This window comes from Janthinobacterium sp. NKUCC08_JDC (genome assembly GCF_019345575.1).
Lineage (GTDB): Bacteria > Pseudomonadota > Gammaproteobacteria > Burkholderiales > Burkholderiaceae_D > Janthinobacterium > Janthinobacterium aestuarii.
In genome coordinates, this window is record NZ_JAHKQW010000003.1 from 166,559 (window position 1) to 223,084 (window position 56,526).

A 56,526-nucleotide genomic window follows, 5' to 3' on the forward strand; every position below is an offset into this window, starting at 1 on the left:
CTGGCGCCGTATGTGGTCGCGCAGCACATTGAATTCGCAAAGCAGTGCGAGGCGTGGCAGGAATTCCGGCGCATGGCAGGATGTCAAGGCGGCACCGGGATGCTTGACGCTTTTCAGCACGCCCATCCTGGACAGCCAGGCAAAGCAATCGATAGGCGCGGCAATAAACTCAAAAGCAAACATGCGCTCCATCAAACGGTAGCGCACGGTGGACGGTGCCTGTGCGTATTTTTCCAGCAAATTGTTCATGATGTCGATGATCACGTCCTTGTCGCACGCATGGGCCTTACTCAGGACGGCGAGTACATACCCTTCAAAAAAGTTCAGCTTGTATCTTTCGCTTTCCTCAAGCCGCTCCATGGTGGTGTCTTCGGGCAGCGGAGGAGCGTTGTCCGGATAAGTCTCTTTCAGTAGAAATAGCGAATCGGACAATTCTGCTTCCATCAGGCACAAGACGCCATGTTTGACGACCTGCCGTTGTACGCCGGCCATGCCCTTGGCCGTAAGCTCACGATCCAGATCCTCGGCGAGACTCTTCAGCCAGCGACGTTCCTGGTTAAAAAGGCAATGCACCAGAATCTGGTTGAAGAATAATTGATCCAGCAGATCCAGGCCAGCCGTGTGAGATGCCGATATGCGGGCCATGCCCATGCTCCAAAGTTAAGGCGGCTCAGTGTCCGCCCTGATTGTATTTCATGAAGGTTTGGCGCGATAAAGCTCAGGTGGCAGCGCTCGCCACCGCGCCGGAAACCGCTGCTCCCAACGTCGCTCCGCCTGCGCCCACAACCAGGGTACCCGCCGCCATGCCTCCGCCACCAGCAGCGAGAGCGCCGCCGCCCAAGGCTGCCAGGGACCCGTTGACCAGTGCGGCGCCAGCCGTGGTGCTGATGAGCGTTCCGGTACTGGCGGCCCCCAGCAAGCCTGTCGTGCCGATCACGCCGGCAATCGGGCCGGCAAACGCCAGCGCGGTACCGCCGGAGGCGACCGTGGCGACACCGATCGCAATGGACTTGACGGGATTTTCCGCGATCGTGTCCACGGCAGAGCCTATGGCATCCATGGTTGCATCCACGATCTCGCCAATAAAATCAAACATACCCATGACCTTCTCCTATGTAGTGAGCAGAACCGAGCAGAAAAAGACGGTCTTTTCCTGAACTGCTGCTCGCATTGTAGGAGCGCAGGTATTGCCGGTCTATTTGCTATTCGCGTGTACCGTTTTACACAATCAGGCATCTTGAAAATAGCTTGCGGCAGCCGAATCGGTCCCGGCAGTCTGACATGCAAGCTTGCTTCGACTAGCCAGGCTCAAGCTGATCCGATCCGCCACGGGCCGTGAGCGAGGAATCGAAAAAATCATGTATTGATGGCATTCGTGTGTTCCGGTGCCTTGCTGGCTTATGCCATCAGGGCGCGCAAGTTGCGCGCATGGAAGCGCACGTGCTCTTCCATGAAGCTGGCGATGAAGTAATAACCGTGGTCGTAGCCGGCATGGCGGCGCAGCCGTAATGGCTGGCCGGCGTCGCGGCACGCCGCTTCGAAGACATCGGGGTGCAGTTGCTCCGGCAGGAATTTGTCGGCCAGGCCCTGGTCGATCAAGATGCCTTCGGGGAACAGCGGCGGCTGGCCCTGCAGGCCGCGCATCAGCGCGCTGGCGTCGTACTGCTGCCAGCTGGCCGCATCGCTGCCCAGGTAGCCCGTGAATGCTTTCTTGCCCCATGGACATTGGCTCGGTGCGGCGATGGGGGCGAAGGCGGACACGGAGCGGAACAGTTCCGGGTTGCGCAAGGCCAGCACCAGTGCACCATGGCCGCCCATCGAATGGCCGAAAATGCCCGTGCGTTGCGCATCGATCGCCAGTTCCTGCTCCAGCAGGGCGCGCAGTTCCAGCAGGTAGCTGTACATGCGGTAGTGGCTGCTCCATGGCGCCTCGGTGGCGTCCACGTAAAAGCCGGCGCCCGCGCCGAAATCCCAGGAGTCGCTTTCGCCCGCGATGTCCGCGCCACGGGGACTCGTGTCGGGGGCGATCAGGATCAAGCCTTCCTCGGCCGCCACGCGCTGCGCGCCGCCCTTGATCATGAACGTTTCTTCCGTGCAGGTCAGGCCCGCCAGATAAAACAGGGCGGGGCGCTTGGTAGTGACCGTGGCGCCTGGCGCTGTGTCGGGAATGAAGGCCGAGAAACGCATGGGCAAGCCGATGGCTTGCGCGTCGTGGCGATAAAAGCGTTGTACGCCGCCAAAACAGGCGTGTTCACTCAACAGTTCCAGCATGAATTCTCCTCGTTAATGCCACAGTATAGCCAGACCGGCGCAGGGCCGGCACGGGATCAGCCCAGCATGGCCGCTAATGCAGGCAAGATGTCTTGTGCCGGGGCATCGGTCTTGAATGCCAGCAAATGGTCGGCGCGCGTCTTGCCCATGTTGATGGCGGCCACGGGCTTGCCCGTTTCGGCCGCCATGCGGCACAGGCGAAAGCTCGAATACACCATCACGGACGAGCCCACCACCAGCAGGGCGCTGGCCGTGTGCATCTTGCTTTCGGCCTCGGCCGAGCAGGCGGCGGGCACGCCATCGCCGAAAAACACCACGTCGGGCTGCAAGGTGCCGCCGCAGCGGGGACAGACCGGCACGTGGAAAATGGCCAGCTGGGACGGCTCGAGCAAGGCGTCGCCATCGGGCGCCGGCGTGGCCGTGGCGCCCAGCAGTTGGGGATTGTCGCGTTCGAGCTGCTCCTGGATCAGGCGGCGCGTATGGCGGGTACTGCAATCGAGGCAGACGACGCCATGTATGCTGCCGTGCAACTCCGTGACGGCGGGGCTGCCGGCCTGCTGATGCAGGCCATCGACGTTTTGCGTGACCAGGCCGCCGACCTGGTGGCGCCGGGCCAGTTGCGCGATGGCCAGGTGACCGGGATTCGGCGTGGCGCGCGCCAAGGTCGGCCAGCCCACCATGCTGCGCGCCCAGTAGCGGCGGCGCACGGCTTCCTGGCGGCGAAAATCGGGGCCTTGCACGGGCGCATTGCCGCGCCGTACGCCTTCCGTGTCGCGGTAGGCCGGTATGCCGGACGCCGTGCTGATGCCGGCGCCCGTCAGCAGCAACACGTCGGGATGGCGCTGCAGGAACTGGGCCAGTTGATCGAGAGCGTAGTGCTGACTGGCTGGCTGCAGGCTGGCTGAGGAAAAGTTTTGCATGATGCGCCATGCTAACCGAAAAGCATGGCGCCGTTGCACGGGACGGCGATTACTCCAGTTTCATGCCGAAACGCTGCAGCCGCGGCTGCCAATGCTCCTGGATATTGGCCGAGACGAGTATGCGCTCGGCCTTGCCGATCAGCAATGCGCGGGGCACGAAACCGAAGTAGCGCGAATCGGCGCTGTTGTCGCGGTTATCGCCCAGCATGAGGAAATGGTCGGCCGGCACCGTCACGGGGGCAAAGCTGCGGGCCGCGCCTGCGATTTGCGGCAAGACCTGGATGCGGTGCTGTTCCGTCTGGTTGCGTTCGCTGATGCGCTGCGCCGTCAGCTGGCCCACGTGGGCGATGGTTTCAGGCGCCGTGTCGAGCGCCGTGTACTGGGCGGGCTGGCCATTGATGACCAGCTGTTCATTGCGCATTTCCACCGTATCGCCGGGCAGGGCGATGATGCGCTTGATCAATCGCGTGCCGTCTTTCGGTGAGGAAAAGGTGACGATGTCGCCCCGTTGCGGTTCGCCCAGGCGCTGCAGCACGATATCGGTGAGCGGCACTTTCAGGTTGAAGGCGAGGCGGTTGACGAAGACCACGTCGCCCTCGAGCAGGTTGGGGCGCATGGATGCCGACGGTATGGGATTCCAGTCCGCCACGGCCGTGCGGAACACGCCGAACAGCAGGAGAAACATCAAAAAACCTTTGTTGGCGCGCATCCATGTGCTCATGTCGGCTCTTTCGCTGGGCTGTGCCCGTGATGGTGAAGGGAAACGCCACGGCTGCTGGCGACCTGTTCACGATGCACGGCGAGGCTGAAGCCAGTCTTAAATAGGCGCACTGCGCAGGTAAATGGCAGGCATGGCGTGATTGCTGTTGCGTGCACGCATCACCATGGCGGTTTCAAGGATGGCGGCACGGTGACTGTGTATCGTCGCCATTGTGCAGGCGCTTGCCGTGCATGTCATCCCACAGCTCACCGAGCGCCACCAGCAAGCCGCCGCCCACGAAGGGGATGGCCACCAGCCATGGAATGCTGTCGAGCCAAGGGCCCAGCACGATGGCCGAGGCCACGGCGATGACGATGGCGCTGCACCAGAAGCGGCGCGGATGCCGGAGCGTCAGCAGGTAGTGAAGATCGTTCATAAATCCTCCTTGGTGAGCATGCGGAACGGCCGGGCGGCCAGGATGCTGCTGACGGCGATGACGATGCAGCCGTCCAGGAAAAACAGCACCTTGCCCACCAGGTGCATGCCCTGCACGAGATAGGCGGGCAGCTCCCGCGCTTCCGCCCACTGTGTCATGCGCGCCAGCACGATGGCGGCGGCAAAGATGACGACGGCCAAGGCCAGCACCAGCAGCACATGTTCGAACAGGCGTAGCCGCAGTTTCATGTTGGACTTGGCAAGGTTGGGAAGATTCCCGAGCCTTGACGTTATCAGTCCATCATGGTGCGGCTTTGCGCTGTGACAAAGTCGCCCCTGATAGGATAAAAGTGGCGTTGCTGCCGGAAAAATGCGGCATCTCAGGCCATGGCTTGCGTGTTGCGCCGCTCAAAATACAGCAAGTCCGACCAGGCATTCTGGAAAAACATGGCTTGTTCCGACTTGCCATATTGATGAAAGCCGTTGCGCTGCATGACCGCGACCGAGCCCAGGTTTTGCGGCCGCGCCGTCGCTTCCAGGCGCCACAGATCCAGCGCGCCAAACGCTTCGTCCAGCAGCAGGGCCACCACGCGCGTGGCGTAGCCGCGTCCGCCGAACCGTTCGCCGATGCGGTAACCGAGCGCTGCCTTGTTGAAATAGGGGCGCGTGACGCCCGTCAGGTTGACCCTGCCGATGATTTGCCCGTCCAGCTTGGCCAGGTACTGGTAGGCGCGGTCCTGTTCGCGTTCGCGCTGCGCCTGCTCGATGGCGGCGGCGATGGCTTCCTGGTGATAGTAGGACGGCGCGCGCGCCGTGACCCAGTGTTCAAAATACGCGCGGTTGTCCAGTTCGAAGGCCAGCAAAGCGGGAAGGTCGGCGCTGGAGGGCGGGTGCAGCTGAAGGCGGTCTAGGTCTGGCATGGGAGCGTGTCGGAAAGCGATGCGCCATTATAATCAGCTGGCGCATTGCGCAGCACACCCGTTTGAACTCAAGAAGGAGCAGCATGCTGTCCCATATCTGCCTCGGCACCAACGACTTTCCCCGCGCCTACGCTTTCTATACGGCCCTGCTGGGAGAACTCGATCTGATCGAAAAATTTCATGATACGGCCAAGCCCTGGGCGGGCTGGATGGCGCAGCAGGCGCCGCGGCCCCTGTTCGTGCTGACGGCACCGCATGACGGCTTGCCGGCCGCGCCAGGCAATGGCCAGATGACGGCCTTGCTGGCGACCAGCCGCGCGCAGGTGGACCGCTGCCACCAGGCCGTGCTGGCGCTGGGCGCCGTGTGCGAAGGGCCACCCGGTTTGCGCCCGCATTACCACGCCCATTACTATGGCGCCTACTTCCGCGACCTCGACGGCAACAAGCTGTGCGTCTGCTGCCACGCCGAAGAATGATTCAGCGCTGGCCCCAGATATCGTCTTCCGTCCAGCCCAGTTCCAGGAAATCCTGCGCCCGCTCATCCGCTTCGCCGGCGCAATAGAATTCGTCGAGCTGGGGCGGCGCGATGCGCGTGCCGGCCAGCATGGCGTGCACTTGCCCCCGGTGGTGGATCTGGTGCTGGAACAGGTGTGCCAGCAGGCGCTGGCGCGTGTCGATTTGCGGCGTGTCGCGCAATATCGTCACGGGCCGCGCCAGGTCGGCATCGCACAGGCTGCGGCAATGGGCGATCAGGCGCAGGTCCGATGCGCGCTGCGCCGCATGCAGGGCCGCGCAATCGCTGAACGGTTCATCCTGTTCAAAGAAGACGTAGCAGTCGGCATGCGGCGCTTCGCCGCGCAGCTCGCGTTCGAGCGCGTCGAGATAAAACCAGTCGCATGTGAGGATGTGGTTCAGGGTGAGCTGGATGGTGGGAAAAAAGCTGACGCGCGTGGCCTGGAATTCGGCCTGGGTCAGCTGGCCGCACGCCTTCAGCAGGCGGTGGTTGGCCCAGGCGTTGTTGTACGCCTGGCTGGTGATGTAGTGCGCAAGTGGATTGTTCATGATGGATCGCTTGTCGGGCAGGGCAGGGCAGGGTTTTGCAATGCCACTTTAGCATGTTGCGGCAGATGGACAAAGCGCTCACGCCAGCCGCACCAGCGCTGCCATCATCAAGTAAAATCGTGGGGCGGATTGCGCGATAGTGATGCAGATAGGGCTTGGATAGCAAAATGGGCTGGATAGGAAAATTACTGAACGGCGGCGACGAAAAAAGCAAGCCTGCGGCAGTCTCGGCAGCGGCGGCTGCCGAAGCGGCACGGCAGCCAGCCACCATCACTGAAATCGATGCCATGTACTACCGCTGGCTGGCGGCCGCGAGTGCGGCGCAGGCCCCGGAGCAGACTGAACAGCAGATTCTGGACGAGCTGGCGCGCCTGGTCCGTGAACCGATCGCTGGCGCTGCGCTGGTACCGCGCATTCCAGCCATCATTCCGCAGTTGATGCGTACCTTGCAAGATGAAAACATGAGCGCGGCCAAGCTGTCGGCCCAGCTGGCCCAGGACGTGCTGCTGGTCGCCGAGGTCTACCGCGAAGCGAACCGGCCCTGCTATCAGTCGCGCTATAACGCCAGCCCGTCGATCAACAATATGGAAGGCGCCATCATGCTGCTCGGGCAAAACGGCATGCGCATGCTGCTCGCCCGTGTCGCCTTCCGCCCCATCGTCAGCATGCAAAGCGGCGGGCTAACCGTGCGCACGGCGCCGCTGATCTGGCGCCAGTCCGAGAAATGTGCGCTGGCGGCCAGCCTCGTCGCGCCGGCCATGCATGCCAACGCCTTCGACGCCTATCTCGCGGGACTGATGGCCAATGTCGGCCTGGTGGTGGCGTTCCGGCTGATCGACCAGATGCATGCGCCCGATGTCTTCCCGCAATCGGACGCCTTCATCGCCCAGGTGTTTGCGCAAGCGCGCATCCTGTCGGTGCGGATCGCCGAATTGTGGGAGTTCCCCCAGTCCGTGACCCGCGCGATCGGGCAGGTGGGGCAAGCCGATGCCGATCCGCAGGCGCAAGCGCTGGCGCTGGGCGAACGCTTGAGCAAGCTGCGCATGCTGGCCGATACGGGCCGCTTCCCCGCCGACGATCCTTTCGTGACGAGCGGACTCGACAAGAACGCCCTGCTGGCGTTTGGCAAGCTGGCCGACGACGAGGACTGATGGCAACCGCGTGCGGCTGATATCACTCAGCGCGCAAAATACAGTTCGTGCAGGTGCTCGAGGTCGACGTCAAGCGCCGCCTGCGACAGCGCCACTTTACCGCTTTGCATCAGGTAGACGTGATCGGCCACGCCGACGGCGCGCGCCGTGTTCTGTTCCACGAGGATGATGGTGCGCTTGCCGTCGTTCAGGCGCGCGAGGATCTCGAACAGCTCGTTGACCACCAGCGGCGCCAGGCCCAGCGAAGGTTCGTCGATGATCAGCAGCGACGGGTCCGACATCAATCCCCGCGCCATCGCCAGCATCTGCGCCTCGCCGCCGGAGAGCGAGCCGGCCAGCTGCTTGCGCCGTTCGTGCAGGCGCGGGAACATGGCATAGGCTTCGGCCAGGCGCGCCCGCATGTGGCTGCGGTGCTCCTTTGGAAATGCGCCCATGATCAGGTTTTCTTCCACGCTCATGTCGCGGAACGTCATGCGCCCTTCCGGAATCATGGTGACCCTTGCGTCGCTCATCTTCCACGTCGGCGTGCCGTTGATGGACTGGCCGTCGAGCGCGATGCTGCCCGCGCCGACCGGCAGCAAGCCCATGATGGCGCGCAGCAGGGTCGTCTTGCCGGCGCCGTTCGGGCCGATGATGGTGGTCAGCTTGCCCTTCTGGATAGCCAGCGACACATCCCACAGCACATTGATGGCGCCATAGCCGGCGCGCAGGTTTTCAACTTTAAGCATGGGCTGCCCCCGTATAGCTTTCGATGACGGCCGGATCGCGGAAGACGGCGTCGGGCGTGCCGTCGGCGATCAACTGGCCAAAATTGAGCACGGCCACGCGCTGGCACAGATTGCTGATGGTCTCGATATCGTGCTCGATCATGACGATGCCCACGCCAAAGGCCGCGTGCAACTCCTTCAGCATGCCCATGAAGCGGCGCTTGCCGTTCGTTTCCAGACCCGCCAGCACTTCATCGAGCAGCAGCAGTTTCGGGTTCGTCGCCAGCGCCTTGGCCACTTCCAGCGCTTTCAATTCCGTCAGCGCCAGTTCGCTGGCCGCGTCGCGCCCGGCCTTGTCAAGCAGGCTCGTGAAATCGAGGATTTCATCGATCTTGCGCATGTCGACCTTGCCCGTGCCGAAGCGCTGCGCCACGACGAGGTTTTCGCGCACCGTCAATTCATGCATCGGTTGGGGGATCTGGAAGGTACGCCCCAGTCCCAGGCGCGCGCGCTGGTACATGGGCGTGGCCATGATGTCGCGTCCTTCGAAGCGGATGCTGCCGCTGGTGGGGCGCACGAGGCCCGAGATCGCATTGAACAGGGTGGTCTTGCCGGCGCCATTCGCGCCCACGAGGCCGATCACGTCATGGCTGGCCACTTTCAACGTGACGGAATCGACGGCCGTCAGGCCGCCAAAGCGCACGGACACATTATCGAGTTCAAGCATGTGCTTTCTCCTTCGCTTTGAACATTTTGCGTAGCAGCGGCAGCAAGCCGTTCGGGCTGAAGACGATCATCGCCACCAGCAGCACGCCCAGCACCAGCTGGTGGCCCGTGGGGATCAGCGACTTGAAAATGAGCTGGTCGACCAGGTAGACCACCACGGCGCCCAGCACGGGGCCGAGTATCGTGCGGTAGCCGCCGAAGATGGCCGCCACGATCGGCAAGGTCACCCACAGGCTGTTGAAGGCGTAGTCCGGTTCCAGGAAGTTGATGTAATGGGCGTTGAAGGCGCCGAACAGGCCAGCCATGAATGCCGACACGAGCAGCATCGCGCCTTTCAGCAAGGTGCTGTTGACGCCGACGACGCGCGTGGCGTCTTCGCTGTCGTGCATGGCGCGCAGGGCGATGCCGTAGTGGCTGGCGCGGATGCGGCTGTAGGCAAACGCGCATGCCACCACCAGGGTCAACACGACCAGGTAGGCGCCAGTCTTGCTGGCCAGATCGAAGCCGAAGACGGTGGGCAAGGCGGGAATATTGTTGATGCCGCCGGCACCGCCCGTCACCGAACTCCATTCTGTGGCCAGGATGCGGAAGATGTGGGCGTAGGCGAGGATGGCCAGCGCAAAATACGGCCCGCGCAAGCGCAGCACGGGCAGCATGATGACGGCGGCGATGGCCGCCCCCGCGCCGCCCAGCAGCATGGCGGCAAACACGGGCAAGCCCAGTTTCACGGTGGCCAGCGCGGAGACATAGGCGCCCACGCCGAAGAAGGCCGCATGGCCGAAGCTGACCATGCCGCCCAAGTTACCGAGCAGGGCCCAGGACATGGCCACGCCGCCGATGATCAGGGCCGCCACCACCATGCTCATCACGTACTGGTTGGTGCCCAGGGCCAGCGGCACGGCAATATAGGCGGCCAGCAGCAGGCCCGCCGTGGAAATCAAAGTCGAGCGCTTCATCCGCGCCTCCGTTGTGCGCCGAACAAGCCGTTCGGCATGATGAACAGCACCAGCAGGAACAGCACCATGCCCGACAATTCCTGCAGCGCGGAGCTGGCCAGGGTGACGGTCAGCGCTTCGGCCACGCCCAGCAGCACGGCGGCCAGCAGCACGCCGGGGATCGAGCCGATGCCGGCCAATACCGTGATGATGAAGGCTTTCACCGTCAGGGCGCCGCCGTAGGCAGGCTGGATCACGCCATAGCTGAACAGGGCGACGCCGGCGAAGGCGGCCAGGATGCCGGCGACCAGAAAGGACACGAGTTCCGTGCGGCCCGGGTCGATGCCCATCAGCTTGGCCGCGTCGCGGTTGCTGGAGACGGCGCGCACGGCGCGGCCATACCAGCTGGTCGACAGCCAGCGCCACAGGGCCGCCATCAGCACCAGGCTGACGCCAAAGAAAATCACTTCGCTGCGCATGCTGAAAAACGGACCGATTTCAAAACCTTCCTGCAGCCAGGTCGACGACGTCGAGCGGATGTCCGCCTTCCATACGAGCAGGATGAAATTGGTGAGGATCACGCCGATGCCGTAGGTGAGGATCAGCGAATTGATTTCGCGGTCTTTCTTGATGCGGCTGACGATCAGGTACACGCCGACGGACGTGAGGCTGACGATCACCAGCGCGATGGGAATGGCGAACATGGGGCCGAGTCCAAGCCCGGATTCCACGCTGTAGGCGATGTAGGCGGCCAGCAGCACCAGTTCGCCGTGCGCCAGGTTGATCACTTTCATGGTGCCGAAGACCAGCGCCAGTCCCAGTGCGATCAGGGCGTAGGAGCCGCCCTGCAGCAAGCCCGAATACAGGGCTTGCAAGATTAATTCTGTCATGTCGTCATCCCGTCAGGCCACTTTGGCGCATCGCGAAGATGCGCCAGGGTGGCCGTTCATCGGTGCGCGTCCGTGCGGGCGCGCGCGTGTGCAGCGGGAGGCTGCCGTTTACCAGGGCAGGGCTGGATAGGCCAGCTTGCCCGTCGCGTGTTCCTTCGGCCAGACGATGACCACTTTCTTGTCTTGGTGCTGCGCCATGCGGTGCACGAAGTTCTGGTTGTCGCCATTGGCGGCAAACTGTACGCGGCCGATCAGGGTTTCGCGGTCCGTCTTGCGCATTTCCTCGGCCACGCCGCCTTTCTTGATGGTGCCTTTGTCGGCCGCGCGCGCGATCGCTTCGAACAGCAGCATCGATTGCACATAGCCGAACTGGCCCAGGTAGTCCGGCTCCTTCTTGTACAGCTGCTTGTAGGCGTCGCTGAAGGCCTTGCCGTCGGCTGTCTTGAATTCCGTGGGGAAGGGCAGCAGTGCCGTGCCGAACACGTTCGGCATCAGGTCGGGGAAGTCGGCCGCCATCTTCGGCGTGGCCAGCGACCACACGCCGACCATGGCCTTGATCTTCGGTTTCAGCACGCGCGCGGCGCGGATGATGCCCACGTAATCGTTTTCGTAGCCGACCATGGCCACGACTTCCGATTTGTCCTGTAGCTTGATCTTGTTGATGATGGGCTTGAAGTCGGTAATGGCCGGGTCGAACGAGTGCGTCGTCACTTTCACGCCCTTGGCGGCCAGGGCTTTTTCCACGTCTTTCGCCAGGCCCGTGGTGGCGTCCTTGGTCGAATACACGATGGAGACGGACTTGGCGCCCACGTCCTGCAGCAATCCCAGCATGGCTTTTTCGTAGCCGGCTGTATTATTAATGCGGAAAAAATTCTTGCGCCCGCTGGTCACCAGGCTGTCGTCCACGCCTCCCGAAGTGATGTAGACGAGGCCCAGTTTATTCGCCGTGTCCGAGGCGGGCGAGATATTGTTCGAGCCATAGCCGCCCGTGATCGCCACCACGCCCTGGCTGGCCAGCTTTTCCACGGCGGCGATGGCCTTGGCGGGCGCCGATTCGTCGTCGACGGTGATGATCTTGATCGTGTGCTTGCCGTTGGTCTTGTTGAATACCTCGGCCGCGACCATGATCCCTTCCTGCATGCCGGCGCCGACGCGCGCCAGGTTGCCCGTCAACGGGATTTCCGCGCCGACCAGGAATTCGTCGGCGCTGGCGTTTGCCATCCAGGCGCTGGCAACCAGCGCTGCCATGGCGATGCGTGTGTAGGTGCGTTTCATCGTGTCTCCTCCGGTGATGTGGCTTGGTTTTATTGTCGGGTCTGGTACAGCAGGGTTAATTCACAGGGTATTCTGCGCCATTTGCCGCAGCTGCCCCTTTAAAATCTTGCCCGTGGCGGCGGCCGGCAGCGCTTCCATGACGATGATGGCGGACGGGCACTTGTACGGCGACAGGGTCTGCGCCAGCCAGGTCTGCAATTGTGCCACGCTGGCGGGTTGGCGCGGGTCGAGTTCCACATAGGCGATGACGTCCTCGTTGCCATCGGCGAGGGTGCGTCCCACCACGGCCGACTGCACCACGGACGGGTGGGCGTTCAGGGCCGTTTCCACTTCCAGCGGATACACATTGAAGCCGGAGCGGATGATCAATTCCTTGGTGCGTCCCACGATGAACAGCGCGCCGTCGGGATCCTGGCGCGCCATGTCGCCCGTGTTCAGCCAGCCGCCGTCGCGCATGGCGGCTGCCGTCATGGCCGGCTCGCGGTAATAGCCGGCCATGATGTTCGGCCCGCGTATCCACAGCTCTCCCGGCTCGCCGGGCGCCACGTCAAGGCCGGCCACGTCCACCACGCGCACTTCCACGCCGGGGATCGGCATGCCGACGGAATCGTCGCGGCGTGGCGTTTCCAGGCGCGTCTGGCTGATGGTGGGCGCGCTTTCCGTCATGCCGTAGCCATTGTGCAGCGCGGTGCCCAGCAGCTTTTCCACCTCGTGCTTGAGCGATGGCGCCAGCGGCGAGCCGCCCGCATACGCAAAGCGCAATCGCGTCGGCAGGGGAGTCTCCGCGCCGCCCAGGGTTTGCAGCAGTTTGGCGTACATGGCGGGCACGCCCTGCACGATGGTCAATTCATCGTCTTTCAGCGCGGCCAGCAAACCATCGACGGAAAAGCGCGGCACCAGATATAAGGCGGCGCCCGCATACAGCGTGCCCAGTGCCACCGAGGCCAGGCCGTACACGTGCGAAATCGGCAGCACGCCGTAGGCGCGGTCCGTGCGCGTCAAGCCGCGCAAGTTGCTGGAGACGGCGGCGATGAACAGCAGGTTGCGGTGCGTGAGCATCACGCCTTTCGACTGCCCCGTCGTGCCCGTCGTGTAGATCAGCGCGGCCACCTGTTCGTTGCCGGGAACCGTGTCTTCCGCGATGGCAGCGTCGTTCAAGCCGCCCGCCAGCAGCTCGCCCATGCCATCGACGGTGACGGGGCTGGCGCCACGCCGCGCCGCGTGAGCGGCCGCTTCCGGCGAGGCGCCGGCCAGGAACAGCACGCGCCGTGAGGAACTGTGCGTAGCGATGGTGTCGATTTCGCGCGCCGACAGCCGCGCATTGACGTTGACGATCCATGCATCGATGCTGGCGGCCGCGAAGATCAGCGCCACCTGCAGTGCGCCATTTTCGCCTACCACCATCAAGCGGTCACCGGCGCGCACGTCCAGCTGGCGCAGCAGCAGCGCCGCATGTTCCACACAGTGCTGCAGCTGCGCGTAAGTCCAGTGGCGGCCACCTTCATGCAGTGCCGGCGCATCGGGCGCGCGCGCGGCCCAGTAGGCGGGGATGGCCGACAGGCGCGCCGGCAGGCCGGCCAGCAGGGAAGGAATGTCCATCGCGGCCTCCTTCACTTTTGCGCTGCCTTGATCATGTTGCGGGCGATGACGATTTGCTGGATCTGCGTCGTGCCTTCGTAAATGCGGAACAGGCGCACGTCGCGGTAGAAGCGTTCGGCCGCATATTCGCTGATGTAGCCGGCGCCGCCGTGGATCTGCACGGAGCGGTCGGCCACGCGGCCGCACATTTCGGAGGCGAACAGCTTGCAGCACGACGCCTCCGTCGAGATGTCTTCCTTGTTGTCGCGCCGGCGTGCCGCGTCGAGCACCATGCTGCGCGCGGCATAAATCTCGGCCTTGCTGTCGGCCAGCATGGCCTGGATCAGCTGGAATTCCGCGATGGGCTGGCCGAACTGCTGGCGCTCCATGGCGTAGGCAAGGGCGTCGGCCAGCATGCGTTCGGCCGCGCCCACGCAGACGGCGGCGATGTGCAGGCGTCCCTTGTCGAGCACTTTCATGGCGGTCTTGAAGCCCACGCCTTCCTTGCCGCCGATGATGTTCGCGGCCGGGACACGGCAGTTTTCAAAGATCACGTCGCAGGTATGCGCGCCTTGCTGGCCCATCTTCTTGTCGGTCTTGCCCAAGGAAAGGCCCGGCGTATCCTTTTCCACGATGAAGGCGGAAATGGCCGAGGCACCGCGCTTGACGGGGTCCGTGCGCGCCATCACCGTGAAGATGCTTGCTTCGGGTGCGTTGGTGATATAGCGCTTGCTGCCGTTGAGGATATAGAAGTCGCCATCGCGCACGGCCGTCGTGCGCAGCGAGGCCGCGTCGGAACCGGAACCCGCTTCCGTCAGGGCGAAGGAGCCGATGATCTCGCCCGCCGCCAGCTTGGGCAGGTAGTATTGTTTTTGCGCTTCCGTGCCGTCGATGACGATGCCTTGCGAGCCGATGCCGTTGTTGGTGCCGATCAGCGAACGGAAGGCGGGCGAGGTACGGGCGATCTCGAAAGCGACGCGCACTTCTTCTTCCATGCTCAGTTCCAGGCCGCCGTACGCTTCCGGAATCGACAGGCCGAACAGGCCCAGTTCGCGCATCTGCGCCACGATGGCAGGTGGTATCGTATCTGTTTCAGCCACCAGCGCCTCGTTCGGCACCAGCACTTCGCGCACGAAACGGGCGATGCTGTCGAGCAGGATGTTCAGGGTTTCTTCGTCGCGTATCATCGGTTTCCTCGGCGCTTTGATTTGAGCTGTCGTTGAGAGGGGCGCGCAGTCTAACCGCGGCCCAGGTTTTTTTCCACTGTCTTGACGAGGGCCACCAGGCGCGGTCCCAGGTCCGATTCGAGTTTTTCACGCGACAGCAAAAAGGCGGGGCCGCCGCAATTGAAGGCCATCACCTGTTCGCCGTCGGCTCCCAGCATGGGCACGCCCACGGCATGCACGTCGTTCTGCCACTCGCCGGCCGAGATGCAAAAGCCCCTGTCCTGGTAATCCTTGAAGCCTTGTTCGATGCCGGCCTTGATGCGGGGCCAGCGTTCCGTCTCGTGCACCCTGGCGTGGTCCATCAGGTAGTCGCGTTCGGCCTGCGGCAGGATGCACAGCAGGGCCTTGCCCATGGCCGTCGTCATCAGCGGAATGCGCGAGCCGACGTCGAGGCGCAGGGTGACGTTGGCGCTGCTGCGGCACGTTTCCACGTAGACCATGCTGAGACGGTCGCGTGTGCCCAGCGACACGGAGGCTTGCGCATGTTCGGCCAGTTCCTCCATCAGCGGGCGCGCCATCTTGCGCACGTCGAGATTCGACAGCATGCGGTAGCCGAGGGCCAGCACGCCGGCGCCCAGCTGGTACTTGCCCAGGCTGTCCGAGTAGTTCAGGTAACCGAGTTTGGTGAGCGTGTAGGTGAGGCGCGAGATCGTCGGTTTCGGGATGCCCGTGCGCTTGGCCATGTCCGCGTTCGACAGATAGACTTCACCGGGGCGAAAGCAACGGAGCACTTCCAGCCCGCGCGCCAGCGCGTTGACGAACTGGCGGTCCTTGCCTTCCTCGTCATCGCCGAAGACGATCAGTTCCGGATCTGCCGCGGTCTGAATATTTGTCATATTTGCATTCATTTTCAGGCTCCCTGGAAACCAGTTTGCCTAGCCAAATTGTGCGTGTCAACCGTTTTGTGAAACATTCGTTCGCACAGCGAAATGGTGCGGTGCATGAACGGTGCGGGAGAAATGTCTGAAAAATTGACGTACGCAAGCGTTTCGGCGCTTGTCGCCTGAGCATCGCCAAACTAGACGGTATACGTCGGAAGGGAACACCATGGCTATTGGAGACGCCGTGATGCCGGCCCAGCAGGCCGCCGCCGTGGAGCCATTCCCGGCGGCGGATTTTTCTTACACTCCCAGCGCTGTTCGCATCGCCTGGCCAGCCACGTCGAACAATCCCCGCGCCGCTGGCGTCAATCCCGGCATGTGCATAGCCGCATGGATCATGCCGTCGAGCTGCACGCATTCGGCCGCCACGCCATCGTCGCGCAGCCGCCGCGCATACGCCACACCTTCGTCATGCAGCGGGTCGTACTCGCACACGAGCACGGTCGCCGGCGGCAAGTCCTTGAGCGAAGCTGCCTGCAGCGGCGCCGCGTACGGATGCGCGCCGTCGGCCGGTTCGTTCAGGTAGGCCGACCAGCAAAAACGCATGGCTTCCCGCGTCAGCGAAAAACCTTCCGCATGGCGCTGATACGAAGCTGTGTCGAAGGCGAAATCGAGCGCCGGGTACAGCAGCAACTGGTGCGCCAGCGCGGGACCGGCCTGGTCGCGCGCCATCAAGGCCGCTGCCGCAGCCAGGTTGCCGCCCGCGCTGTCGCCGCCCACTGCCAGCCGCCGCGCATCGACGCCCAGCGCCGCCGCATGTTCGGCGACCCAGCACAAGGCTCGGTAAAAGTCGTCGAGCGGCACGGGGAACTTGTGCTCGGGTGCCAGACGGTAGTCGACGGAAAAGATCACGCAGCCTGTGGCGTTGGCCAGCGCGCGGCACGGATTATCGTACAAGTCCAGCGAGCACAGACACCATCCACCGCCATGCGCGAAGACGATGGCCGGCGACCTCGTGGCCGTGTCCGCGCCAGCCGGCACATAGGCGCGCACGGTGAGCGCATTGTCGCCGGGCAGCACGTAATCCTTGATGGCCGTGACGTCTTCCAATGGCCCGTGCAGCTGGCGCAGTCCCGTTTCCGTGGCCGCCCGCAGCGCTGCCAGCGAGGCGGGCGGCGGCGCATCCTTTGTTTCCTCCAGCCAGGCGGCGATCCTCGGATCGAGACTCACGCCAGCTCTCCTGCCAGGAAGGGCAGCAGGTGGGCGATGAACGCTTCCGGCTGTTCTTCCATGATGAAGTGGCCGCATTCGGCGACGATGGCGCCTTGCAGATTGTCCGCCTTGCCCTGCATGGTCAGCAGGGGCGCGTCGTTGGTCGCATGGTCGGCGCCGATGGCCAGTACGGGCATGGCCAAGCTGCGCTTGGCCCGCTCGAGGTTTTGCTTGATGGTTTCGGGAATGGCGCGGTAGTAGGCGAAACCGGCGCGCAGGGCGCCCGGCGTGGCGTAGGCATCCGCATACACGTCGACGGCCACCTTGTCGCGGCGGTACGACCAGCGGTCGAAAATGAAGCGAATGTACTCGCGCTCCTTGCCCGCCGTGAGCATTTCCGGCAAATCGAGCACCTGGTTGAACATGAAGTGCCACAGGAAGATATTGTCGGACGGCGCAACAAAAATCGGCGGCGCCGGCGCCAGGCCGGGAATGACGGCTTCCGTCAGCGCCAGTTTCGTCACGGCTTGCGGGAAGTCGCTGGCCAGCGCATAGCCGACCCACATGCCGATGTCGTGGCCGACCACGTCGTACTGCGCATGGCCCAGGGCCAGCATGGCGCGGTGCAGGGTGGTCGCCACGGCGCCCGTGTCATAGCCGCCGGCCGGGCGGTCCGAATGACCGCTCCCCGGCGGATCGATGGCGATGGCCCGGTAGCCGCTGGCGGCCAGCGCCGCCATCACGTGGCGCCACGCATACCAGGTCTGCGGCCAGCCGGGGATCAGTAGCACGGGTTTGCCGTTGCCGGTACCCGCGATGACGCAATGGAGGCGCTGGCCATCGATGCGCACGTAGTCGTGAATGAAGTCGTTCATAGGGTTTCCTTGATTAGTTGTGCCGGATGCCCAGCAATTGATGGATCTGTTGCGCGCTGACGGGGGCGCCGGCGAAGTCGTCGAAGATCTTGTCGGTCACGGGAATGATGTGGGCGTTGATGAAGGCCACGCCTTCGCGCGCGCCCACCTCCTGGTCCTTCAGGCAGCACTCCCATTCCAGCGTGGCCCAGCCCGCGTAGTCGTTTTGCGCCATCTTCGAGAAGATCGCCTTGAAGTCGACCTGGCCGTCGCCGAGCGAGCGGAAACGCCCGGCGCGGTTTTCCCACGACTGGTAGCCGCCGTAGATGCCTTGCCGTCCTGTCGGATTGAACTCCGCATCCTTCACATGGAACATGCGGATATGGTCCTTGTAGATGTCGATGAATTCCAGGTAGTTCAGCTGCTGCAGCACGAAATGGCTGGGGTCGAACAGCATCTTGCAGCGCGGGTGGCGGCCCACGCGTTCATAAAACATCTCGAAGCTGATGCCGTCATGCAGGTCTTCGCTCGGGTGGATTTCATAGCACAGGTTGACGCCCTGTTCTTCGCACACGTCGAGGATGGGCAGCCAGCGGCGCGCCAGTTCGTCGAAGGCCGTTTCGATAAGGCCGGGCGGGCGCTGCGGGAACGGGAACAGGTAGGGCCAGGCGAACGAGCCGGAAAACGTGCCCATGTCGGTCAGGCCCAGGCGTTTCGACGCCATGGCCGCCAGCTTGACTTGCTCGATGGCCCACGCCGTGCGCGCTTCTGGCTGGCCATGCAGGTGTGCCGGCGCGAAGCTGTCGCACAGCGCGTCATAGGCCGGATGCACGGCCACCAGCTGGCCGAAGATGTGCGTCGTCAGTTCGCTGATGACGAGGCCATGGCCGGCCAGCATGGCGACCAGATCGTCGCAGTATTGCTGGCTGTGTGCGGCCTGCGCCACGTCGAACAGGCGCGCATCCCAGGCAGGAATCTGCAGGGCCTTGAAGCCCATGCCGGCCGCCCACTCGGCGATGGCGGGCAGGGTGTTGAAGGGCGCCGTGTCGGCGGCGAATTGTGCCAGGTGCAGGCTCGGTCCTTGAATGGTTTTCATATCGGCTCCTATTGTTTGTCGATCGACAAAGAATAGGCGAAATTTTTTGCGCGGTCAAGGCGGTCATGCAAAATAAATCGCGAATGCGCTGCGGGTGCCAGGCGTTATACTGGCCGCCAGTTCGCAAGCAGAGGATCAAAATGGCAGGAAGACCGAGGGAATTCGACCGCGCGCTGGCGCTGGCAAAAGCGCGCGACGCGTTCTGGATGCGCGGCTACGAGGGCGTGTCGATGGCCGACCTGGTGGCGGCGCTGGGCATCGCCTCGGCGCGCATCTACGCGGCCTTCGGCTCGAAGGAGCAGCTGTTCCGCGAAGCCGTGGAACTGTATGAAACGGGTGAGGGCGCGTTTGCCGTGCACGCGCTGGCCGCCAGCCTGAATGTGCGCGACGCGGTGGCGCGCATGCTGGAAGAAGCCGTGCTGCTGTACACGCGCAGCGGCCAGCCGCAAGGCTGCATGGTGGTCACGGCCGCCACCAACACGAGCGCGGAAAACGCGGGCATCGCCGACTGGCTGGCGCAGCACCGCCGCGCGCGCACGCAAGCCGTCATCGAGCGCCTGCGCGCGGCGCAATTGGCGGGAGAATTGAAAGGCGAAGCGGACGTGCAGGCGCTGGGCGACTATTATGCGGCGCTGCTGCATGGCTTGTCGGTGCAGGCGCGCGACGGCATTCCCGCCGAGCGGCTGCTGGCGCTGATACGGCCGGCGATGGCGCCTTTGGTGCTGGAAATGAAAAACCAGGCTACCTAATCGATAGCCTTCAGGTTCAAGTCTTGACGTCGATCAGGCTGCCCAAGGCCTGGTCGGCTGCCTTGACGACATTCGCCGATAAATTAAAACCGGCCTTGTAGACGAGGTTATCCGTCAGTTCGGACGCGAGGCCCACGCCGTTTGGCCGGCTTTCGGCCGCCTTGGCCGCATTCGCATTGGCGCCGCTGACGCTTTCGCTGGCGGCCAGCTTGCGCCCTTCGATGGACAGGCTGACGCCCGTGCCGGCCGGGCTGCTTTCCTGGAATTCGGCCTTTTGCGGCTGGAAACCCGGCGTATTCGCATTGGCGATATTGTTGGCGGCCACATCCAGCGCGCGCTGGTTGGCGGTCAGCCCCGAGGTACCGGTGGTAAGGGCGGATATAGACATGGCAACTCCTTCAGTATGCGCCCAGTGTACTCCCGTCAACAGGAAAAGTGGTTGGTGCAAGGCAACAATTTTTCCCCAGGTGGTTGCCGTAAAAAATATGTGCGTCACGTAATTTTTTTATATTGTTCTGTGGCATTTCACTGTCTAGACTGGCAGGGAAGTCATCCACGGAGTCCGCCATTTTTCACCTGTTTCGCCCCATTTTGCTGGGTTTGCTGCTCAGCCTGCCTTGTCTGCCACTGAAAGCCCAGCTTGTCCCCTCGCCGTTGCCGCTCGATGCGCGCCTGAACGAGCAAGTCATCATGGTGCCGGCAGGTGACGGTTTGCGCGAAGTGCTGGAGACGACGGTGTTCCGCCCCGCCGGCCCCGGCCCGTTTCCCCTGCTGCTGATGAATCATGGCAAGCAGGTCGGCCCGGCCCGGTTGCAGCAGCGCGAGCGCTTTATCTATATGGCCACCGAATTCGTGCGCCGCGGCTATGCGGTGATGCTGCCCATGCGCGCCGGCTTTGCCCGTTCCACGGGCGCCTACCGCGATTTCGGCTGCGACATGCTGGGCAACGCGCAGGGCCAGGCGCGCGACATGCTGGCCGCGCTCGCGTATGCGCGCCGCCAGAGCTGGGTCGACCCGCAGCGCATCGTCGTCGCGGGACAGTCGTATGGCGGCATGGCGGCGCTGGCGCTGGCCACCCGGGTGGTGCCTGGCGTGCGCGGCGTGCTCAATTTTTCCGGCGGCTTGCGCGTCGACATGCCCGGCTGCGACTGGCAAGGGGCGCTGGCCAAGACCTTCGCCACCCTGGGCGCCTACAACCACATTCCCAGCCTGTGGCTGTATGGCGCCAACGATTCCTATTTCGGGCCGGTTCTGGCGCAGCGGCTGTTTCGCTCGTTCACGGGTTCCGGCGGCCAGGCGCAACTGGTCGCCTATGGCCCGTTCAAGCGCGATGCCCACCTGACCCTGGGCAGCCGCGATGGGGTGGCCGTGTGGCTGCCTGCGACCGAGCGCTTCCTGCAGAAAATCGGCATGCCGGTGCGCCAGGTCTACCGCGTGGCTGATGCGCCGTCGCCGCCCGCCACGCATTTCGCGCCGCAGGACGATATCGCCGCCGTGCCGTATCTGGAAGAGCAGGGCCGGGCCGCCTACCGCGACTTCCTCGAGAAAACCGCGCCGCGCGCCTTTGCCCTGTCGGCCAGCGGTGCCTGGGCCTGGGCCGAGGAGGGCGAAAGCCCCGACGTGCGCGCCCTCGCTTCGTGCCAGCGGCGCAGCAGCCTGCCGTGCCAGCTGTATTCGGTCGATGAAAGCGTCGTCTGGCCCGTCGACGGCGCCAGCGCGAGCGCCGCCGGCGGCGCGCAATAGGCCGCCGCGCACGATAGTTGTCGCCGAAACGGGGGATGGGCGAATATACTAGGGGAAAAGGGAGGCGTTGCGCTTCCCGTCCGCCCTTATCATCAGCGAGAATTCACCCCTATGGCGTCATCCCCAGAAAACCTCAGCATGGCCGTGTTTTGCGACTTCGAGAACGTCGCGCTCGGCGTGCGAGATGCAAATTACGAAAAATTCGATATCAAGCCCATCCTCGAACGCTTGCTGCTCAAGGGCAGCATCGTTGTCAAGAAGGCATATTGCGACTGGGACCGTTATAAAAGTTTCAAGGGCACCATGCACGAGGCGAACTTCGAGCTGATCGAAATTCCCCACGTGCGCCAGTCCGGCAAGAATTCGGCCGACATCCGCCTGGTGGTCGATGCGCTGGATCTGTGCTACACCAAGGCCCACGTCAACACCTTCGTCATCATCAGCGGCGATTCCGACTTTTCGCCGCTCGTGTCGAAACTGCGCGAAAACGCCAAGCAGGTGATCGGCGTAGGCGTCAAGCAGTCGACCTCCGACCTGCTGGTGGCGAACTGCGACGAATTCATTTTCTACGATGACCTGGTGCGCGAGAGCCGCCGCACAGCTGCCAAGCGCGATGCACGCGAGACCCCGGCGGCCAAGCGTTCGCCCGACGAAGAAGTGCGCCGCAAGGAAAAATACGAGTCGCGCAAGACGGAAGCGATCGAAATGGCCGTTGCCACCTTCGACGCGCTGGTCTCGGAGCGCGGCGACAGCGGCAAGATCTGGGCCTCGATGCTGAAAGAAGCGATCAAGCGCCGCAAGCCGGACTTCAGCGAGTCGTACTACGGTTTCCGCACCTTCGGCAACCTGTTGGAAGAAGCGCAGACGCGCGGCTTGCTGGAATTTGGCCGCGATGAAAAATCAGGCGCCTATGTCTACCGCAGCAGCGGCCTGGTGCCTGTCGCCGCACCCGTAAACGGAGAAGTGGCCAGCGAAGCCATCGTTACCGGCGAGACCGGCGTGGCGGCGGAAGAGGGCAATCAGCGCGAAGGCGGCAGCCGCCGCGATTCGCGCCGCAATGGACGTGGCGGCCGCAAGCAGAACGAACAACGCCGCGGCGAGTCCGCGCCACAGGCCTTCGTGCCGGTGGCCGACGCCGAAGCAGTCGTCGAGCAGTATGCGCCGGCGCCGCAGCCGGAGGTGCAGCACGAAGTAGCAGAAGCCGCCGAAGTGGTGGCGGAAGAAGGCAACGCCAAGCGCGGTTCGCGCCGCAATGGCCGTGGCGGCCGCAAGAATGGCGATGGCGCCCGCGAAGCGCGCGCCGAAGTTGTCGAAGTCGCTGCTGTGGAAGCCATGCCTGAGCCGGTAGTTGAAGCGATCGTGGAAGCCGTCGCCGAAGCGAAGCCGAAGGCCAAGCCGCGCACGCCGGCCCGCAAGACGGCAGCGGCGAAGAAGCCGGCCAAGAAGGCGGCTGACGCCGTGGAATCGGCTCCTGTCGTCGAAGCGGCACCGGTGGAAATCGCGCCTGTAGCGGAAGACAAGCCAGCCAAGGCGCCGCGCAAGACGCCAGCGCGCCGTCCGACACGCAAGAAGGCGGAAGCGGCTTGATTGAAACCCCAAAGCAAGAACTGGGGTCGGACCTTGAAGGTCTGACCCCGGCATTTTGCTGCGTTCCTGTACGCCCGGCTTAAGCCATGTACCACGGCGAACGCTTCAACAGCATCTCCCATACGGTGGGCGCCGCGCTGGCGGCCATCGGCGGCGTCATCCTGATCGTCGTGGCGGCCCGCACGGGCGACCCGTGGAAAATCGTCAGCTGCAGCGTGTATGCGGCCATGCTGCTGACCTTGTACCTGACGTCCACCCTGTACCACAGCGTGCGCGGCAAGGCCAAGGCCGTGCTGCAGCGGCTCGACCACTGCGCCATCTACCTGCTCATCGCTGGCACCTACACGCCCTTCATGCTGGTGACCCTGCGCGGGCCGTGGGGCTGGTCGCTGTTCGGCGTCGTCTGGGGCCTGGCCCTGTTTGGCATCGTGCAGGAATATGTGTACGCGAAAGGCGCGCGCATCCTGTCGCTGGTCATTTACGTGGCCATGGGCTGGCTGATCGTCATCGGTATCAAGCCGCTGCTGGCGGCACTCGAGTGGAACGGCTTCCTGTGGCTGGTGGCGGGCGGCCTGTGCTACACGGGCGGCATCGCTTTCTATGCCACCGACCACAAGCTGCGCCATGGCCACGGCATCTGGCATCTGTTCGTGCTGGCCGGCAGTAGCTGCCATTTTGTCGCCATTTTGTTCTACGTTGCCTGACGTTGTTGTCTGCCCTCACTGTTGCCATGATTCCATTATAATGGCGCGATATGTGAAACGCGGGCAACAATAAGGCAACAATGGATATCAATTCGGACGACCTGAAAATCTTCGTCACCGTCATCGACAGCGGCACCCTGAGCGCGGCCGCCGTGCACCTGGGGCAAACCACGTCGGGCGTCAGCCGGGCCCTGTCGCGGCTGGAAGACAAGCTGGCCACCTCCTTGCTGACGCGCACGACGCGGCGCATGGAGCTGACGGAAGAAGGGCAGCTGTTCCTGGACAAGGCGCGCGCCATCCTCGCCTCGATGGAAGACGTGGAGGAATCGATCCGCATCCGCCGCCAGAAACCGGCCGGGCGCCTGTCCGTCGATGCCGCTTCACCCTTCATGCTCCATTGCGTGGTGCCGCACATGGCCGAATTTCGCGCCATGTACCCGGACATCCGCCTGGAACTGACCAGCAACGACCAGATCGCCGACCTGCTCGAACACCGCACCGATATCGCCATCCGCATCGGCGCCCTGGTCGATTCGACCCTGCATGCGCGCGCCTTGACGGCCAGCCCGCTGCACGTGCTGGCCACGCCCGCCTACCTGGCGCGCCACGGCGAACCGGCCACGCCGGAACAGTTGTCCGGCCACGCGCTGCTGGGCTTTGCCCAGTATGACCTGGGGAACAACTGGCCGCTGCGCCACGAGACGGGCAACAGCCTGCAGATCGTGCCCGCGCTGGCCGCGTCCAGCGGCGAAACCCTGCGCCAGCTTGCCCTGCACGACCAGGGCATCGTCTGCCTGTCCGACTTCATGACGAAGGAGGACATCGCGGCCGGCCGCCTGGTGAAAGTGCTGCAGCCGTTCTATACGGGCTACCGCCAGCAGATCCACGCCGTCTACTACCGCAACACGCAGCTGGCGCAACGCATCAGCTGCTTCCTCGAATTCCTGCAGCACAAGCTGTAAGGCCCGCGCCATATGTTCAAGTCAGGACGCCGCTGTCCTGCACCGCCGTATGCAGCAGCGCTTCCACTTCATGCGCGGGCAGCGGGTGGCTGAAGTAATAGCCTTGCGCCTCGTCGCAGCCATGGCGGCGCAGGTAATCGAGCTGCTCGGCCGTTTCCACGCCTTCGGCCACCACGCGCAGTTTCAGGTTGTGCGCCAGCGCGATGATGGAGACGACGATGGCCGCGTCGTCCGCATCGCGCGCCACGTCGCCGACGAAACTGCGGTCGATCTTCAGCACGTCGATGGGGAAGGTGCGCAGGTAGGCGAAGCTGGAATAGCCGGTGCCGAAGTCGTCGATCGACAGCTGCACCCCCAGCGCCTTCATGTCGTGCAGCTGGCTGACGGCCAGCGCCACGTCGTGCATGAACAGGCTTTCCGTCAGTTCCAGCTCCAGGCAGGCGGGCGGCAAGCCCGTTTCCAGCAGCACTTCGGCGATCGATGCCACCAGGTTAGGCTCGTTGAACTGGCGCGCCGACAGGTTCACGGCCAGGCGCAAGGTATCGAGTCCCGCCGCATGCCAGCGTTTCACCTGCGCGCACGCTTCGCGCATGACCCAGGCGCCGATCGGCACGATCAGGCCCGTGTCTTCCGCCAGCGCGATGAAGCGCTGCGGCGCCACCATGCCCAGGTCCGGATGCTGCCAGCGCAGCAGCGCTTCCACGCCGACGATGCGCCCGCTGGCCAGGTCCACCTGCGGCTGGTAGTGCAGCACGAACTGTTCGCGTTCGAGCGCGTTGCGTAGCGCTGTCTCGATGCGCAGGCGCTCCAGGGTGGCCTGGTTCATGGCCGTCGTATAGAACTTGATGTTGTTGCGGCCCTGTTTCTTGGCGCAGTACATGGCGATGTCGGCCTGCTCGATCAGGTTCTGCGTCTCGCCGTTCAAGGTCACGTCGCCGGGCGCATCGTAGCGCGACATGTCGTAGACGGCCACGCCGATGCTGCAGGTGACGAAAAATTCCTTGCCATCCAACAGTACCGGCTGGGCCACGGCATCCATCACGCGCTGCACGATGGCGCTGCTGAGCACTTCGTCCGCCTGTTCGCACAGGATGGCGACGAATTCGTCGCCCGACAGGCGCGCCACCGTATCGCTTTCGCGCAGGCTGGCCTGCAGGCGCGTGGCGATGGTTTTCAGCAGCAGGTCGCCAGCCTTGTGACCGAGGCTGTCGTTGACGAACTTGAAGCGGTCAAGGTCGATCAACAGTACCCACAATGCGCGGTTCTTGCGGCGCGACAGCGCCATCGCCTGCGCCAGGCGGTCGCGCAGCAGGGCGCGGTTGGGCAAGCCCGTCAGCACGTCGTGGTGGGCGATGTGCTGGATTTGCTGCTCGGCCAATTTGCGTTCCGTGATTTCGGAACCCGTGCCCCGGTAGCCGCGGAATTCACCGAGTTCGTTGAACAGCGGTTCGCCATTGATGCTGAACCAGCGCAGCTGGCCGTCGCGGTCGTGCATCGCATATTCGAGGTTGGAAAAGGGCAGGTGAGCTTCCAAGTTGGCGATATGCTGCTTGCCCCAGCGCGAATTGCGCATCTCCGGATTGTTTTCCCAGCGCGTCATGCCGATGAAGCGTTCCAGCGGCATGTTCGACTTGTCCGTGAAACCGCTGGTGATGTGGGTAAAGCAGAAGTTGGCATCCTGTTCCCAGTACCAGTCCGAGGATAGGGCCAGCAGGCGGCGGAAGCGCTTCTCGCTTTCCTGCAGGGCGCGTTCCGTGCGCTGGCGCGCCCGCACGTCGGCACTGAGCAGCTCGTTGCTGCGCTTGAGGTCGGCCGTGCGTTGCTCCACCAGCAACTGTACGCGGCGCGAGCGCTGCGTCAGCGACTGCACGAAGGCGGCCGTCAGCAGGCTGAACAGCAAGCCCGTGATCACGGTGAATAATGAGCCCAGATGGTCGGCCAGGAAGGGGCGCGGATGGGCCACCACGCGCACATGCCAGGGCCGGCCGGCGGAAGCAAAGGCCCGGTCATAATGGTCGTGGTAGGCAAAGTGCAGCCAGCGCGGCAAGGATTCCCAGGCGCCGCCAGCTTCGTTGGCGGGCGCCTGGCCATGCCGGAAGATCAATTGGCGCGGGTCGGCGCCGGCGTCCGCGTAGACGCTCAGTTCGAGCTGCGGGTCGCCCAGCAGGTCGGCGCCGGCGAGGATTTTCTGCACCAGTTCCCCGGCCAGGATGACGGCCGCCGTATCGCCGATCAGCGCCGCACGCCGCTGCTGCACCGTCTGCAGGGGCGCGCCGTGGCGGTACACGGGATGCACCATGACGAAACCTTGCCGCGGTCCCTGCGCCAGGGCCAGCAAGCCGGTGGCGGTGGTCTGGCCGCTGATGATCGCCTGTTCCAGCGCGCGCGCCAGCACGCCGTTCGGGCTGACGTTCAGGCCGAAGGCGGGGCCGTTTCCCTGCAAGGGTTCGAGGTAGTCCACCACCAGGTAGCTGGCGCGCGTCGTCGCGGGCACGACGACGCCGTCGCGCATTTCCGTCATGGCGTAGTCGGGCACGATGCGCCGCAGCTCCGCTTCGAATGCGGCGCGCTGCGCATGCGGCACGATGCGGTGGAAGTTGAAGGCCTGGATGAACGGGTGGCGCCGCAGCAGCGGCGTGGTGAAGTCATGGAACTGTTCGCGCGTGACGGGCACGACGGCGGCAAACAGCTGGTTCGTCGTGGTCAGCACCTCGACCGCATCGTCGAGTCCCTGCTCGATGGCGGCCACCCTGGCGCCGGCGCGCTGCTGCAGGCTCAGGCTCATCTTGTCGTATTCGAGCTGGCTGATGGCGGCGAACAGCACGGCCGTCACGCTGACGCCGCAGGCAAAGGTCAGCGCGGCCGCGGCGGAAATCGACAATGGCAGGCGGCCACGCAGCATGGTTTTTCCTATCTCACTTCATGGTCACTTGGGTTCCGCAGCGCCTGCCGGCCCCACGCAGGCCGTAGTTTGTCATAAACCACATCCAGCATGCTGATTTTGCACCAAAACACTGCAAATAAGCAACAATATCTCTGGCCGGGGAAGATGACTTTCAGTCGCTGCCCGCGCCGGACTGGCGGCGCAAACGCCACAATTGCCATGCCGGCAGAAAGCGGTTCAGGAACGCCAGGCCGGCCATCCGGCGCCAGCGCACCAGGCGCACCACGCGCACGGCGCGGCCGCCGGCGCCCGGGTCCTGCCCGGGCTTGGCTGCGAAGACGATGCGGTTATTGCCGGCGATGCCATCGAAGTGGCAGACGGCGCCGCGGAAGGTGAGCATCAGCCGCGCCAGCATGGCGGGGTAGTGCTCGTCATAGCTGAACAGGTTGGCCACCAGCACGCCGCCGGGCAGCAGGGCGCGCAGGCAGTCCGCGTAGAAGCGGGCGCTGCCGAGGGCGGGCGGCAAGCCCGTTTCGTCGTAGCCGTCGAGCAGCAGCACGTCGGCGCAGCCCGGATGCTGGCGGATGTAGCTGACGGCATCCGTCTCGATGATGCGCAGGCGCGCATCGTCGGGCGGCAGCATGAACTGCTCGCGCAGGGCGATCACGTCGGCGCGCAATTCCAGCACCGTGATGCACGTCTCGGGCAGGTGGCGGTGGCAGAATTTCAGCAGCGAACCGCCGCCCAGTCCCACCATCAGGATGTGCCGCGGGCGCGGCACGAACAGCGTAAAACACATCATGGCGCGCGCATAGCGCAGCAGCAGATGGTCGGGGCGCGACAGCAGCATTTCGCTCTGGATCATGCCGGGCTGGAATTCCAGGCGGCGCCGGTCGCCACAGGTATGCACCTGCGGGGCAAGTGGGGTGGTGCTTCTGTTTTCCGGCATGGGACGACTTCGCTGAGTAGGCTGGGGGAGATGCTTTGTTGCATTCAGAGAAATCTGATAAGCTCCCGTGAGCATACCCGATTAATCCGCGCCGAGCATGCGTATATGTACGGCGCGCGGCGGCACGGCCGCGCAGTCGGGCACCATGGAGACAAGCATGTTTTTGGATCACCCCATCATTACGGCGACGAACAGTTTCACGGAGCCTGACCGCATCGAGCGGCTGACGCGCGTGTATGGTTACGCGGCGGCGCTGGCCGACCAGGCCGCCAATGTCGGATTCATTGAAAAAGTGGCGCAAATTCACGACCACAAGGGCACCCTGATCGTGTTCTGGCACGAGGCGCCCAGCGAAGTGGAAAAGCAGTATTTCGTGCAGGCGTGGGCCAGCAAGATCGGCGACGGCAGCACCAATGTCGAACACGAAATCTGACCTGGCGCGCCGCGCCTGCGCATCGATCGCGTAGCCCATGGATATCAAGACCCTGGTACTGGCCCTGGCGCTCGGCAACCTGAGCCTGTGCGCCGCCCTGTTCTTCTTCGAGTACGAGCGCAAGAAGTCGCTCAGCATGTCTACCTGGGCGGTGGCCAAGCAATGCCAGGCCATTGCCTGGTGTCTGCTGTATTTCCGCGGCGTGCTGCCCGATTTCCTCTCCATCCTGCTCGGCAACAGCCTGCTGTTTGCCGGCATGGCGCTCGATGCGGGCGCGTTGTGGCAGGCGGCCGGGCGCAACGGCTGGCGCCGCACCGTGCTGCCGGCGCTGGGCCTGTCGGTGGGACTGTTTGCCGCCTGCTACCTGTTCGACGTGGCGCCGCTGCTGCGCAGCGCCGGCGGTTCGCTGATCGTGGCCGGTTTCTTCCTCTCCGGCGTGGCGGCCCTGTGCCTGAAGTGGCGCGAGGCGAGCATGCTGCGCCGCTTCCTCGTCGTCAGCATGGGCCTGCTGTCCTTGCTGATCGCCGCGCGCGGCGTGCTGGCCGCCGCCGTCCCCGGTTTTGACGCGGAGCTGATGCAGCTGGCCGGCTTCGGCGCCCTGTACCTGATGATGCTGACGAACGCCTTCGGCTATCTGCTGCTGTCGCGTGAAAAACTGGGCGGCGAGCTGGCGCGGCTGGAAGTGCTCGACGCGGCCACGGGCGTGCCGAACCGGCGCGGCTTTTACCAGGCGCTGGCGCCATGGATGGCGCTGGCGCGCCGGCCCGGTTTGCCGACGGCGCTGGTGGTGCTCAATATCGACCACTTCAAACGAGTCAACGACAGCTATGGCCATCCCGTCGGCGATGCTGTGCTGAAAACCATCGTCGACACCTGCCGCCAGCAGTTGCGCGACAGCGACCTGATGGGCCGCCTGGGCGGCGCCGAATTCGCCATCCAGCTGCCGCGCACGACCCTGGTCGATGCGCTGATGGTGGCCGAGCGGATCCGCGCCGCTGTCGAAGCGCTGCCCGTCAAGACGGAGCGCGCCGTGCTGCAACTGACGGCCAGCCTGGGCGTGACCACCATCCGCGCGGAAGACAGCACCGTCAGCCTGTTCAAGCGGGCCGACGAGGCGCTGCAATCGGCCAAGCAGGCGGGCCGCAACCGCGTCGTCGAGGCGCAAGCTGCCAGCACTCTCGATATTTAAATCGGATTACTTCTTGTGCGAGCCCAGCCAGCTCGGTTCCTTGCCGCATTCCTTGGGCAGGAACAGGGCATCGAGGCCCGGATCGCAGCGCCGGTCGGGCACTTTCATCGGCTCGACAGTGAGCCATTCACTTTTGGGCAGTATCTTTTCTTCGCGTGGCGCCACGGGCGGCGCGGGCGGCAGGCTGTCTTGCCAGCGTGACTCTGACGCAGTTGCAGGCGCGGCCGCAGTGGCCCAGTCCGCGTCAACTTGCGCGGCGTCCGCTGGCGGCGTGTCCGCGTGGGCGGCGGCGCACAGCAGGCTGCCCGCGAAGAAGAACGTGCGCATGGCTGTGCTGTTTATGGAAATCATGGTTGGTCCTTGGTCGGTGCCGCGAAGGCGGATCCTGCATTATGACGGCAGCCGGAAGCAAAAAGACAAGGAAATTGCAACGGCATGTTACCAAAGGGACTATAGTTGCTGGTAGCAAGCACGTGCGCCACGGCAAGGTGATTGAACGGTGAGCCAGGCGTGGAGCGCCTTCACCGGAACATGTGCATTCCCTAACTTTCATTTAAGCTAGGCAAGTTATGCTGTGGCATGCACGCCAGGCTGCCCTTGTTGTCCTTTGCTGTCCACACCGCAGTTCCCCTTTTTTACTCTTGCCAGGCCCATAATGAAAATGCTTAAATCCCTGCCTGTATGGCCGCTTGCCGCCCCGATTGCCGGCTGGCTGTTCCTGTTCGGTTCCACCTTCAATGTCGGCGGCGCCTACCAGATCCTGCTGGTCGCTGGCCTGATCGGCAGCGTGCTGGCCGCCGTGTACCACGCGGAAGTGGTGGCGCACCGCATCGGCGAACCGTACGGCACCCTGGTGCTGGCGCTGGCCGTGACCCTGATCGAGGTGGCGCTGATCGTCTCGCTGATGCTGGCCGGCGGACCGGAAACGACGGGCCTGGCGCGCGACACCGTGTTTGCCGCCATCATGATCATCCTGAACGGCATCGTCGGTATCTGTTTGCTGCTGGGCGCAGGGCGCCACCGTGAGCAGACCTTCGGCCTGCTGGGCGTGAGCGCTTCGCTGGCCACCCTGGCGGCCATCGCCGTTCTGACCCTGGTGCTGCCGAACTACACGTCGAGCGCCGCCGGCCCCTTCTACAATTCCAGCCAGCTGATCTTCATCGCCGTCATTTCCCTCGTCCTGTATGGCACCTTCGTGCTGGTGCAGACGGTGCGCCACCGCGATTACTTCCTGCCCAAGGAAGCCGTCGGTGATGAAGAGGTGCATGCGGCGCCACCCACGCCAACAGTCGCCTGGGTCAGCGCCGGCGCGCTGCTGGTGTGCCTGGGCGCCGTGGTGCTGCTGGCCAAGTCGCTGGCGCCCGCGCTGGAGACGGCGATTGCCGCCATGGGTGCACCGAAAACTCTGGTCGGCATCGTCATCGCCGCCATCGTGCTGCTGCCAGAGGGCCTGGCCGCCGTGCGCGCCGCGCGTGCCAACCGCCTGCAAACGAGTCTGAACCTGGCGCTCGGCTCCGCGCTGGCCAGCATCGGCCTGACGATACCCGCCGTTGTCGTGGTGTCGCTGGCCACGGGCCTGACGATTACCCTGGGGCTCGATATCAAGTCGACGGTGCTGCTGCTGCTGTCGCTGATGGTGGCCACCCTGTCGCTGGGCACGGGCCGCACCACGGTCATGCAGGGCACGGTGCACCTGGTGATTTTCGCCGTATATTTATTTACCACCATCGTGCCGTAGAACACCTGTCAAAACCTACTGCGCGTCGGAATTTGTGGTTTGCGATGCTCACTGTACCTTCGTACAGTTGCGCTTCTCAACCACAACTTCCTTCCGCTCGCTACGGTTTTGTCAGACGTTCTTAAACGTCACGGCTACGCGCCGTTTTGTCACAATCCTGTCACGCCGCTGTCATACGATGGCGGTAGTGTGGTAGGATTTTTAAATCGTTTAAATGATTTATATAGTTTAGCAACTGAGTTTGCCAACTTTTTCAGTTGGCACAGCAATGACAAGACAAGAGGCCAGTATGTATGCAGCGGTGGACCTGGGGTCCAACAGTTTTCGTTTACACGTCGGCAAGCATGATGGCGACACGATCCGCGTGGTCAAGAGCGTGCGCGATCCGATACGCCTGGCCGCCGGCCTGGATGCCAATGGCGACCTGACCGAGGCGGCCATGCAGGGCGCGCTGGCCTGCCTGCAGCGCTTTCGCACCATCCTCGCGGGCTTCGAGCTCGATGCCGTGCGCGTGGTGGCCACGTCGGCCATGCGCGTGGCGCGCAACGGCGCCGTCTTCCTGCCGCTGGCCGAGCAAGCCATCGGCTACCCGATCGAAATCATCTCGGGCGAGGAAGAGGGGCGCTTGATCTACATGGGCGTGGCCAATGCGCTGGCCATACCCGGCGAACGCCGGCTGGTGATGGATATCGGCGGCGGCTCGACGGAACTGATACTGGGGCGCGGCAACGATATCGAGCGGGTCGAGTCGTTCAGCCTGGGCACCGTCAAGCAAAGCCTGTCGTTCTTCATCGGCGGGCGCATCGACGCGCCGTCGTTCGAGGCGGCCATCCTGTCGGCGCGCAGCCATTTCGAGGATGCGGCACCGCCATACCATCCGCAGCACTGGAAGACGGCCTATGGTTCTTCCGGCACCATCCGCACGATCGCCGACATCATCGCCCGCAACAAGCTCGGTGACGGCTTGCTCACGAGCGCCAGCCTTGACGCGCTGGCGCGCCGCTTCATCGAACTCGGTCACACGAGCCGCATCGACATGCCCGGCTTGCGGCCCGACCGCGCCAGCACCATCGTCGGCGGCCTGGCCATCTTGATCGGCCTGTTCCGCGAACTGGCCATTCCCGCCATGACGCCGATCGAGGCGGGCTTGCGCATGGGCGTGATGTGGGATCTGTACCTGCGCTCGACCAAGCGCGACCGCCGCGAACAGTCGGTGCAGGGCTGCATGGAGAAATTCCATATCGACCAGCAGCGCGCCGGCAGGGTGGCCGAGCAGGCGCTGGCCATGTACGCGCAGCTCAAGCCCACGTCCGACGCCCTCGTGAAATGCCTGCGCTGGAGCAGCCTGCTGCACGAAGTGGGACTGGCCGTGTCGCAGACGGGCTACCACAAGCATGCCTCCTACATCGTGGAAAACGCGGACTTGCCCGGTTTTACCACGCGCGAACAGAAGACCATGAGCCGGCTGATCCTGGCGCAGAAGGGCAACTTGCGCAAGATCGGCGAAGTGCTGTCCGACCCCGATTTCGCCAAGGCCGTGCTGGCGCTGCGCCTGTCGATTTTGCTCATGCATGCGCGCATTGAAGCCGATTTCAGCGAACTGCGCCTGCGCATGAAGAACCGCATCGAGCTCGATATCAAGCGCGGCTGGGTGGCGCACCATCCGACCGTGTCGTTCTGGATCGAGAAGGAGCAGGAATTCTGGGACGAGGTGGGGGTCGATTTCACCATCCGCGCCAGCGCGTAGTGGATCATTGGGTCATGCCATGCGCATGACTTGATGTGCAGCAAGCAAGATTTTTAAAAACAGTATATATTGTTTATATTATTTACTAGATTGGAAAATCCATGACCAAAACCGTCCCAGCGAAAAAGCCCGACAGCGCGCCCGTATCGATGTTTCCTACCAGCGCCTCGATCAATGCGGCAGCGGCCAAAGCCGCACCGGCCGCCAAGCCTGCAGTGAAGCCCGCAGCCAAGCCGGTGGCAAAAGCCGCCGTCAAGCCAGTGGCCGCCAAACCTGCCGCAGCGAAGCCGGCAGCAGCGAAGCCAGTAGCAGCGAAGCCAGTAGCAGCGAAGCCTGCCGCCGCCAAGCCTGCCGCTGCCAAGGCGCCAGCCGCCAAGCCGGCGGCCAAGGCCGTCGTCGCCAAACCAGCCGCCAAGGCGGCAGTGAAAGCCGTTGCCAAGCCAGCGGCCAAAGTCGCTGCGAAACCCGCCGCCAAGCCTGCCGCCAAGCCGGCAGCGAAAGCCGCCGTCAAAGCGGTAGCCAAACCAGCCGCCAAGCCTGCGCCAGCGAAAAAAGCGCCGGCCGCCAAGGTCGTCGCCGTCAAGGAAAAAGCCCGCAAGCCGAAACTCGTGCGCGACAGCTTCACCATGCCGGAGGCGGAATACGAAGTCCTGGGCCAGGTGAAGAAAGCCTGCCTGAAGGCCGGTTTCGAGATCAAGAAAAGCGAATTGCTGCGCATCGGCGTAGCGCTGATCAGCCAGATCGACCTGGCCACCCTGCAAAACGTGCTGGCCGGCTTGCCGCAGCTGAAAACGGGCCGTCCGAAGAAGGATTGATGGCGCGGGCAGGGGCCGCCCCCTGCCTGGCCGTTCTGGTTTACCATGGGGCCTGTGAAAGTTCCCCCATGGTTGCCATGTCAGAAGATACAGAGATCGAACGCGCCGGCTTCGTCGAGCGCGCCATCGTCCGCCACCAGGCGGGCGTTGCTACCCCCGCCATCGACCACGTCGCCGAGGAAATCCCCGTCGCGCTGGTCTTCAATGGCATTTCCCACGTCGTCATGATGGCCACGCCGCGCGACCTGGAAGCGTTTGCCTACGGCTTCGCGCTGACGGAAGGCGTGGTCGCTTCCGCCGATGCCATCTTCGATTGCGAAGTGTTCCTGCGTCCCGATTCCGCCGAAGTAGCGTTGAGCATCGCCCAGGAAGATTTCGTGCGGCTGAAGGACCGGCGCCGCCAACTGACGGGCCGCACGGGCTGCGGTGTGTGCGGCATCGACAGCATCGACATGCTCGACTTGCAGCCGGCGCCGCTGCCGCCATCCCTGATCCGCGTCGACCTGCCGGCCGCACTGGCGCGTGCCTCCGCCGGCTTGCGCGAGCATCAGGCACTGATGCGGGAAACGGGTGGCGTGCACGCGGCCGCGTGGTGCACGCCCGATGGCGATATCGTGTGCGTGTTCGAGGATGTCGGCCGCCACAACGGCCTCGATAAACTGATCGGCCATCTCGCGCTGAGCGGAGCCGACATGCGGCGCGGTTTCGTCTTTCTGTCCAGCCGCGGCAGCTACGAGCTGGCGCGCAAGGCTGCGCGCATGCGGATTCCGCTGCTGGCGACGATTTCCGCCCCCAGTTCGCTGGCCGTTTCCATCGCCTCGCAGGCGGGCATGAAGCTGGTGGGATTCTGCCGCCAGGATGCCTACGTCGATTACACGCCCGGCATCACGCTTTAACTTCACTGCGTTGCAGCAGCACGGGCACGGACTTCGACGTGGGCGTGCCGGCGCCGTCGGCCGTGCTGGCCAGCGGCACCAGCGCGTTCGTCTCCGGATAGTACGCACCCAGGCAGCCGCGCGGGATGTCGTAGGCGACGAGCCGGAAGCCATCGGCGCGGCGCGCCACGCCATCGTCCCAGGCGCCGATCAAGTCCACCATGTCGCCATCGGCAAAGCCCAGCATGGCGATATCGTCCGCATTGGCGAAGACGACCTTGCGCGTGCCGTACACGCCCCGGTAGCGGTCATCCATGCCGTAGATGGTGGTGTTGTACTGGTCGTGCGAACGCGTGCTCATCAAGACCATCAGGCGTTCGCCGTGGCGCGCTCTAGCACGGTGCAGCGGCGTATCGAGGTCCAGCGGGGCGACGAGGAAGCTGGCCTTGCCGCTGGCCGTCTTCCACACGCGCTCGCGCGACGCCACCGTCAGATGAAAGCCGCCCGGCTGCGCCACCCTGGCGTTGTAGTCGTAAAAGTCGTCAAACACCTTTTCGATGTCGTCGCGGATGCGCGCATAGTCGGCTGCATAGGCGCGCCAGTTCACCAGGACGCTCCCCACCGTCGCTTCAGCCATGCCGGCCACGATGGCCACTTCCGAGCGCAGCTGCGGCGCAGCGGGCGTATTGCGGCCATACGAAATATGCACCATGCTCATCGAGTCTTCCACCGTCACGCCCTGCGCCACGCCGCCTTGCAGGTCGATTTCCGTGCGCCCCAGGGTGGGCAGCAGCAGCGCTTCCTTGCCGATGACCAGATGGCTGCGATTGAGCTTGGTGGCCACCTGCACCGTCAGCGTGCACTGGCGCAGGGCGGCAAAGGTCAGCGGCGTGTCCGGCGTGGCGGCCGCGAAATTGCCGCCCAGCGCGATGAACACTTTTACCTCGCCGCGCTGCATGGCTGCGATGGTGGCCACCACGTCGTGGCCATGCGCGCGCGGCGGCGCAAAACCATATACGTGCCCCAGGCGGTCGAGGAAGGACGCCGTCGGCTTTTCCTCGATGCCCACCGTGCGGTCGCCCTGCACGTTGGAGTGGCCGCGCACGGGACACAGGCCGGCGCCCGGCTTGCCGATCTGCCCGCGCAACATCATCAGGTTTGACAGCATGCGGATGGCCGCCACGCTGTGCTTGTGCTGCGTCAGGCCCATGCCCCAGGTGGCGATGATGCGCTGCCCATTGACGAAGATGTCCGTCAATGCCTCGATCTGCGCACGATTCACGCCCGATTCTGCCACGAGCAGTTCCCAGTTTTCCGCGCGCAGGTCGTCGCGGAAGGCGTCGAAACCGCTGCAGTGCTCAATGATGAAGGCGTGGTCGATGACGGCAGGCCTGCCTGCCGCGTGCGCCGCATCGTCATGCTCGACGACGCGCTTGGCGACGGCCTTGATCAGGGCGAAGTCACCGCCCAGCGTCGGTTGCACGAACAGGCCGGCCAGGCGCGTGCTGCCCAGGGTCGCCATTTCCAGCGCGCTTTGCGGGTCCATGAAGCGCTGCAAGCCCCGTTCGCGCAGGGGATTGATGGAGACGATGCTGCCGCCGCGGCGCGCGCAGTCGCGCAGTTCGCCCAGCATGCGCGGGTGGTTGGTGGCGGGATTCTGGCCGAAGATGAGGATGGTGTCGGCCAGTTCGAAGTCGGCCAGGGTCACCGTGCCCTTGCCGATGCCCACGGTGGCCGGCAAGCCGCGGCTGGTCGCCTCGTGGCACATGTTGGAGCAGTCAGGGAAGTTGTTGGTGCCGTACAGGCGCGCCATCAGCTGGTACAAAAAGGCGGCCTCGTTGCTGGCGCGTCCCGATGTGTAGAACGCGGCCTGGTCCGGGTCGGGCAGGGCGCGCAGGTGGCGCCCCACGAGGGCATAGGCGTCTTCCCAGGCGATTGGCACATAGCGGTCGCTGGCGGCGTCGTACACCATCGGTTCCGTCAGGCGGCCGTGCTGTTCGAGCGCGTAGTCCGACTGTTCCAGCAGTTGCGTGACAGTGTGGCTGGCGAACAGCTCGGGGCCGGCGCGGCGGCTGGTCGCTTCGGCGGCGACGGCCTTGGCGCCGTTTTCGCAAAAGGCAAACGTGGAAGCGTGGTTGCGGTCGGGCCAGGCGCAGCCGGGGCAATCGAAACCGTCCGGCTGGTTTTGCGCCAGCAGCGCCTTCAGATTCTCGGGCGCGACCCGCTCCTGGCGCAGGCTGATGGCCACGTGTTTCAGGGCGTCCCAGCCGGCGGCCGGCTTGGTGTAGGGCGTGATGTGCGGTGCGTCCTGGTCTTTCATGGGCTCTTTCGGCTGGGCGAGTGTGGTAATTATGCACGATCCCCGAATGACATTGACTTGCGTCACGGAAATGACATTCGGCTGTCATTTTCCTGACATATTAGGCAAGTACGCTGGAGTCGTCTTGATCACAGGGATGAAACCATGCAAAACATAATCGCATCAAACGAAGCCAAGGCCCGTCCGGTCCAACTGGTGCTGAGCCAGGCCACGACAGCGTCGGAATTGCGCGAAGTGCAGCGTTTGCGTTACAAAGTGTTTATCGAGACCATGGGGCTGACGTCGCTGGCGAACGCCGATGGCCTCGACAGCGATGAATTCGACGCGCACTGCGATCACCTGATCGTGCGCGACGCCGACACCCTGAAAGTGGTGGGCACCTACCGCGTGCTGAGCGCGGCCAAGGCGGCCAAGATCGGCCGGCTGTATTCGGAAAACGAGTTCGACCTGAGCCGCTTGAAGAACCTGCGCGGACGCATGGTCGAAGCGGGCCGCGCCTGCATCCACCCGAAATACCGGGGCGGCAGCGTGATCATGCTGCTGTGGTCGGGCCTGGCCGAGTACATGCGCCGCGAGCGCTGCGACTACCTGGTCGGCTGCGCCAGCATCAGCCTGGCCGATGGCGGCCATAACGCTGTCGCCGTGTACCAGGCGCTGGCCGAAAAGCACATGGCCCCAAGCGAATACCGCGTCACGCCGCACCTGCCTTTCCCCATCCACCAGGTGGAAGCGGCGCACAAGCCGCAAGTGCCGCCGCTGATCAAGGGCTATCTGCGTTCGGGCGCCTGGATTTGCGGCGAACCGGCGTGGGATCCCGATTTCGAAAGCGCCGACATGTTCATGATGATGCCGCTGGCGAATCTGGACGAACGCTATGCGCGCCATTACGGGGTGGTGCCCGGCTGATAGCGGGGAATGAGGCCTGCAGCTGGCCGGCCAGCGCCTGCACGGCGCTGCGCAAGCCGGTGTCCGGGCTGTCGGACGGCAGCAGTTCAAGCAGGAAGCGCAGCGGCGCCGTGATCGTTTCGGGTTCGCCGATGCTGCCGTGGAGCCGCACGGCGTCGTGATACAGGGCCAGGAAAGCGGCGCGCGCGGGCACGTCGAAAGGCTGGCCGTCCGGCACCTGCCACAGGGCCGCCAGCAGGGCGGCGCGCACGGGGGCGCCGGCGTCGATGGCGCGGTGTTCGTCCGCGTGGCGCTGGCGCGCATAGGCGATGGCGTCGTGCAGCAAGTCGCCCAGCTGCGGATCGAGCGCGCGCCAGGCGCCGCCGTCGCCATGGGCTTTCAGCAGCAGGGCACCGGCCAGCACCTGGAAAATCAGGTCGCAGTCGGCCACGCCGCTGCGCCGCCGCGCTTCTTCCAGCGCGGCCAGGCAGGCATCCGTCATGGCGCGCAGGGCCGGCGCGCCCGAGTTTCCTTCGCGGCAGGCCAGGCGCGCCTGCAAGGCCCAGTAGCGTCCCAGCAGGTCCAGGCGCTGTGCCGTGGGCGCCAGCGCCACCAGCAGGTCGATATGCTGTTTCCCATCCTGCAGCAACTGCCGTCCCTGCGCCATATCGGGCAAGGCCGGCACCTCGATGCCGGCGCCTGCATCGAGGCCGCACAGGGCCGCGCCCTGGCGTATTTCCAGTTCCGCCCAGTGCGCCAGCGCGCGCAAGCCCACCTTGCCGTCGGCCGCGCTGTGCGCCGCCCGGTAGTGTTCGATGGCGCGCAGGGTGTTCTCCAGTCCACCGAGGCCGGCGCGCGTGGCGGCCATGTTTTCGCGGATGTCGGCGCAGCCGAAGAAGCGGGCGCGCACGGCTTCCTCGATGCTGGCCAGCTTTTCCTCGATGGCCGCGCGGCGTGCAGGATCGGCGCCGGCCAGGCGCGCGTGCAGGGTTTCCAGGTCGGCCAGCAAATGGCCGTGGTAGTGGTAGTCGGGCGCTTGCCAGGGTCGGCTCTGGGTATTCGGAAAGCGGTAGCGGTCGTCGCCATACGCCTGGTAGGCGCCCCAGGTGTTCGAGGCGGGGAACTGCAGGTAGGCCGCTTCGCGCGCCAGGCGCACGGCGTCGCCGAAATATTCGCCGCTCAGCATGGCGTGATAAAAGCTGTGCGCGAAGATGCTGGCCGCCTGGTCGTCGATGCGCCAGCCGGCCGCGATCACGGCCTGCGAACCCATTTCAATGAAGGCCGTGGCCAGGCTGGCGGCCAGTTTCGACCATGGCGCGATGGCGTCCGGGCGCATGTCGCCCAGGTGGCAGCAATTGATGAAGACGAATTGCGGCACGCGCTTCAATTTACCCACCTGCGCCGCCGTCAGCCGCGTCTTCGGTCCCAGCACCAGGCCCGTATGGGCGATGCCGGGGCCGGCCACTTCGCCGTGGCCGGCCAGGTGGATGGCGAAATAGCGCTCGTCGAACAGGTGCACGAGCACGCGCTGGGCCTGCGGGCGCAGCAGCTCGCGCACCTGGTAGCCGTACGTGCTGAACATGTGCGCCACGTCTTGCGCCTCGGCCTGCGCGGCGGGCAGTTCGGGCAGGCCGGAATCGGTGTCGCCGATCACCAGCACGCTGTTGCTGGGCGGGCTGACGGCGGGCGGCTGCTCGCGCAGGCTGGCCAGTTGGCGCACCATGCCGATGCGCGTCGACAGCGGGCTTTCCTCGCTGCCCGCCTCGTCGCGCATCAGCTCCCACGGATAGATGGCGGCGCTCTGGTCGACGGCCAGGATCAGGCCGCGCATCTCGGGGATGGCCGCCTTCAGGCCATTGGGCAGCATCAGTTCGTACAGGGCGCGCGACAGGCCCGGCTGGTCGGTGGTGTTGTCGGTGGCGTCCATGATCAGGCCATCGACGGCCTGCCGCTGGTTCGGCTCCTCGTCGACGCTGTTGTGGGCGCGGTCCGTCAGCACGGTGAAACGCAGGGCGCCGGAGAGATCGGCGGCGACGATTTGCACGCGGCGCCAGCCATTGTCGCCGCTCAGGCTGGGCAGGATGCGCCGGTAGCCGCCGGGGCTGTGGCGGATGCGCCGCTCGAACGTGAAGCTGCCCTGGTAGCGCGCTTCGGCCATGATCTGTTCGATGGCCACGGCGGCGGCGATGGCGCGCGCCTCGGACTGTTCATAGATGGCGATGTGGCCGATGCGGCACGCCATGCCCGCGTCTTCGAGGCGCCGGTTGGCGCTGCGCGCGCCGTCGATCAGGGCCCGTGCGCACAGGGCGATGCTCAAGCCGCCATAGCCGGAACCGGACAGCAGGCTGGCCACGCGCAAGCCGTGTTCGCCCATCGGCGGCGCGGCCACGTGGCCGGCGGCGCGCACCTGCAGGCAGACGCACGCGTATTCGAGCAGGCCGCCGGCAAAGGCGCGCGCCAGTTCGCCCGGCGTCAGTTCGCCCAGCGCGCCCAGGCCAATGACGATGGCGCCGCCGGGCCGGCGCGCCGCATCGGGCTGCAGCACCACGAGGGCGGAGTCGGGGCGCTGCGGAAAGCGGCCCAGCGCGTGGATTTCCTGCAGCTTGCCCGCCAGCAGGCGGTCGAGAAAACTCATGCTGCCGCGCAGCGATTCGGACGCGTAGCAGCCGCTCATGACGGGCGCGTCGGCCGAAGCCATGCTGCCGTGGATGACGGATAGGCTCAGCTGCGGCGCGCGGCTTTCCGGCGCGCTGGCCGGGCCGGCGGCGCCGATGGCCGCGTCGAGCAATTCCTGCGCCTGCGGGTACAGCGGCGTTGCCTCTGGCACGTAGGGATGGAAGCGGGGCGGGGCGCCGCCGGGCGCGTGCGGCGGGTGGCGGGGCAGGGCGGCGGCATGGCCGTTGTCGAGCAGCTGCGCGATGGCCGGGTAGTAGTCTTTTTGCAGCAGCAGGTCGCCATGCGCCACCGGCAGGTAACAGGCGGCCACGCCGTCCGGCACCGCGCCTTGCCAGGCCGTGCGGCCATCGCCATCGGGCGACCAGGCCGTCTCGATGCCGCCGTCGCGCAGGCGCAGCGCCACCGGCGTGTCGGCGCAGCCGGCCAGATAGCTGCAAAGGCGGGCGTCGAGCGGTGCCGCTTCCAGCAGGGCGACGGTGGCGCGCGCCGCAGCCAGCGCTTGAGCCTCGGGCGCCTGCCAGCCGCCGGGCAGGTTCGCTTGCGCGTCGCCGGCGGCCAGCTGCGCCCAGGCCTCGGGGTCGAAATAATCGATGCCGCCCGCCTGCGGCCACGGCAGCATGTCCAGCACGCCGGGAAAGGCGCGCACGAAGCCGAGAAACTGGCGCCGCGTGTGCTTCCAGCCTATCCAGCAGGCCAGCATCTGCACCAGCCGGTCGCGCCCCAGCAGCACTTGCACCATCGCCTGCGTGCCGCGGTTGGCCGTGCCCACCTGCAGCAATCGGCTGCCGGGCAGGGCGCCGAAGCGCTGCCAGCGGTCCTTCAGGGCCAGGCGCGCCACCAGTCCGCCCATGCCGTGGGCGACGATGCGCAGCGGCTGTCCGCGCTGTTCCGCGTCGCGCATGGCGTCGTCGAGCACGGGCAGGAAGGCGCTGCTGGAGTGCTGCAGCGAGAGGCGCCAGTCATAGGTAAAGGGCCGCACTTCCTGGCTTTGCGCAAGAAAACGGGCAAACGGTTCATAGCAGGACTCGATCCAGCCGGCGCTGACGATGTGCGGCTGGCCCACGGCCAGGCGTTCGATGCGCCCTTCGACCAGGTTGACGGGGTCGAACCAGATGCGGTTGCTGCCCACTTGCAGGTGGCTGCCCATGATATCGGGCAGCAGCAGCACGATGGGCGCGTGCGCGCGCCGTTTCGGCACTTCGCCGCCGCGCGCCAGCGGGCCGTGCTCGATGCCGGGCAGCGGCTGGTAGGCTGCCTCGTCGCCGGTCAGCGCCTGCACGGCGGCCTGGCTGGACGGCGCGCGCTCGAAGTAGTTCAGGTGGTGCGTGTGCGGCCCGCGCAGCAGCAGTTGCCGCACCGGCGTGCTGCGCGTGGCGCCGCCGGCCATCGAGGCGCAATTGACCACCAGGTCGTTCTGCCCGCCGTACAGCTGGTCGCCGAGGCAGTCGCCCAGCCAGCCCAGCAAGCCATCGCCGCTGCAGGCGCCGGCCAGCACGTGCAGCGGACTGGCCACGCGCACGTCGGGCGCGTTGAGCAGCGCCACCAGCGGCGAGTCGGGCATCATCGCTTCCAGGCCGGGCAGGATGCGCGCGTCGCAGCGCTGCTGCACCACAGCCAGCAGGAAGGCCATGGCGCCATCGGGAGCGCCGCCGTGCAGCAGCAGGTTGAGCATCACGCTGGCCCAGCGGTCGAGGCGGCCCGACATCAGGGTGGTGCCGCGCGCAGGACACGCCACGCGCACGAAGCGGGCGATGCGGATGGCGCGCGTCTTCAGTTCCACGCTGAGTGCGCGCAGGCGCGACGCATCCTCGTCGTAGCCGCCGCGTCCGCCCAGCCGCGCCTGCGCCGTGAAGTGTTCGATATCGTGGCTGTTGAACGCTTCGCCGCCCACCGTGTTTTCGCTCAGTCGCTCCAGGCCGTCGCCGGCCAGGTCGACGGCGCCGCGGCTGTCGATGCGCTGCGCGCGCGCCAGCAATTCACCGACCAGGCCGCCGCGCGAATGGGCCAGCAGGTGCAGCACGGCGCCGTGCGGCAGCTGGCGCACGAGGGCCAGCGCATTCTCGATGGGGCTGTCGCTGAGGCTGCGGTGCTCATAGCCGTAGATGCGGTTGCCGTATTGCGCCGCCAGTTGCGGCGCCAGGCCGTTGCGCCACAGGCCGCCAAAGCTGCGCTGGGTCGACGAGGCCGTGCCGTGCAACAGCAGCAGCACCGGTTCCGGCCCGGCGGGCAGGCTGGCGGCGGCCGTCATGCTGCCCGCCTCGATGCCGCAGCGGTACAGGCCCAGGCGCTGTTCCAGCTGGCGGTCCTGGAAGGCGCCCGCCGCCGCCAGCGCCGTCATGGCGGCGGCGCCGCAGCGGTACACGCGCACGGCCCGCAGCATCCAGGCGCCCAGGCCGTCGCGGCTGGCGCCGGGCGGCTGGCGCGCCGCCTGCGGGCGCAAGGCCAGTCCCACTTCGATGCTGGCGGGGGCGCCGTCGCGCGCCACCGTGGCCGGTCCCAGGTAGCGTGGCAGGTCGAGGCTGCCCGCCAGCAGCGAACTGCCGTCGCACAGCAGCAGTTGCACGACGTCGGACGGGCCGATATCGAGCACGGTGCGGCAGCTGCCGATGCCGCGCGCGCTGGACAGCACATGGGTTTCGGCGTGCCAGCCGGGCGCGGCGGGGCAGTCGCCGGCGCTGGCGAGGGGATCGCGCGTGAGCGTCAGGCGCAGCACGGGCGGCGCAAGAGGATCGCTGGACATGCGGTTGGGATCGCTGGTTAAAAGCTGACCTTGATGCCTGCGCGGACTATGCGTGTTGTGTCAGATCAAGTTTGCGTGGAAATGCAGGGGAGAAGCTGGAGCAGGCGTGCCGGAGCGGGAGGGCAGAGAAACGGTCAGCATGGTTTGGGCTGGGTCTCTTCGCTATCGTGCTCGGATGTTGTGCGGTGAGCGAACTACGCGAATTGTATGGCAAAAGTTCATGGCGCCGGGAACCTGGGTGCCTGGCATGGCATTACAACAGCGGGTGCTTCAATGGACTGGCGTGGCGGACAGTTCCTTCAGTTCGCGGATGGTGATGTCCGATTTTTCATGCATGCGCAATAAAATCGTTGCACCGACCGACAGTTTCCCGTGCCGAATCTTGCTGATGATGGGAGGCTGAACTTCCAGGACACGGCACAGTTCCGCATCATTTTTCAAGTTCAACTTCTCGATCAAGGTATCGAGCAGCTTGTTGGGCACAAAACTCGATGGTTCGAGCGCACGCGCCCGGTTCATCGCTTCAATCATTTCCAGCTTCTTTTGCCGAACGTTCATTTACTCCTCCTTCAGGTTATGCAAGGGACGAGACCACTTTATATGGTCCCGGCTATAGTTCGTCATCGCAGTACGGCTGTCTGGGTGACGTGACAACATTCGCGTTACAACATTGATAACCAGGCAAGTGTTTTAAATAATACTACGATAACAAAACTTGTGACAGATGGTCAGTTAAATTAACTGATTGTTTGATCAATTTGGTTGACGATTGTTGTATTTTGTAATCCGCTTTTCGTCAGGATCATGGTCCGGTCCGCCATTTCGGCGGCGGCCAGCGAATGCGTGACCATGATCGCGCAACTGCCGTTGGCCTTGATTTCGGCGCGCAGCAATTGCAGGATGCTGTGCGCCGTGTCCGGGTCGAGGTTGCCGGTGGGCTCGTCGGCCAGCACCAGCGCCGGCTTGTGGACGAGCGCGCGGGCGATGGCCACGCGCTGCATTTCGCCGCCCGATAATTGCTGCGGGAAGTCGCCGCCGCGTCCGCCCAAGCCGACGGCCTCGAGCATGCTGGCGGCACGCTCCTGGGGCAGTCCGTTGAGCAGCAGCGGCAGGGCCACGTTTTGCAGCAGGGTCAGGTGCGGCAAGACGTGAAACGCCTGGAAGATAAAGCCCATGCGGGCGCGACGCAGCCGGGTCGCGGCGGCGTCATCGAGGCTGGACATGGCAATGCCGTCCACCAGGATAGGGTGCGCTTCGGCACCCGCATCGGGCGTATCGAGGCCGGCGATCAGGTTCAGCAGTGTCGACTTGCCCACGCCAGAGTCGCCCATGATGGCGATGAATTCCCCGGCCTTGAAGCGGCAGGAAATGTTGGCCAGCACGGGACGGGCATTGGCATAGGACTTCGACAGATGGCGCAATTCGAGCATGGTATTAACGGTTACCGTAAAGGGAGGCACGCGGGGGAGAGGGGGGCCTGGGAACTGCAATGGCGCGCGGATTGTTTGGCCGGCAATGTGTAGTATACGACAGGCTTATGCTTTTTGCTTGGTAATACCAATTTTTCTGTGCGCAGCCTGTTTGACCTTAAGTTACCTGCCGCACGGCTGGCTTGTGCGGATTCCGTTATGATGGAAAAAAGTCATCGGCAAGGCGCCTGCAAACCGCTATGGCAGGGGCGGCGCGCCCGGTGGCTGACCGTGCAAGCCCTTCGTGAACCTAACATTGACGACGCCAGCCCATGACCATGCCACTTGCGCAACAGCAGTCCAATTTGTATCCCACCAGCAACGCAGAAGCGGCCAGCGCCACTCCTGCCACGATAGCCGAGATCAGCAGCGGCCTGCTGGCGCGCGATGCCTGGACGTCGCCCAAATACCTGTACGACGCGCTCGGCTCGAAGTTGTTCGAAGCCATCTGCGCCTTGCCCGAGTACTATCCGACGCGCACGGAAGCGGCCATCTTCGCCCGTCACGGCGCCGAGATCGCGCACGCCGTGGGGCCGGGCAGCACCCTGATCGACTTGGGCGCGGGCAATTGCGCCAAGGCCGCCAGCCTGTTTCCGCTGCTGCATCCGGCCCAGTACGTGGCCGTGGATATTTCCTACGATTTCCTCAGTGAATCGCTGAGCCGGCTGCAGCAGCGCTTTCCGCACATCGAGATGACGGGTCTGGGCCTGGATTTCTCCAGCCGCCTGGACTTGCCCGACAGCGTGCGCGACGCGCGGCGCCTGTTCTTCTACCCCGGCTCGTCGATCGGCAATTTTGCGCCTGAGCAAGCGACCGCCTTTTTGCGCCGCCTGCGCGCGAATGCGGACGGCGATGGCGGCCTGCTGATCGGCGTCGACCTGATCAAGGACGACGCCATCCTCGACGCCGCCTATGACGATGCGCTGGGCGTCACGGCTGCCTTCAACCTGAACATGCTGCGCCACGTGAACGGGTTGATCGGCGCCGACTTCGACGTGCGCGCGTGGCAGCACCATGGCTTTTTCAACGCCGACGAGCGCCGCGTCGAAATGCACCTGGAAGCGCGCAGCGAGCAGCTTGTCCATTGGAAAGGCGGCCAGCGGCGTTTCGCGAAAGGCGAGCGCATCCATACAGAAGACAGCTACAAATACACGCGCGCCAGCTTCGTCGGCTTGCTGGAACAGGCCGGGTTTTCCACCGTGCAAGTCTGGACGGACCCGCAGCAATGGTTTGCGGTCATCTATGCGCGGGTCATCAGGGACTAAGAAAAAGATGCTGATCGATCACTACAAAAAGGTGCGCCAGCACTCGCTGCTGCTGGCTGAACCGCTGTCCGACGAGGATTGCGGCGCCCAGTCGATGCCGGACGCCAGTCCCGTGAAATGGCACCTGGCGCATACGACCTGGTTTTTCGAAACGTTTATTTTGGAAAGCATGGAAGCGGCGTTCGCGCCATTCCACCCGGCCTTCCGCGTGCTGTTCAACTCGTATTACAACGGCGTGGGCGAGAAGCACCCGCGCGCCCAGCGGGGCTTGCTGACGCGCCCCGGCATGGCGCAGGTGCGCGCTTACCGCGCCAATGTCGATGCGCGCATCGCGTGCCTGCTGGCGGGCGAACTGGCGCGCGAGGAGCGCGAACGGCTGACCATGCTGCTGGCGCTGGGCCTCGAGCACGAACAGCAGCACCAGGAGTTGCTGTTGACGGACGTCAAGCACCTGCTCGCGCAGAGCGCCCTGTTTCCCGCTTACCTTGACACTGCGCCTGCGCCAGCGCAAGAACACGCGCAGCCGGCGGCCTGGCTGGCGTTCGACGGCGGCTTGGCGCAGATCGGCCATGCGGGCGATGGCTTCTGTTTCGACAATGAATTGCCGCGCCACCCGCAATACGTGGCGCCGTTCGAACTGGCCAGCGCGCTGGTGACGAATGGCGAATTTCTTGCCTTCATCGAGGCGGGCGGCTACCGCACGGCGCATTTGTGGCTGGCCGAAGGCTGGGACTGGGTACGCAGCCAGCAGCTCGAGTGTCCGCTGTACTGGCAGCGCGATGATGCCGGACACTGGCAGGAATTCACCTTGTTCGGCTTGCGCCCGCTCGACCTGCAGGCGCCGGCCACGCATCTGTCCCTGTTCGAGGCGGACGCCTATGCGCACTGGGCTGGCGCGCGCCTGCCGACGGAAGCGGAGTGGGAGCTGGCGGCGCAAGGGGGCGCCGTGGAAGTGGGTCAGCTGCATCCGGCGGCGGGCGCGCCGGGAACGGGATTGCGGCAGATGTTCGGCCACTGCTGGCAGTGGACGAGCAGCAGCTACGCGCCGTATCCGGGCTACCGCACGGCGCCCGGGGCGCTCGGTGAATACAACGGCAAGTTCATGCTGAACCAGTATGTGTTGCGCGGCTCGTCCTGCGCCACGCCGGCCGGCCATGCGCGTGCCAGCTACCGCAATTTCTTCCCGGCCGGCGCGCGCTGGCAATTTTCCGGCATCCGCCTGGCACGCCAGGTGGAGTAATCGGCTTAGTGCAAGCGCGGGACGGCAGGTGGCGGCGCTTTGCCTCCGGCATTCTGTTCCAGCTTGAACTGGCTGACGAGGGTTTCCAGTTCGCCCGCCTGTTCATGCATGGCCGCCGCCGCCGCGGCCGCTTCCTCGACGAGGGCCGCGTTTTGCTGCGTCGTCTGGTCCATCTGCATGATGGCGGCATTGATCTGCTCGATGCCTTCGCTTTGCTCGTGGTTGGCGACGCTGATTTCACCGACGATGGCGCTGACCCGGCCCACGCTGGCCACCACTTCATCCATTGTGGCGCCCGCCTGGCTGACCAGCTGCGCGCCCTGGCCGACCCGGTCGACGGAGTCGGCGATCAGTTCCTTGATTTCCTTGGCCGCCGCGGCCGAGCGTTGCGCCAGGTTGCGCACTTCGGAGGCCACCACGGCAAAGCCGCGTCCTTGCTCGCCGGCACGCGCTGCCTCGACTGCCGCATTCAGGGCGAGGATATTCGTCTGGAAAGCGATGCCGTCGATGACGGCGATGATGTCGACGATCTTGCGCGACGATGCATTGATGGCGTCCATGGTGCCGACCACTTCCGCCATGGCCGAGCCGCCGCGCTGCGCGATGGCCGACGCCGAGCGGGCCAGGCTGTCGGCCTGGCGCGCATTGTCGCTGTTGCTGCGCACGGTGCCCGTCAGTTCGATCATCGACGAGGCCGTCTCTTCCAGCGCGCTGGCCTGCGCTTCCGTGCGGGCCGACAGGTCGGCATTGCCGCTGGCGATCTGGCTCGACGCCACGGCTATCGTGCCCGTGCCGCCGCGCACTTGCCCCACCAGGGTGGCCAGGTTGGTGTTCATGTCGCGCAGCGCCTGCAGCAGCTGGCCCGCTTCATCCTTGCCGTCGGCCACGATTTTGCTGCTCAAGTCGCCTCCGGCCACCGCTTGCGCCACGCGCAGGGCGTAGGCGATCGGCGTGGTGATCGAGCGCGTCACCCGCCAGGAAAAGAGCACGCCCAGCAGCAGGGCGGCCGTGCCCAGGCTGGCCATCAGCACATTGGCTGCGGAAATATTCTGCTGGATTTGCTGGCCGCCATGCACGACGACGCCGCGCTGGATTTCATTCAGGCGGTTCACGGTCTTTTGCAACTGGTTCAGGGCGGGCAGGGTGTCGTCGCGCACGTGCGTGGCCGCTTCCGCGCGCTGTCCCGCCACCAGCAGCTTGTCGGCCTGGCTGAACGAGACGACATAGGCCTTGCGCTGCTGCTTCAAGGTGGACAGCAGTTCCTTGCCTTCAGGCAGCACGATCAGGCGGTCGAGGATGGTCAGCGCATCGGTGATGGTGGCCTTGTTGGCGTCGATTTCGCCGTGGATGGCGTTGGCGCGGGCCGGATCTTCATGGATGAACAGTTCCAGCACCAGTGCCGCGTTCGAACGCGTGGTGCTGCGGATGGTGGCGATGGCGTCGGCCTTGGCCCAGTCTTTCTCGATGATGGCTTCGCTGAGCGCGCCGATCTTGTCCAGCCGGAAAAGGCCCGTGCCTACCAGCACTGCCATCAGCAGCAGCACCACGCCAAAACCGGCGCCCAGGCGCACGCCTATCTTCATATCCGTCAATTTCATACTGATTCCCTCGGTAGCTAGTGATCTGTCTCCGGTGGTCTTGTTATGAAATGATTATACGGCTGGCGATACCTGATTTGCACTACTAATTGCCTTATAGAAATGAAAAAGCGGCACGGCGATCAAGCCGTACCGCTTTTTCTCCCTATGAGCGATGCTTGATCCGTGTTCAGGCGGCGCTGGCAGCCACGTCGGCCGCTGTTGTTTTTTCGGCGTCCGTCTGCTTGATGCGGCGGTTCACGGCCGACAAGACGGCCTTGAACGAGGCGGTGACGATATTGCTGTCGATGGCGGCGCCGAACAGGGTAGGGCCGTTATCGAGGCGCAATTCCACATAGCAAGCCGCTTGCGCATTGGCGCCGGAGCCGATCGAGTGCTCATGGTAATCCATCAGCTTGATGTCGAGACCGAGCGCATTGACGAAGGCGTCGATGGGGCCGTTGCCGCCGCCTTGCAGGGCCAGCGGCGCCTGGCGGTGCGACAGGCTGATGTCGATCTGCACGGATTCGTCGCTGCTCGTGTCTTCCACCATGCGGTGCGAAGCGTAGGCGTACGGCGCCGTCTGCTCCAGGTATTCCTGCTGGAAGATTTCATGGATATCCTGCGCGGCGATTTCGCGGCCCGTGGCATCAGCCACCGCTTGCACGGCGCGCGAGAATTCGATCTGCAGGCGGCGCGGCAAGACCAGGCCGTATTCCTGTTCCAGCAAGTACGCCATGCCGCCCTTGCCGGACTGGCTGTTGACGCGGATCACGGCGTCGTAGCTGCGGCCCAGGTCGGCCGGGTCGATCGGCAAGTACGGCACTTCCCAGATGCTGTCCGGTTGTTGCTTGGCGAAACCTTTCTTGATCGCATCCTGGTGCGAGCCGGAGAAGGCCGTGAAGACCAGGTCGCCCGCATACGGGTGGCGCGGGTGGACGGGCAACTGGTTGCACTCTTCCACGCATTTGCGCACGCTGTCGATGTCGGAGAAATCGAGGCCCGGGTGCACGCCTTGCGTGTACAAGTTCATCGCCAATGTCACCAGGTCGACGTTGCCCGTGCGCTCGCCATTGCCGAACAAGCAGCCTTCCACGCGGTCGGCGCCCGCCATCACGGCCAGTTCGGCCGAGGCGACGGCCGTGCCGCGGTCGTTATGCGGGTGCACGCTGATGATGATGGAATCGCGGCGCGCCAGCTTGCGCGACATCCATTCGATCTGGTCCGCATACACGTTGGGCGTGCTGCATTCCACGGTCGATGGCAGGTTGATGATCATCTTGTTGGCGGGCGTCGGCTTCCAGATGGCGCTGACGGCGTCGCAGATATGCTTGGAGAAATCGAGTTCCGTCGTCGAGAACGACTCCGGCGTGTATTCAAAGCCCCATTCCGTTTGCGGATGCTGGGCCACCAGCTGTTTGACGAGGGTGGTGCCGGTGGTGGCGATGTTCGTGATTTCCTCGCGCGACATGCCGAACACGACCTTGCGGAACACGGGCGCCACGGAGTTGTACAGGTGGACGATGGCGCGCTTGGCGCCGACGACGGATTCCACCGTGCGGCGTATCAATTCTTCACGCGACTGTGTCAGCACGATGATGGTGACGTCGTCCGGGATGCGGCCTTCATCGACGAGCTTGCGTACAAAATCGAAATCCGTCTGCGATGCCGATGGGAAGCCCACTTCGATTTCCTTCAGGCCGATGGCGATCAGCATCTCGAAGAACCGCAGCTTCTTTTCCGCGCTCATCGGCTCGATCAGCGACTGGTTGCCGTCACGCAAGTCGGTGCTCATCCAGATCGGCGGTTTGCTGATGATCTGGTTCGGCCATTGACGGTCGGTCAATTTAACTGGAGGAAAGGCGCGGTATTTGGAAGCTGGGTTTTGCAACATCATGATCGGGTACTCCTGAAAATAGGGGGAAATCAATGGTTGTGGCGCAAGCTTGCCGGGCGGCCACGAGACACTAGGCCAGGCAAGCGATCGGTAGCGGTAGCAGAGCGGCTGCGATGCCAGCAGGGGCGGTCGCAGTGGGGATTACGTGTACGAATGGGGATGGTGCAAACATCATCAAACCTTCCAGGGTTTTTTGAAACACGCCGGCGTGTGGCCAGGCGAAGCAAAGCGGCAAACTTATGCGCGTGCTAGGTGTAGTCGCGATAGCGACAGCAGGGAAGGGGATGGATGTTTGAAGGAGGACATGCACTCAATGTAAGGGAAGTCGGGCCGGGCTGTCAAGCGTTTCCGTGCTACATGTAAAGCACATGCGCTGCCTCGTCGGGCATTTCCTGTGCCATGCGCGCCAGGATGCGCTGCAGGATGGCCGCATCGTGGGGCAGCCGTGCGGCGAAGGCTGGCCACCCGCGCAGCTCGAGCTGTTGCGGCATGTCCACCAGGCCCGTGACGGCATCCCAGAACGCATCCCAGTTCATGCCATAGACGGAAGGGAAAGCCAGCGCGGTAGCCAGGGCCGCATGCAGCTGGTGTGGCGAGTTGATGTCGCTCAAGTCGATTGTCACGAGGGCTTGTCGATTCATGCTATTTCCTTGAGCAAGTTCCGCAGGTCCGTTTCGGTAAAATGGACTGGACGCCGCTACGGCGCCGATTTTTGGCAGCGTGCGGAAAATTGCATGGTGGCGCTGTTTTCAAACGGGGAGTTGAACTCGCCCTTTACCTGCGTCAAGTTGCCAGTAAAGCGCATGGTCAGCGGGCCGCTGGCCGGCCCCGCGTCGTACGTGCAAGACAGGCTGTCGCCGCTTTGCCGGCAGCCGTAGAAGTTCCCCGCTTTGCCGCGCCCGTCAACCAGGTGGGTGCCTTGCGCGCCGTGCCGGTCGGGAGCGTCGAAGCTGAGCTCAATCGTGTGCTCCTCCTGATCATTGGGTATCTGCAGCTTCCCCGTACATGTAAAGCCCACCATTTTTGTCGCGATGGGAGTGGCGTTCGCGCAGGCCGCACCCAGCAGGGCGGCAACGAGCAGGCATGGGGGAGCGATGAGGCGGAACCGGTCTGTTTTCATGAGTCGCCAAATGGAGGTGGGTAGGTGGTAAACCAGGCGCCAGTCTAGCAGCCGCAGGGGTGCGCACGGTTCGGAACATTGTCATTTGTAAACATTTAAGACCGGCTTCAGTGCGGGCGGCCTCGCTTGCGCTACAATCGGCTCTCCTTTATTGCCACTGCCGCGCGCGGTTTCCCCTCTCCACCATGTTCCCTAAACGCCTGACCCTGCTTGCCCTGGCCGCCTTCGTGCTGGCCGGCTGCGATACCACCGCCCCGAAACCCATCCAAGTATTGACGCCACCCGAACCCATCGTCGTCACGCCGCGCAAGATCAAGATCGGCCTGGCGCTGGGCGGCGGCGCGGCGCGCGGTTTCGCGCATATCGGCGTGATCAAGGCGCTCGAATCGCAAGGCATCCAGGCCGATATCGTCACCGGCACCAGCGCCGGCAGCGTGGTGGGCGCCATGTATGCGGCAGGCAACTCCGGCTTTGCCTTGCAAAAGATGGCGTTCGACATGGACGAGGCGGCCATTTCCGACTGGGCCTTGCCCCTGTTCGGCAAGTCGTCCGGCGTGCTCAAGGGCGAAGCGCTGCAAAGCTATGTCAACAAGGCTGTCGGCGGCGTGCCGCTGGAAAAACTCAAGATTCCATTTGGCGTGGTGGCGACCGATCTGAAAAATGGCCAGCCGATCCTGTTCCAGCGCGGTAACACCGGCATGGCCGTGCGCGCCTCGTCGGCCGTGCCTGGCGTGTTCCAGCCCGTGACGATTGCCGGCCACACCTATGTCGACGGCGGCCTCGTCGCTCCCGTCCCCGTGCGCTTCGCGCGCGACATGGGCGCCGATTTCATCATCGCCGTGAATATTTCGTCGCAAACGGATACCCAGAAAGCCATCAGCTCGATGGAAGTATTGATGCAGACGTTCGCCATCATGGGCCAGCGCATCAATCAGTTTGAATTGAAAGATGCGGACGTGGTGATCCAGCCCAGCCTGGGCACCATGAAGGGCAACGATTTCAACAGCCGCAACCAGGCGATCCTGGCGGGCGAGCAGGCGACCTTTGCCGTGATGGCGCAGCTCAAGCAAAAGCTGAAAGCCAAACGCGAGCAGTAAGGGCTGGTTGCCTGCCGCATTTCGTATACAATTTTGTTTCAACATAACAAGGATGCACCATGCAATCGAAACCGATTTTGACCCTGGACGACGTAAAGAAAATCGCTGCCGCCGCCGAAGCGGAAGCGGTCAAGAATAACTGGGCGGTCACGATCGCCATCGTCGACGACGGCGGCCACCTGCTGTGGCTGCAGCGCATGGATGGCGTGGCGCCGATCTCGTCGCACATCGCCCCATCGAAGGCCAAGACGGCCGCGCTGGGCCGCCGCGAATCGCGTATCTATGAAGAGATGATCAATGGCGGCCGCGTGTCGTTCCTGAGCGCGCCGGAAATCGACGGCTTGCTCGAAGGCGGCGTGCCCATCGTGTTCGATGGCCACTACGTGGGCGCCGTCGGCGTCTCGGGCGTGAAATCCGCCGAGGACGCACAAATCGCCAAGGCTGGCATTGCAGCCTTAGTGTAAGTAGTAACCGATATTGCTTTGCAAGCCGCCTCGCGCAAGCCGGGCGGCTTTTTTCATGGGGCGCAGGATTTATGCTGCTGCGCAAAAAAATGCCGGGGCTTCTGTATTTTCTTCCTTGTGGAAAAGCTTCCTTTTGGTTATAATTCAAAGGTTTAGCCAATCACACATATACCGTAGCGACTACCCATCCCCTCATTCAAAATGACCGTTGAAACACCCTGAGTGCATCTGGCTCGGGTATCTAGGCGGTCGGTCTGACGTGGCGCAGCTACGGTAACTTTATCAGGAGTTGCCCTTGCCGCCATTTTTTTCTGGCCCTGCCGTTCCAGCCATATTAGCGCTTGCTGATGGAACGATCTTTAAAGGTTTTTCGATCGGTGCCGCCGGTCATACCACGGGCGAGGTTGTTTTCAACACCTCGATGACCGGGTATCAGGAAATCCTTACCGACCCAAGCTATTGCCGCCAGATGGTCACCCTGACCTATCCGCATATCGGCAATACAGGCGTCAACCCGGAAGACGTCGAATCTTCCAAGGTACACGCCGCTGGCCTCATCATCCGCGATCTGCCATTGCTGGCATCCAATTTCCGTTCCACCCTCTCCCTGTCCGATTACCTGAAAGCTGAAAATATCGTCGCCATCGCCGGCATCGATACACGCAAGCTCACGCGCATCCTGCGTGAAAAAGGTGCGCAAGGCGGCGCCATCCTCGTCGGTACGCAAGGCAACGAGCCATCCGCCGCGCAAGCGCTGGAACTGGCCCGCTCCTTCCCCGGCCTGGCCGGCATGGACCTGGCCAAGGTAGTCTCAAGCAAGGATGCCTACGAATACCGCGAAACGGAATGGACCCTGGGTGCAGGCTATGGCCAGCTGGCTGACGCGGACGCGAAATACCACGTGGTCGCCTTCGACTACGGCGTCAAGCGCAACATCCTGCGCATGCTGACGGCACGCGGCTGCAAAGTCACCGTGCTGCCTGCGCAAGCGACGGCCGCCGACGCCCTGGCACTGAATCCGGACGGCATCTTCCTGTCGAACGGCCCTGGCGACCCGGAACCGTGCGACTACGCGATCGCGGCCACCAAGGAACTGATCGAGAAGGGCATCCCGACCTTCGGCATCTGCCTCGGCCACCAGATCATGGCGATCGCTTCCGGCGCGAAAACCTTGAAGATGAAGTTCGGCCACCACGGCGCCAACCACCCGGTGCAGGACCTGGAAACGAAACAGGTCTTGATTACTTCGCAAAACCACGGTTTCGCAGTCGACGCGGCAACTCTGCCCGCGAATTGCCGCGTGACCCATGAATCGCTGTTCGACGGTTCCCTGCAGGGCTTTGCCCGCACGGACAAGCCGGCCTTCTGCTTCCAGGGCCACCCTGAAGCGTCGCCGGGCCCGATGGATGTTGCTTACCTGTTTGACCGCTTCATCAACTTGATGGCTGCGGAGGAGAAAAAGAAAAATGCCTAAACGTTTAGATATTAAAAGTATTCTGATTATTGGCGCTGGCCCGATCGTGATCGGCCAGGCCTGCGAATTCGATTATTCCGGCGCGCAAGCGTGCAAGGCCCTGCGCGAAGAGGGCTACAAAGTCATCCTGGTCAACAGCAACCCTGCGACCATCATGACCGACCCGGAAATGGCCGACGTCACCTACATCGAACCGATCACCTGGTCTGTGGTCGAGCGCATCATCGCCAAGGAGCGTCCTGACGCGATCCTGCCGACGATGGGCGGCCAGACGGCGCTGAACTGCGCGCTGGACCTGTTCAACAATGGCGTGCTGGCGAAATACAACGTCGAGCTGATCGGCGCGTCGCCGGAAGCCATCGACAAGGCGGAAGACCGTTCCAAGTTCAAGGACGCGATGACCAAGATCGGCCTCGGTTCGGCCCGTTCCGGCGTGGCGCACTCGATGGAAGAATCATGGGCCGTGCAGCGCACCTTGGGCTTCCCGACCATCATCCGTCCATCGTTCACCATGGGCGGTTCCGGCGGCGGCATCGCCTACAACGAAGAAGAATTCGAAACCATCTGCAAGCGCGGCCTGGAAGCTTCGCCGACGAAAGAGCTGCTGATCGAAGAATCGTTGCTGGGCTGGAAAGAGTACGAGATGGAAGTGGTGCGCGACAAGGCGGACAACTGCATCATCATCTGCTCGATCGAAAACCTCGATCCGATGGGCGTGCACACGGGCGACTCGATTACCGTCGCGCCTGCGCAGACCTTGACGGACAAGGAATACCAGATCATGCGCAATGCCAGTCTGGCAGTGCTGCGCGAGATCGGCGTCGACACCGGTGGTTCGAACGTGCAATTTTCGATCAACCCCGTCGATGGCCGCATGATCGTCATCGAGATGAACCCGCGCGTATCGCGTTCGTCGGCCCTGGCATCGAAAGCGACGGGCTTCCCGATCGCCAAGATCGCCGCCAAGCTGGCCGTCGGTTTCACCCTGGACGAGCTGCGCAATGAAATCACGGGCGGCGCCACGCCGGCATCGTTCGAACCGTCGATCGATTACGTCGTCACGAAGATTCCCCGTTTCACGTTCGAGAAATTCCCCACCGCCGACCACCACCTGACGACGCAGATGAAATCCGTCGGCGAAGTGATGG

At 64.2% G+C, this 56,526-nt stretch carries 52 protein-coding genes (2 of these 52 only partly in view); 20 read left to right on the forward strand and 32 right to left on the reverse strand.

Annotated elements, in window-relative coordinates; genetic code table 11:
* From KO538_RS10645 to KO538_RS10680, 8 genes are all read right to left on the reverse strand, one after another.
* On the reverse strand, positions 1-645 hold the 5' portion of the coding sequence (locus KO538_RS10645) for a hypothetical protein (protein ID WP_219328295.1). 600 nt of this gene lie to the left of the window's left edge; the window shows 645 of its 1,245 coding nt (coding positions 1-645); the start codon lies at positions 643-645; its stop codon lies beyond the left edge, outside the window.
* A 73-nt stretch (positions 646-718) separates the two neighbouring features.
* The gene (locus KO538_RS10650) at positions 719-1,102 is read right to left on the reverse strand and encodes a hypothetical protein (protein WP_219328296.1); all 384 of its coding nucleotides are present in this window, start codon (positions 1,100-1,102) and stop codon (positions 719-721) included.
* 296 nt (positions 1,103-1,398) lie between these two features.
* A complete protein-coding gene (gene fghA / locus KO538_RS10655; protein WP_307788881.1) occupies positions 1,399-2,271 on the reverse strand; it encodes an S-formylglutathione hydrolase in 873 nt (290 codons plus the stop codon).
* 56 nt (positions 2,272-2,327) lie between these two features.
* A complete protein-coding gene (locus KO538_RS10660) occupies positions 2,328-3,191 on the reverse strand; it encodes an NAD-dependent protein deacetylase (protein ID WP_219328297.1) in 864 nt (287 codons plus the stop codon).
* Between the two features lie 49 nt (positions 3,192-3,240).
* On the reverse strand, positions 3,241-3,912 hold the full coding sequence (gene lepB / locus KO538_RS10665; RefSeq protein WP_070304325.1) for a signal peptidase I: 672 nt from the start codon (positions 3,910-3,912) through the stop codon (positions 3,241-3,243).
* 172 nt (positions 3,913-4,084) lie between these two features.
* On the reverse strand, positions 4,085-4,327 hold the full coding sequence (locus tag KO538_RS10670; protein ID WP_070304326.1) for a hypothetical protein: 243 nt from the start codon (positions 4,325-4,327) through the stop codon (positions 4,085-4,087).
* Positions 4,324-4,575, reverse strand: coding sequence for a hypothetical protein (locus KO538_RS10675; RefSeq protein WP_219328298.1), 252 nt, complete (start codon positions 4,573-4,575; stop codon positions 4,324-4,326). Before KO538_RS10675 ends, KO538_RS10670 begins: the two co-directional genes overlap by 4 nt.
* A 131-nt stretch (positions 4,576-4,706) precedes the next feature.
* The gene (locus tag KO538_RS10680; RefSeq protein ID WP_051991856.1) at positions 4,707-5,246 is read right to left on the reverse strand and encodes a GNAT family N-acetyltransferase; all 540 of its coding nucleotides are present in this window, start codon (positions 5,244-5,246) and stop codon (positions 4,707-4,709) included.
* An 83-nt stretch (positions 5,247-5,329) separates the two neighbouring features.
* Here KO538_RS10680 and KO538_RS10685 point away from each other — a divergent pair, with 83 nt between their 5' ends.
* On the forward strand, positions 5,330-5,722 hold the full coding sequence (locus KO538_RS10685; protein ID WP_070304329.1) for a VOC family protein: 393 nt from the start codon (positions 5,330-5,332) through the stop codon (positions 5,720-5,722).
* Between the two features lies 1 nt (position 5,723).
* Here KO538_RS10685 and KO538_RS10690 read toward each other — a convergent pair whose 3' ends face one another.
* Complete coding sequence (locus KO538_RS10690) at positions 5,724-6,308, reverse strand: DinB family protein (protein ID WP_219328299.1); 585 nt, start codon at positions 6,306-6,308, stop codon at positions 5,724-5,726.
* A 155-nt stretch (positions 6,309-6,463) separates the two neighbouring features.
* Between KO538_RS10690 and KO538_RS10695 the strand changes: the two genes are divergently transcribed.
* Positions 6,464-7,459, forward strand: a complete 996-nt coding sequence (locus KO538_RS10695; protein WP_257620289.1) for an HDOD domain-containing protein — start codon at positions 6,464-6,466, stop codon at positions 7,457-7,459.
* Positions 7,460-7,485: 26 nt separating this feature from the next.
* Here the strand turns inward: KO538_RS10695 and KO538_RS10700 are convergent, their stop codons facing one another.
* The 11 genes from KO538_RS10700 to KO538_RS10750 form a co-directional block, all read right to left on the reverse strand.
* Positions 7,486-8,187: an ABC transporter ATP-binding protein gene (locus KO538_RS10700; RefSeq protein WP_219328300.1), complete on the reverse strand. Its 702-nt coding sequence runs from the start codon at positions 8,185-8,187 to the stop codon at positions 7,486-7,488.
* The gene (locus tag KO538_RS10705) at positions 8,180-8,893 is read right to left on the reverse strand and encodes an ABC transporter ATP-binding protein (RefSeq protein WP_219328301.1); all 714 of its coding nucleotides are present in this window, start codon (positions 8,891-8,893) and stop codon (positions 8,180-8,182) included. The genes KO538_RS10700 and KO538_RS10705 overlap by 8 nt, the downstream gene beginning before the upstream one ends.
* Complete coding sequence (locus KO538_RS10710) at positions 8,886-9,848, reverse strand: branched-chain amino acid ABC transporter permease (protein ID WP_072454652.1); 963 nt, start codon at positions 9,846-9,848, stop codon at positions 8,886-8,888. Before KO538_RS10710 ends, KO538_RS10705 begins: the two co-directional genes overlap by 8 nt.
* Complete coding sequence (locus KO538_RS10715) at positions 9,845-10,717, reverse strand: branched-chain amino acid ABC transporter permease (RefSeq protein ID WP_072454651.1); 873 nt, start codon at positions 10,715-10,717, stop codon at positions 9,845-9,847. The genes KO538_RS10710 and KO538_RS10715 overlap by 4 nt, the downstream gene beginning before the upstream one ends.
* A 108-nt stretch (positions 10,718-10,825) precedes the next feature.
* The gene (locus tag KO538_RS10720) at positions 10,826-11,992 is read right to left on the reverse strand and encodes an ABC transporter substrate-binding protein (RefSeq protein WP_072454650.1); all 1,167 of its coding nucleotides are present in this window, start codon (positions 11,990-11,992) and stop codon (positions 10,826-10,828) included.
* A 60-nt stretch (positions 11,993-12,052) separates the two neighbouring features.
* The gene (locus KO538_RS10725) at positions 12,053-13,591 is read right to left on the reverse strand and encodes a class I adenylate-forming enzyme family protein (protein WP_219328302.1); all 1,539 of its coding nucleotides are present in this window, start codon (positions 13,589-13,591) and stop codon (positions 12,053-12,055) included.
* 11 nt (positions 13,592-13,602) lie between these two features.
* Positions 13,603-14,757, reverse strand: coding sequence for an acyl-CoA dehydrogenase family protein (locus tag KO538_RS10730; protein ID WP_219328303.1), 1,155 nt, complete (start codon positions 14,755-14,757; stop codon positions 13,603-13,605).
* A gap of 50 nt (positions 14,758-14,807) precedes the next feature.
* Complete coding sequence (locus KO538_RS10735) at positions 14,808-15,632, reverse strand: IclR family transcriptional regulator (RefSeq protein ID WP_035817702.1); 825 nt, start codon at positions 15,630-15,632, stop codon at positions 14,808-14,810.
* A gap of 285 nt (positions 15,633-15,917) precedes the next feature.
* The gene (locus KO538_RS10740; protein WP_374106844.1) at positions 15,918-16,847 is read right to left on the reverse strand and encodes an alpha/beta hydrolase; all 930 of its coding nucleotides are present in this window, start codon (positions 16,845-16,847) and stop codon (positions 15,918-15,920) included.
* Positions 16,844-17,704, reverse strand: a complete 861-nt coding sequence (locus KO538_RS10745; protein WP_034757345.1) for an alpha/beta fold hydrolase — start codon at positions 17,702-17,704, stop codon at positions 16,844-16,846. Before KO538_RS10745 ends, KO538_RS10740 begins: the two co-directional genes overlap by 4 nt.
* Positions 17,705-17,717: 13 nt before the next feature.
* Positions 17,718-18,779, reverse strand: a complete 1,062-nt coding sequence (locus tag KO538_RS10750) for a sugar phosphate isomerase/epimerase (RefSeq protein WP_070304337.1) — start codon at positions 18,777-18,779, stop codon at positions 17,718-17,720.
* A 140-nt stretch (positions 18,780-18,919) separates the two neighbouring features.
* Between KO538_RS10750 and KO538_RS10755 the strand changes: the two genes are divergently transcribed.
* Positions 18,920-19,528, forward strand: coding sequence for a TetR/AcrR family transcriptional regulator (locus KO538_RS10755; protein ID WP_219328305.1), 609 nt, complete (start codon positions 18,920-18,922; stop codon positions 19,526-19,528).
* Positions 19,529-19,544: 16 nt separating this feature from the next.
* On the opposite strand, the gene KO538_RS10760 is transcribed toward KO538_RS10755, so the two are convergent.
* A complete protein-coding gene (locus KO538_RS10760) occupies positions 19,545-19,916 on the reverse strand; it encodes a flagellar basal body protein (protein ID WP_219328306.1) in 372 nt (123 codons plus the stop codon).
* A gap of 203 nt (positions 19,917-20,119) precedes the next feature.
* On the opposite strand from KO538_RS10760, the gene KO538_RS10765 reads away from it, so the two are divergent.
* The 4 genes from KO538_RS10765 to KO538_RS10780 all read left to right on the forward strand — a co-directional run bounded on the left by KO538_RS10765 (position 20,120) and on the right by KO538_RS10780 (position 24,524).
* Positions 20,120-21,271, forward strand: a complete 1,152-nt coding sequence (locus KO538_RS10765) for a dienelactone hydrolase family protein (protein WP_257620290.1) — start codon at positions 20,120-20,122, stop codon at positions 21,269-21,271.
* Positions 21,272-21,382: 111 nt separating this feature from the next.
* Positions 21,383-22,858, forward strand: a complete 1,476-nt coding sequence (locus KO538_RS10770) for an NYN domain-containing protein (RefSeq protein ID WP_219328307.1) — start codon at positions 21,383-21,385, stop codon at positions 22,856-22,858.
* Between the two features lie 86 nt (positions 22,859-22,944).
* A complete protein-coding gene (locus KO538_RS10775) occupies positions 22,945-23,562 on the forward strand; it encodes a hemolysin III family protein (protein WP_034757360.1) in 618 nt (205 codons plus the stop codon).
* Between the two features lie 80 nt (positions 23,563-23,642).
* On the forward strand, positions 23,643-24,524 hold the full coding sequence (locus KO538_RS10780) for a LysR family transcriptional regulator (RefSeq protein ID WP_219328308.1): 882 nt from the start codon (positions 23,643-23,645) through the stop codon (positions 24,522-24,524).
* Between the two features lie 16 nt (positions 24,525-24,540).
* Here KO538_RS10780 and KO538_RS10785 read toward each other — a convergent pair whose 3' ends face one another.
* Together KO538_RS10785 and KO538_RS10790 are read right to left on the reverse strand one after the other, a co-directional pair.
* On the reverse strand, positions 24,541-27,426 hold the full coding sequence (locus KO538_RS10785) for an EAL domain-containing protein (RefSeq protein ID WP_034757366.1): 2,886 nt from the start codon (positions 27,424-27,426) through the stop codon (positions 24,541-24,543).
* Positions 27,427-27,580: 154 nt separating this feature from the next.
* Positions 27,581-28,357, reverse strand: coding sequence for a transferase spermidine synthase (locus KO538_RS10790; RefSeq protein ID WP_219328309.1), 777 nt, complete (start codon positions 28,355-28,357; stop codon positions 27,581-27,583).
* A 157-nt stretch (positions 28,358-28,514) separates the two neighbouring features.
* On the opposite strand from KO538_RS10790, the gene KO538_RS10795 reads away from it, so the two are divergent.
* On the forward strand, positions 28,515-28,790 hold the full coding sequence (locus KO538_RS10795; protein WP_034757372.1) for a hypothetical protein: 276 nt from the start codon (positions 28,515-28,517) through the stop codon (positions 28,788-28,790).
* Positions 28,791-28,827: 37 nt separating this feature from the next.
* Positions 28,828-29,979 (forward strand): diguanylate cyclase, encoded by a 1,152-nt coding sequence (locus KO538_RS10800; RefSeq protein ID WP_219328310.1) that lies wholly within the window; start codon positions 28,828-28,830, stop codon positions 29,977-29,979.
* A gap of 6 nt (positions 29,980-29,985) precedes the next feature.
* Here the strand turns inward: KO538_RS10800 and KO538_RS10805 are convergent, their stop codons facing one another.
* Entirely contained in the window at positions 29,986-30,330 is a 345-nt protein-coding gene (locus tag KO538_RS10805; protein ID WP_219328312.1) for a hypothetical protein, read from the reverse strand.
* Positions 30,331-30,634: 304 nt separating this feature from the next.
* Between KO538_RS10805 and KO538_RS10810 the strand changes: the two genes are divergently transcribed.
* The 4 genes from KO538_RS10810 to fdhD all read left to right on the forward strand — a co-directional run bounded on the left by KO538_RS10810 (position 30,635) and on the right by fdhD (position 35,175).
* Positions 30,635-31,717: a calcium:proton antiporter gene (locus KO538_RS10810; protein WP_034757382.1), complete on the forward strand. Its 1,083-nt coding sequence runs from the start codon at positions 30,635-30,637 to the stop codon at positions 31,715-31,717.
* A 289-nt stretch (positions 31,718-32,006) separates the two neighbouring features.
* Positions 32,007-33,464 (forward strand): Ppx/GppA phosphatase family protein, encoded by a 1,458-nt coding sequence (locus KO538_RS10815; RefSeq protein ID WP_219328463.1) that lies wholly within the window; start codon positions 32,007-32,009, stop codon positions 33,462-33,464.
* A gap of 101 nt (positions 33,465-33,565) precedes the next feature.
* Positions 33,566-34,279, forward strand: a complete 714-nt coding sequence (locus KO538_RS10820) for a hypothetical protein (protein WP_219328313.1) — start codon at positions 33,566-33,568, stop codon at positions 34,277-34,279.
* 68 nt (positions 34,280-34,347) lie between these two features.
* Positions 34,348-35,175, forward strand: a complete 828-nt coding sequence (gene fdhD / locus KO538_RS10825; protein ID WP_219328314.1) for a formate dehydrogenase accessory sulfurtransferase FdhD — start codon at positions 34,348-34,350, stop codon at positions 35,173-35,175.
* Here the strand turns inward: fdhD and KO538_RS10830 are convergent.
* The gene (locus tag KO538_RS10830; RefSeq protein ID WP_219328315.1) at positions 35,165-37,474 is read right to left on the reverse strand and encodes an FdhF/YdeP family oxidoreductase; all 2,310 of its coding nucleotides are present in this window, start codon (positions 37,472-37,474) and stop codon (positions 35,165-35,167) included. The two genes, fdhD and KO538_RS10830, sit on opposite strands and share 11 nt — an antisense overlap.
* Positions 37,475-37,618: 144 nt before the next feature.
* On the opposite strand from KO538_RS10830, the gene KO538_RS10835 reads away from it, so the two are divergent.
* Entirely contained in the window at positions 37,619-38,380 is a 762-nt protein-coding gene (locus tag KO538_RS10835; RefSeq protein WP_034757395.1) for a GNAT family N-acetyltransferase, read from the forward strand.
* Here the strand turns inward: KO538_RS10835 and KO538_RS29640 are convergent.
* From KO538_RS29640 to KO538_RS10850, 3 genes are all read right to left on the reverse strand, one after another.
* A complete protein-coding gene (locus tag KO538_RS29640) occupies positions 38,313-43,775 on the reverse strand; it encodes a CHAT domain-containing protein (protein WP_219328316.1) in 5,463 nt (1,820 codons plus the stop codon). The two genes, KO538_RS10835 and KO538_RS29640, sit on opposite strands and share 68 nt — an antisense overlap.
* A gap of 270 nt (positions 43,776-44,045) precedes the next feature.
* A complete protein-coding gene (locus KO538_RS10845) occupies positions 44,046-44,333 on the reverse strand; it encodes a hypothetical protein (RefSeq protein WP_034757399.1) in 288 nt (95 codons plus the stop codon).
* A 179-nt stretch (positions 44,334-44,512) separates the two neighbouring features.
* Positions 44,513-45,205 (reverse strand): ABC transporter ATP-binding protein, encoded by a 693-nt coding sequence (locus KO538_RS10850; protein ID WP_034757401.1) that lies wholly within the window; start codon positions 45,203-45,205, stop codon positions 44,513-44,515.
* A gap of 311 nt (positions 45,206-45,516) precedes the next feature.
* Between KO538_RS10850 and egtD the strand changes: the two genes are divergently transcribed.
* Positions 45,517-46,509, forward strand: coding sequence for an L-histidine N(alpha)-methyltransferase (gene egtD / locus KO538_RS10855; protein WP_083292867.1), 993 nt, complete (start codon positions 45,517-45,519; stop codon positions 46,507-46,509).
* 7 nt (positions 46,510-46,516) lie between these two features.
* Positions 46,517-47,749, forward strand: a complete 1,233-nt coding sequence (gene egtB, locus KO538_RS10860; RefSeq protein WP_219328317.1) for an ergothioneine biosynthesis protein EgtB — start codon at positions 46,517-46,519, stop codon at positions 47,747-47,749.
* Between the two features lie 5 nt (positions 47,750-47,754).
* Here egtB and KO538_RS10865 read toward each other — a convergent pair whose 3' ends face one another.
* From KO538_RS10865 to KO538_RS10880, 4 genes are all read right to left on the reverse strand, one after another.
* Complete coding sequence (locus tag KO538_RS10865) at positions 47,755-49,347, reverse strand: methyl-accepting chemotaxis protein (RefSeq protein WP_219328318.1); 1,593 nt, start codon at positions 49,345-49,347, stop codon at positions 47,755-47,757.
* Positions 49,348-49,516: 169 nt separating this feature from the next.
* On the reverse strand, positions 49,517-51,223 hold the full coding sequence (gene leuA, locus KO538_RS10870) for a 2-isopropylmalate synthase (protein ID WP_219328319.1): 1,707 nt from the start codon (positions 51,221-51,223) through the stop codon (positions 49,517-49,519).
* A gap of 353 nt (positions 51,224-51,576) precedes the next feature.
* On the reverse strand, positions 51,577-51,864 hold the full coding sequence (locus KO538_RS10875) for a barstar family protein (RefSeq protein WP_219328320.1): 288 nt from the start codon (positions 51,862-51,864) through the stop codon (positions 51,577-51,579).
* A 56-nt stretch (positions 51,865-51,920) separates the two neighbouring features.
* Positions 51,921-52,343, reverse strand: a complete 423-nt coding sequence (locus tag KO538_RS10880; protein WP_219328321.1) for a hypothetical protein — start codon at positions 52,341-52,343, stop codon at positions 51,921-51,923.
* A gap of 185 nt (positions 52,344-52,528) precedes the next feature.
* Here KO538_RS10880 and KO538_RS10885 point away from each other — a divergent pair, with 185 nt between their 5' ends.
* From KO538_RS10885 to carB, 4 genes are all read left to right on the forward strand, one after another.
* Positions 52,529-53,440 carry a patatin-like phospholipase family protein gene (locus KO538_RS10885; protein ID WP_034757417.1) on the forward strand — a complete coding sequence of 304 codons (912 nt, stop codon included), beginning with the start codon at positions 52,529-52,531 and terminating at the stop codon, positions 53,438-53,440.
* A gap of 59 nt (positions 53,441-53,499) precedes the next feature.
* Positions 53,500-53,904, forward strand: a complete 405-nt coding sequence (locus KO538_RS10890; protein WP_034757420.1) for a heme-binding protein — start codon at positions 53,500-53,502, stop codon at positions 53,902-53,904.
* A gap of 295 nt (positions 53,905-54,199) precedes the next feature.
* Positions 54,200-55,378 (forward strand): glutamine-hydrolyzing carbamoyl-phosphate synthase small subunit, encoded by a 1,179-nt coding sequence (gene carA / locus KO538_RS10895; RefSeq protein WP_034757422.1) that lies wholly within the window; start codon positions 54,200-54,202, stop codon positions 55,376-55,378.
* A protein-coding gene (gene carB, locus KO538_RS10900; RefSeq protein WP_034757425.1) for a carbamoyl-phosphate synthase large subunit crosses the window boundary here: on the forward strand, positions 55,371-56,526 show its 5' portion. Its footprint extends 2,081 nt past the window's final position; only the first 1,156 of its 3,237 coding nucleotides appear in the window; it begins with the start codon at positions 55,371-55,373; its stop codon lies off the right edge, out of view. Before carA ends, carB begins: the two co-directional genes overlap by 8 nt.

What these genes read in the sequence shown, in the direction of transcription:
- KO538_RS10650 (WP_219328296.1), bottom strand. Translation starts at nt 1,102, where the DNA reads ATGGGTATGTTTGATTTTATTGGCGAGATCGTGGATGCAACCATGGAT.
- fghA (WP_307788881.1), bottom strand. Translation starts at nt 2,271, where the DNA reads ATGCTGGAACTGTTGAGTGAACACGCCTGTTTTGGCGGCGTACAACGC.
- KO538_RS10660 (WP_219328297.1), bottom strand. Translation starts at nt 3,191, where the DNA reads ATGCAAAACTTTTCCTCAGCCAGCCTGCAGCCAGCCAGTCAGCACTAC.
- lepB (WP_070304325.1), bottom strand. Translation starts at nt 3,912, where the DNA reads ATGAGCACATGGATGCGCGCCAACAAAGGTTTTTTGATGTTTCTCCTG.
- KO538_RS10670 (WP_070304326.1), bottom strand. Translation starts at nt 4,327, where the DNA reads ATGAACGATCTTCACTACCTGCTGACGCTCCGGCATCCGCGCCGCTTC.
- KO538_RS10675 (WP_219328298.1), bottom strand. Translation starts at nt 4,575, where the DNA reads ATGAAACTGCGGCTACGCCTGTTCGAACATGTGCTGCTGGTGCTGGCC.
- KO538_RS10680 (WP_051991856.1), bottom strand. Translation starts at nt 5,246, where the DNA reads ATGCCAGACCTAGACCGCCTTCAGCTGCACCCGCCCTCCAGCGCCGAC.
- KO538_RS10685 (WP_070304329.1), top strand. Translation starts at nt 5,330, where the DNA reads ATGCTGTCCCATATCTGCCTCGGCACCAACGACTTTCCCCGCGCCTAC.
- KO538_RS10690 (WP_219328299.1), bottom strand. Translation starts at nt 6,308, where the DNA reads ATGAACAATCCACTTGCGCACTACATCACCAGCCAGGCGTACAACAAC.
- KO538_RS10700 (WP_219328300.1), bottom strand. Translation starts at nt 8,187, where the DNA reads ATGCTTAAAGTTGAAAACCTGCGCGCCGGCTATGGCGCCATCAATGTG.
- KO538_RS10705 (WP_219328301.1), bottom strand. Translation starts at nt 8,893, where the DNA reads ATGCTTGAACTCGATAATGTGTCCGTGCGCTTTGGCGGCCTGACGGCC.
- KO538_RS10710 (WP_072454652.1), bottom strand. Translation starts at nt 9,848, where the DNA reads ATGAAGCGCTCGACTTTGATTTCCACGGCGGGCCTGCTGCTGGCCGCC.
- KO538_RS10715 (WP_072454651.1), bottom strand. Translation starts at nt 10,717, where the DNA reads ATGACAGAATTAATCTTGCAAGCCCTGTATTCGGGCTTGCTGCAGGGC.
- KO538_RS10720 (WP_072454650.1), bottom strand. Translation starts at nt 11,992, where the DNA reads ATGAAACGCACCTACACACGCATCGCCATGGCAGCGCTGGTTGCCAGC.
- KO538_RS10725 (WP_219328302.1), bottom strand. Translation starts at nt 13,591, where the DNA reads ATGGACATTCCTTCCCTGCTGGCCGGCCTGCCGGCGCGCCTGTCGGCC.
- KO538_RS10730 (WP_219328303.1), bottom strand. Translation starts at nt 14,757, where the DNA reads ATGATACGCGACGAAGAAACCCTGAACATCCTGCTCGACAGCATCGCC.
- KO538_RS10735 (WP_035817702.1), bottom strand. Translation starts at nt 15,632, where the DNA reads ATGACAAATATTCAGACCGCGGCAGATCCGGAACTGATCGTCTTCGGC.
- KO538_RS10745 (WP_034757345.1), bottom strand. Translation starts at nt 17,704, where the DNA reads ATGAACGACTTCATTCACGACTACGTGCGCATCGATGGCCAGCGCCTC.
- KO538_RS10750 (WP_070304337.1), bottom strand. Translation starts at nt 18,779, where the DNA reads ATGAAAACCATTCAAGGACCGAGCCTGCACCTGGCACAATTCGCCGCC.
- KO538_RS10755 (WP_219328305.1), top strand. Translation starts at nt 18,920, where the DNA reads ATGGCAGGAAGACCGAGGGAATTCGACCGCGCGCTGGCGCTGGCAAAA.
- KO538_RS10760 (WP_219328306.1), bottom strand. Translation starts at nt 19,916, where the DNA reads ATGTCTATATCCGCCCTTACCACCGGTACCTCGGGGCTGACCGCCAAC.
- KO538_RS10770 (WP_219328307.1), top strand. Translation starts at nt 21,383, where the DNA reads ATGGCGTCATCCCCAGAAAACCTCAGCATGGCCGTGTTTTGCGACTTC.
- KO538_RS10775 (WP_034757360.1), top strand. Translation starts at nt 22,945, where the DNA reads ATGTACCACGGCGAACGCTTCAACAGCATCTCCCATACGGTGGGCGCC.
- KO538_RS10780 (WP_219328308.1), top strand. Translation starts at nt 23,643, where the DNA reads ATGGATATCAATTCGGACGACCTGAAAATCTTCGTCACCGTCATCGAC.
- KO538_RS10785 (WP_034757366.1), bottom strand. Translation starts at nt 27,426, where the DNA reads ATGCTGCGTGGCCGCCTGCCATTGTCGATTTCCGCCGCGGCCGCGCTG.
- KO538_RS10790 (WP_219328309.1), bottom strand. Translation starts at nt 28,357, where the DNA reads ATGCCGGAAAACAGAAGCACCACCCCACTTGCCCCGCAGGTGCATACC.
- KO538_RS10795 (WP_034757372.1), top strand. Translation starts at nt 28,515, where the DNA reads ATGTTTTTGGATCACCCCATCATTACGGCGACGAACAGTTTCACGGAG.
- KO538_RS10800 (WP_219328310.1), top strand. Translation starts at nt 28,828, where the DNA reads ATGGATATCAAGACCCTGGTACTGGCCCTGGCGCTCGGCAACCTGAGC.
- KO538_RS10805 (WP_219328312.1), bottom strand. Translation starts at nt 30,330, where the DNA reads ATGATTTCCATAAACAGCACAGCCATGCGCACGTTCTTCTTCGCGGGC.
- KO538_RS10810 (WP_034757382.1), top strand. Translation starts at nt 30,635, where the DNA reads ATGAAAATGCTTAAATCCCTGCCTGTATGGCCGCTTGCCGCCCCGATT.
- KO538_RS10815 (WP_219328463.1), top strand. Translation starts at nt 32,007, where the DNA reads ATGTATGCAGCGGTGGACCTGGGGTCCAACAGTTTTCGTTTACACGTC.
- KO538_RS10820 (WP_219328313.1), top strand. Translation starts at nt 33,566, where the DNA reads ATGACCAAAACCGTCCCAGCGAAAAAGCCCGACAGCGCGCCCGTATCG.
- fdhD (WP_219328314.1), top strand. Translation starts at nt 34,348, where the DNA reads ATGGTTGCCATGTCAGAAGATACAGAGATCGAACGCGCCGGCTTCGTC.
- KO538_RS10830 (WP_219328315.1), bottom strand. Translation starts at nt 37,474, where the DNA reads ATGAAAGACCAGGACGCACCGCACATCACGCCCTACACCAAGCCGGCC.
- KO538_RS10835 (WP_034757395.1), top strand. Translation starts at nt 37,619, where the DNA reads ATGCAAAACATAATCGCATCAAACGAAGCCAAGGCCCGTCCGGTCCAA.
- KO538_RS29640 (WP_219328316.1), bottom strand. Translation starts at nt 43,775, where the DNA reads ATGTCCAGCGATCCTCTTGCGCCGCCCGTGCTGCGCCTGACGCTCACG.
- KO538_RS10845 (WP_034757399.1), bottom strand. Translation starts at nt 44,333, where the DNA reads ATGAACGTTCGGCAAAAGAAGCTGGAAATGATTGAAGCGATGAACCGG.
- KO538_RS10850 (WP_034757401.1), bottom strand. Translation starts at nt 45,205, where the DNA reads ATGCTCGAATTGCGCCATCTGTCGAAGTCCTATGCCAATGCCCGTCCC.
- egtD (WP_083292867.1), top strand. Translation starts at nt 45,517, where the DNA reads ATGACCATGCCACTTGCGCAACAGCAGTCCAATTTGTATCCCACCAGC.
- egtB (WP_219328317.1), top strand. Translation starts at nt 46,517, where the DNA reads ATGCTGATCGATCACTACAAAAAGGTGCGCCAGCACTCGCTGCTGCTG.
- KO538_RS10865 (WP_219328318.1), bottom strand. Translation starts at nt 49,347, where the DNA reads ATGAAATTGACGGATATGAAGATAGGCGTGCGCCTGGGCGCCGGTTTT.
- leuA (WP_219328319.1), bottom strand. Translation starts at nt 51,223, where the DNA reads ATGATGTTGCAAAACCCAGCTTCCAAATACCGCGCCTTTCCTCCAGTT.
- KO538_RS10875 (WP_219328320.1), bottom strand. Translation starts at nt 51,864, where the DNA reads ATGAATCGACAAGCCCTCGTGACAATCGACTTGAGCGACATCAACTCG.
- KO538_RS10880 (WP_219328321.1), bottom strand. Translation starts at nt 52,343, where the DNA reads ATGAAAACAGACCGGTTCCGCCTCATCGCTCCCCCATGCCTGCTCGTT.
- KO538_RS10885 (WP_034757417.1), top strand. Translation starts at nt 52,529, where the DNA reads ATGTTCCCTAAACGCCTGACCCTGCTTGCCCTGGCCGCCTTCGTGCTG.
- KO538_RS10890 (WP_034757420.1), top strand. Translation starts at nt 53,500, where the DNA reads ATGCAATCGAAACCGATTTTGACCCTGGACGACGTAAAGAAAATCGCT.